This window comes from Stenotrophomonas sp. 22385 (genome assembly GCF_052045085.1).
GTDB lineage: Bacteria > Pseudomonadota > Gammaproteobacteria > Xanthomonadales > Xanthomonadaceae > Stenotrophomonas.
Genome location: NZ_JBQEOG010000006.1, coordinates 222,926 through 276,643, shown reverse-complemented (window position 1 = coordinate 276,643; position 53,718 = coordinate 222,926). Strand labels below are relative to the sequence as shown.

Annotated in this window: 56 protein-coding genes, 2 tRNA genes and 1 other RNA gene (2 of these 59 only partly in view); 38 read left to right on the top strand and 21 right to left on the bottom strand. The window is 66.3% G+C overall.

Annotated features, from left to right (window positions below; genetic code table 11):
• A protein-coding gene (locus ACTJI4_RS12870) for a glycosyltransferase family 9 protein (RefSeq protein WP_392915062.1) crosses the window boundary here: on the bottom strand, positions 1 to 999 show its 5' portion. Its footprint begins 54 nt before the window's first position; 999 of the gene's 1,053 nt are visible here — the first part of the coding sequence; the start codon lies at positions 997 to 999; its stop codon lies off the left edge, out of view.
• A 21-nt stretch (positions 1,000 to 1,020) separates the two neighbouring features.
• On the opposite strand from ACTJI4_RS12870, the gene ACTJI4_RS12865 reads away from it, so the two are divergent.
• Both ACTJI4_RS12865 and ACTJI4_RS12860 read left to right on the top strand, forming a co-directional pair.
• The gene (locus ACTJI4_RS12865; RefSeq protein WP_392915065.1) at positions 1,021 to 1,770 is read left to right on the top strand and encodes a 3-deoxy-D-manno-octulosonic acid kinase; all 750 of its coding nucleotides are present in this window, start codon (positions 1,021 to 1,023) and stop codon (positions 1,768 to 1,770) included.
• A complete protein-coding gene (locus ACTJI4_RS12860; protein ID WP_392915068.1) occupies positions 1,770 to 2,525 on the top strand; it encodes an MBL fold metallo-hydrolase in 756 nt (251 codons plus the stop codon). The genes ACTJI4_RS12865 and ACTJI4_RS12860 overlap by 1 nt, the downstream gene beginning before the upstream one ends.
• Before the next feature lie 37 nt (positions 2,526 to 2,562).
• Here the strand turns inward: ACTJI4_RS12860 and ffs are convergent.
• An RNA gene (ffs, locus tag ACTJI4_RS12855) (signal recognition particle sRNA small type) lies at positions 2,563 to 2,659 on the bottom strand.
• A gap of 280 nt (positions 2,660 to 2,939) precedes the next feature.
• Here ffs and ACTJI4_RS12850 point away from each other — a divergent pair.
• Positions 2,940 to 3,257, top strand: coding sequence for a DMT family transporter (locus ACTJI4_RS12850; RefSeq protein WP_339446036.1), 318 nt, complete (start codon positions 2,940 to 2,942; stop codon positions 3,255 to 3,257).
• Positions 3,258 to 3,484: 227 nt separating this feature from the next.
• Here ACTJI4_RS12850 and ACTJI4_RS12845 read toward each other — a convergent pair whose 3' ends face one another.
• The 5 genes from ACTJI4_RS12845 to ACTJI4_RS12825 form a co-directional block, all read right to left on the bottom strand.
• Entirely contained in the window at positions 3,485 to 4,120 is a 636-nt protein-coding gene (locus tag ACTJI4_RS12845) for a cation transporter (RefSeq protein WP_440869547.1), read from the bottom strand.
• A gap of 65 nt (positions 4,121 to 4,185) precedes the next feature.
• Positions 4,186 to 4,914 carry a DUF3307 domain-containing protein gene (locus ACTJI4_RS12840; protein WP_440869546.1) on the bottom strand — a complete coding sequence of 243 codons (729 nt, stop codon included), beginning with the start codon at positions 4,912 to 4,914 and terminating at the stop codon, positions 4,186 to 4,188.
• Between the two features lie 128 nt (positions 4,915 to 5,042).
• Complete coding sequence (locus tag ACTJI4_RS12835; RefSeq protein ID WP_440869545.1) at positions 5,043 to 5,729, bottom strand: hypothetical protein; 687 nt, start codon at positions 5,727 to 5,729, stop codon at positions 5,043 to 5,045.
• 1 nt (position 5,730) lies between these two features.
• On the bottom strand, positions 5,731 to 6,105 hold the full coding sequence (locus ACTJI4_RS12830) for a hypothetical protein (protein ID WP_440869544.1): 375 nt from the start codon (positions 6,103 to 6,105) through the stop codon (positions 5,731 to 5,733).
• Positions 6,106 to 6,365: 260 nt separating this feature from the next.
• Positions 6,366 to 6,458 (bottom strand) — tRNA-Ser (locus tag ACTJI4_RS12825).
• 133 nt (positions 6,459 to 6,591) lie between these two features.
• On the opposite strand from ACTJI4_RS12825, the gene dnaX reads away from it, so the two are divergent.
• From dnaX to ACTJI4_RS12805, 4 genes are read left to right on the top strand one after another with little or no spacing between them, the layout of a single operon-like run.
• Entirely contained in the window at positions 6,592 to 8,463 is a 1,872-nt protein-coding gene (dnaX, locus tag ACTJI4_RS12820; RefSeq protein WP_440869543.1) for a DNA polymerase III subunit gamma/tau, read from the top strand.
• A 6-nt stretch (positions 8,464 to 8,469) separates the two neighbouring features.
• On the top strand, positions 8,470 to 8,790 hold the full coding sequence (locus ACTJI4_RS12815) for a YbaB/EbfC family nucleoid-associated protein (RefSeq protein WP_145478448.1): 321 nt from the start codon (positions 8,470 to 8,472) through the stop codon (positions 8,788 to 8,790).
• A gap of 2 nt (positions 8,791 to 8,792) precedes the next feature.
• Positions 8,793 to 9,389 carry a recombination mediator RecR gene (recR, locus tag ACTJI4_RS12810; protein WP_392915177.1) on the top strand — a complete coding sequence of 199 codons (597 nt, stop codon included), beginning with the start codon at positions 8,793 to 8,795 and terminating at the stop codon, positions 9,387 to 9,389.
• 48 nt (positions 9,390 to 9,437) lie between these two features.
• A complete protein-coding gene (locus ACTJI4_RS12805; RefSeq protein WP_392915180.1) occupies positions 9,438 to 9,797 on the top strand; it encodes a histidine triad nucleotide-binding protein in 360 nt (119 codons plus the stop codon).
• A 45-nt stretch (positions 9,798 to 9,842) separates the two neighbouring features.
• Here ACTJI4_RS12805 and ACTJI4_RS12800 read toward each other — a convergent pair whose 3' ends face one another.
• Genes ACTJI4_RS12800 through ACTJI4_RS12785 form a run of 4 tightly spaced genes read right to left on the bottom strand, consistent with a single transcriptional unit; the run spans position 9,843 to position 14,213 of the window.
• A complete protein-coding gene (locus ACTJI4_RS12800) occupies positions 9,843 to 10,367 on the bottom strand; it encodes a Slp family lipoprotein (RefSeq protein WP_440869542.1) in 525 nt (174 codons plus the stop codon).
• Complete coding sequence (locus tag ACTJI4_RS12795; protein ID WP_392915186.1) at positions 10,364 to 12,310, bottom strand: transglutaminase TgpA family protein; 1,947 nt, start codon at positions 12,308 to 12,310, stop codon at positions 10,364 to 10,366. Before ACTJI4_RS12795 ends, ACTJI4_RS12800 begins: the two co-directional genes overlap by 4 nt.
• Complete coding sequence (locus ACTJI4_RS12790; RefSeq protein WP_392915189.1) at positions 12,303 to 13,217, bottom strand: DUF58 domain-containing protein; 915 nt, start codon at positions 13,215 to 13,217, stop codon at positions 12,303 to 12,305. Before ACTJI4_RS12790 ends, ACTJI4_RS12795 begins: the two co-directional genes overlap by 8 nt.
• 42 nt (positions 13,218 to 13,259) lie before the next feature.
• A complete protein-coding gene (locus ACTJI4_RS12785) occupies positions 13,260 to 14,213 on the bottom strand; it encodes an AAA family ATPase (RefSeq protein WP_392915192.1) in 954 nt (317 codons plus the stop codon).
• A gap of 40 nt (positions 14,214 to 14,253) precedes the next feature.
• Between ACTJI4_RS12785 and ACTJI4_RS12780 the strand changes: the two genes are divergently transcribed.
• Positions 14,254 to 16,095, top strand: a complete 1,842-nt coding sequence (locus ACTJI4_RS12780) for a glycosyltransferase family 39 protein (protein WP_440869541.1) — start codon at positions 14,254 to 14,256, stop codon at positions 16,093 to 16,095.
• 34 nt (positions 16,096 to 16,129) lie between these two features.
• Positions 16,130 to 17,830 (top strand): hypothetical protein, encoded by a 1,701-nt coding sequence (locus ACTJI4_RS12775; RefSeq protein ID WP_440869540.1) that lies wholly within the window; start codon positions 16,130 to 16,132, stop codon positions 17,828 to 17,830.
• 4 nt (positions 17,831 to 17,834) lie between these two features.
• Here ACTJI4_RS12775 and ACTJI4_RS12770 read toward each other — a convergent pair whose 3' ends face one another.
• A complete protein-coding gene (locus ACTJI4_RS12770) occupies positions 17,835 to 18,407 on the bottom strand; it encodes a Maf family protein (RefSeq protein ID WP_440869539.1) in 573 nt (190 codons plus the stop codon).
• Between the two features lie 102 nt (positions 18,408 to 18,509).
• Here ACTJI4_RS12770 and ACTJI4_RS12765 point away from each other — a divergent pair, with 102 nt between their 5' ends.
• The 15 genes from ACTJI4_RS12765 to ACTJI4_RS12695 all read left to right on the top strand — a co-directional run bounded on the left by ACTJI4_RS12765 (position 18,510) and on the right by ACTJI4_RS12695 (position 31,648).
• Entirely contained in the window at positions 18,510 to 19,019 is a 510-nt protein-coding gene (locus ACTJI4_RS12765; RefSeq protein WP_392915203.1) for a YceD family protein, read from the top strand.
• 109 nt (positions 19,020 to 19,128) lie between these two features.
• Positions 19,129 to 19,326, top strand: coding sequence for a 50S ribosomal protein L32 (gene rpmF / locus ACTJI4_RS12760; protein WP_068849629.1), 198 nt, complete (start codon positions 19,129 to 19,131; stop codon positions 19,324 to 19,326).
• 65 nt (positions 19,327 to 19,391) lie between these two features.
• Entirely contained in the window at positions 19,392 to 20,369 is a 978-nt protein-coding gene (locus tag ACTJI4_RS12755; RefSeq protein WP_392915208.1) for a beta-ketoacyl-ACP synthase III, read from the top strand.
• A 63-nt stretch (positions 20,370 to 20,432) separates the two neighbouring features.
• Positions 20,433 to 21,215: a serine/threonine protein phosphatase gene (locus ACTJI4_RS12750; protein ID WP_392915211.1), complete on the top strand. Its 783-nt coding sequence runs from the start codon at positions 20,433 to 20,435 to the stop codon at positions 21,213 to 21,215.
• A 141-nt stretch (positions 21,216 to 21,356) separates the two neighbouring features.
• Positions 21,357 to 22,301 carry an ACP S-malonyltransferase gene (gene fabD / locus ACTJI4_RS12745; protein ID WP_392915214.1) on the top strand — a complete coding sequence of 315 codons (945 nt, stop codon included), beginning with the start codon at positions 21,357 to 21,359 and terminating at the stop codon, positions 22,299 to 22,301.
• 77 nt (positions 22,302 to 22,378) lie between these two features.
• Complete coding sequence (gene fabG, locus ACTJI4_RS12740) at positions 22,379 to 23,122, top strand: 3-oxoacyl-ACP reductase FabG (protein WP_392915217.1); 744 nt, start codon at positions 22,379 to 22,381, stop codon at positions 23,120 to 23,122.
• A gap of 153 nt (positions 23,123 to 23,275) precedes the next feature.
• Positions 23,276 to 23,515 (top strand): acyl carrier protein, encoded by a 240-nt coding sequence (gene acpP, locus ACTJI4_RS12735; protein ID WP_068849637.1) that lies wholly within the window; start codon positions 23,276 to 23,278, stop codon positions 23,513 to 23,515.
• A 136-nt stretch (positions 23,516 to 23,651) separates the two neighbouring features.
• A complete protein-coding gene (fabF, locus tag ACTJI4_RS12730) occupies positions 23,652 to 24,914 on the top strand; it encodes a beta-ketoacyl-ACP synthase II (protein WP_440869538.1) in 1,263 nt (420 codons plus the stop codon).
• Positions 24,915 to 25,000: 86 nt separating this feature from the next.
• Complete coding sequence (locus ACTJI4_RS12725) at positions 25,001 to 26,356, top strand: aminodeoxychorismate synthase component I (protein ID WP_440869537.1); 1,356 nt, start codon at positions 25,001 to 25,003, stop codon at positions 26,354 to 26,356.
• A 106-nt stretch (positions 26,357 to 26,462) separates the two neighbouring features.
• Positions 26,463 to 27,527 (top strand): endolytic transglycosylase MltG, encoded by a 1,065-nt coding sequence (mltG, locus tag ACTJI4_RS12720; protein ID WP_440869536.1) that lies wholly within the window; start codon positions 26,463 to 26,465, stop codon positions 27,525 to 27,527.
• Complete coding sequence (gene tmk / locus ACTJI4_RS12715) at positions 27,524 to 28,192, top strand: dTMP kinase (RefSeq protein WP_440869535.1); 669 nt, start codon at positions 27,524 to 27,526, stop codon at positions 28,190 to 28,192. Before mltG ends, tmk begins: the two co-directional genes overlap by 4 nt.
• On the top strand, positions 28,185 to 29,144 hold the full coding sequence (locus tag ACTJI4_RS12710; protein ID WP_440869534.1) for a DNA polymerase III subunit delta': 960 nt from the start codon (positions 28,185 to 28,187) through the stop codon (positions 29,142 to 29,144). Before tmk ends, ACTJI4_RS12710 begins: the two co-directional genes overlap by 8 nt.
• A complete protein-coding gene (locus ACTJI4_RS12705) occupies positions 29,141 to 29,494 on the top strand; it encodes a PilZ domain-containing protein (RefSeq protein ID WP_392915234.1) in 354 nt (117 codons plus the stop codon). The genes ACTJI4_RS12710 and ACTJI4_RS12705 overlap by 4 nt, the downstream gene beginning before the upstream one ends.
• A gap of 65 nt (positions 29,495 to 29,559) precedes the next feature.
• A tRNA-Val gene (locus ACTJI4_RS12700) sits at positions 29,560 to 29,634 on the top strand.
• Between the two features lie 328 nt (positions 29,635 to 29,962).
• The gene (locus ACTJI4_RS12695; protein WP_392915236.1) at positions 29,963 to 31,648 is read left to right on the top strand and encodes a DUF4041 domain-containing protein; all 1,686 of its coding nucleotides are present in this window, start codon (positions 29,963 to 29,965) and stop codon (positions 31,646 to 31,648) included.
• Positions 31,649 to 31,943: 295 nt separating this feature from the next.
• On the opposite strand, the gene ACTJI4_RS12690 is transcribed toward ACTJI4_RS12695, so the two are convergent.
• Complete coding sequence (locus tag ACTJI4_RS12690; RefSeq protein WP_392915238.1) at positions 31,944 to 32,906, bottom strand: AraC family transcriptional regulator; 963 nt, start codon at positions 32,904 to 32,906, stop codon at positions 31,944 to 31,946.
• Positions 32,907 to 32,994: 88 nt separating this feature from the next.
• On the opposite strand from ACTJI4_RS12690, the gene ACTJI4_RS12685 reads away from it, so the two are divergent.
• The 3 genes from ACTJI4_RS12685 (at position 32,995) to ACTJI4_RS12675 (ending at position 34,572) form a co-directional block, all read left to right on the top strand.
• Positions 32,995 to 33,828 carry an oxidoreductase gene (locus ACTJI4_RS12685; protein ID WP_440869533.1) on the top strand — a complete coding sequence of 278 codons (834 nt, stop codon included), beginning with the start codon at positions 32,995 to 32,997 and terminating at the stop codon, positions 33,826 to 33,828.
• Positions 33,829 to 33,920: 92 nt separating this feature from the next.
• Positions 33,921 to 34,316, top strand: coding sequence for a hypothetical protein (locus ACTJI4_RS12680; protein ID WP_392915243.1), 396 nt, complete (start codon positions 33,921 to 33,923; stop codon positions 34,314 to 34,316).
• 40 nt (positions 34,317 to 34,356) lie between these two features.
• Entirely contained in the window at positions 34,357 to 34,572 is a 216-nt protein-coding gene (locus ACTJI4_RS12675; RefSeq protein WP_440869532.1) for a cyclase, read from the top strand.
• A gap of 12 nt (positions 34,573 to 34,584) precedes the next feature.
• On the opposite strand, the gene ACTJI4_RS12670 is transcribed toward ACTJI4_RS12675, so the two are convergent.
• The 3 genes from ACTJI4_RS12670 to ACTJI4_RS12660 are packed head-to-tail and all read right to left on the bottom strand — an operon-like array spanning position 34,585 to position 37,081.
• Complete coding sequence (locus tag ACTJI4_RS12670) at positions 34,585 to 35,826, bottom strand: FG-GAP repeat domain-containing protein (RefSeq protein WP_440869531.1); 1,242 nt, start codon at positions 35,824 to 35,826, stop codon at positions 34,585 to 34,587.
• Between the two features lie 17 nt (positions 35,827 to 35,843).
• On the bottom strand, positions 35,844 to 36,698 hold the full coding sequence (locus tag ACTJI4_RS12665; protein WP_440869530.1) for a hypothetical protein: 855 nt from the start codon (positions 36,696 to 36,698) through the stop codon (positions 35,844 to 35,846).
• Positions 36,699 to 36,718: 20 nt separating this feature from the next.
• The gene (locus ACTJI4_RS12660) at positions 36,719 to 37,081 is read right to left on the bottom strand and encodes an H-NS family nucleoid-associated regulatory protein (protein WP_392915254.1); all 363 of its coding nucleotides are present in this window, start codon (positions 37,079 to 37,081) and stop codon (positions 36,719 to 36,721) included.
• 70 nt (positions 37,082 to 37,151) lie between these two features.
• On the opposite strand from ACTJI4_RS12660, the gene ACTJI4_RS12655 reads away from it, so the two are divergent.
• From ACTJI4_RS12655 to ACTJI4_RS12635, 5 genes are all read left to right on the top strand, one after another.
• Positions 37,152 to 37,604 carry a hypothetical protein gene (locus ACTJI4_RS12655; protein ID WP_392915256.1) on the top strand — a complete coding sequence of 151 codons (453 nt, stop codon included), beginning with the start codon at positions 37,152 to 37,154 and terminating at the stop codon, positions 37,602 to 37,604.
• A gap of 112 nt (positions 37,605 to 37,716) precedes the next feature.
• Positions 37,717 to 38,103, top strand: a complete 387-nt coding sequence (locus tag ACTJI4_RS12650) for a hypothetical protein (RefSeq protein ID WP_392915259.1) — start codon at positions 37,717 to 37,719, stop codon at positions 38,101 to 38,103.
• 118 nt (positions 38,104 to 38,221) lie between these two features.
• Positions 38,222 to 38,593, top strand: coding sequence for a helix-turn-helix domain-containing protein (locus ACTJI4_RS12645; protein ID WP_440869576.1), 372 nt, complete (start codon positions 38,222 to 38,224; stop codon positions 38,591 to 38,593).
• Between the two features lie 39 nt (positions 38,594 to 38,632).
• Positions 38,633 to 41,563 carry a sensor histidine kinase gene (locus ACTJI4_RS12640; protein ID WP_440869529.1) on the top strand — a complete coding sequence of 977 codons (2,931 nt, stop codon included), beginning with the start codon at positions 38,633 to 38,635 and terminating at the stop codon, positions 41,561 to 41,563.
• Positions 41,564 to 41,795: 232 nt separating this feature from the next.
• Entirely contained in the window at positions 41,796 to 42,638 is an 843-nt protein-coding gene (locus ACTJI4_RS12635; protein ID WP_440869575.1) for an alpha/beta fold hydrolase, read from the top strand.
• On the opposite strand, the gene ACTJI4_RS12630 is transcribed toward ACTJI4_RS12635, so the two are convergent.
• Complete coding sequence (locus ACTJI4_RS12630) at positions 42,639 to 43,850, bottom strand: GAF domain-containing sensor histidine kinase (RefSeq protein ID WP_440869528.1); 1,212 nt, start codon at positions 43,848 to 43,850, stop codon at positions 42,639 to 42,641. It lies immediately after the preceding gene.
• A gap of 244 nt (positions 43,851 to 44,094) precedes the next feature.
• Here ACTJI4_RS12630 and ACTJI4_RS12625 point away from each other — a divergent pair, with 244 nt between their 5' ends.
• The 3 genes from ACTJI4_RS12625 (at position 44,095) to ACTJI4_RS12615 (ending at position 46,506) form a co-directional block, all read left to right on the top strand.
• On the top strand, positions 44,095 to 44,535 hold the full coding sequence (locus ACTJI4_RS12625) for a nuclear transport factor 2 family protein (protein ID WP_440869527.1): 441 nt from the start codon (positions 44,095 to 44,097) through the stop codon (positions 44,533 to 44,535).
• Between the two features lie 161 nt (positions 44,536 to 44,696).
• Positions 44,697 to 45,578 carry an SDR family NAD(P)-dependent oxidoreductase gene (locus ACTJI4_RS12620; protein WP_440869526.1) on the top strand — a complete coding sequence of 294 codons (882 nt, stop codon included), beginning with the start codon at positions 44,697 to 44,699 and terminating at the stop codon, positions 45,576 to 45,578.
• Between the two features lie 49 nt (positions 45,579 to 45,627).
• On the top strand, positions 45,628 to 46,506 hold the full coding sequence (locus ACTJI4_RS12615; protein WP_440869525.1) for a LysR family transcriptional regulator: 879 nt from the start codon (positions 45,628 to 45,630) through the stop codon (positions 46,504 to 46,506).
• On the opposite strand, the gene ACTJI4_RS12610 is transcribed toward ACTJI4_RS12615, so the two are convergent.
• The 3 genes from ACTJI4_RS12610 to ACTJI4_RS12600 all read right to left on the bottom strand — a co-directional run bounded on the left by ACTJI4_RS12610 (position 46,507) and on the right by ACTJI4_RS12600 (position 49,975).
• On the bottom strand, positions 46,507 to 46,689 hold the full coding sequence (locus tag ACTJI4_RS12610) for a hypothetical protein (protein ID WP_392915288.1): 183 nt from the start codon (positions 46,687 to 46,689) through the stop codon (positions 46,507 to 46,509). It lies immediately after the preceding gene.
• Positions 46,686 to 47,822 carry a PepSY-associated TM helix domain-containing protein gene (locus ACTJI4_RS12605; RefSeq protein WP_440869524.1) on the bottom strand — a complete coding sequence of 379 codons (1,137 nt, stop codon included), beginning with the start codon at positions 47,820 to 47,822 and terminating at the stop codon, positions 46,686 to 46,688. The genes ACTJI4_RS12610 and ACTJI4_RS12605 overlap by 4 nt, the downstream gene beginning before the upstream one ends.
• A 62-nt stretch (positions 47,823 to 47,884) precedes the next feature.
• Positions 47,885 to 49,975, bottom strand: coding sequence for a TonB-dependent siderophore receptor (locus ACTJI4_RS12600; RefSeq protein ID WP_440869523.1), 2,091 nt, complete (start codon positions 49,973 to 49,975; stop codon positions 47,885 to 47,887).
• 178 nt (positions 49,976 to 50,153) lie between these two features.
• Between ACTJI4_RS12600 and ACTJI4_RS12595 the strand changes: the two genes are divergently transcribed.
• The 3 genes from ACTJI4_RS12595 to ACTJI4_RS12585 all read left to right on the top strand — a co-directional run bounded on the left by ACTJI4_RS12595 (position 50,154) and on the right by ACTJI4_RS12585 (position 53,393).
• Entirely contained in the window at positions 50,154 to 50,372 is a 219-nt protein-coding gene (locus ACTJI4_RS12595) for a hypothetical protein (RefSeq protein ID WP_392915296.1), read from the top strand.
• Between the two features lie 115 nt (positions 50,373 to 50,487).
• Positions 50,488 to 51,465 (top strand): Lnb N-terminal periplasmic domain-containing protein, encoded by a 978-nt coding sequence (locus tag ACTJI4_RS12590; protein WP_440869574.1) that lies wholly within the window; start codon positions 50,488 to 50,490, stop codon positions 51,463 to 51,465.
• The gene (locus tag ACTJI4_RS12585; protein ID WP_440869522.1) at positions 51,462 to 53,393 is read left to right on the top strand and encodes an esterase/lipase family protein; all 1,932 of its coding nucleotides are present in this window, start codon (positions 51,462 to 51,464) and stop codon (positions 53,391 to 53,393) included. Before ACTJI4_RS12590 ends, ACTJI4_RS12585 begins: the two co-directional genes overlap by 4 nt.
• A 3-nt stretch (positions 53,394 to 53,396) precedes the next feature.
• On the opposite strand, the gene ACTJI4_RS12580 is transcribed toward ACTJI4_RS12585, so the two are convergent.
• Positions 53,397 to 53,718: the 3' end of an MFS transporter gene (locus ACTJI4_RS12580; protein ID WP_392915301.1), read on the bottom strand. It continues 1,037 nt past the right edge of the window; only the last 322 of its 1,359 coding nucleotides appear in the window; its start codon lies off the right edge, out of view — the gene reads right to left on this strand; the stop codon is at positions 53,397 to 53,399.

The following is a 53,718-nucleotide window of genomic DNA, read 5'->3' as shown; positions in this document are numbered from 1 at the left end:
TTCGACCGTGATCAGCTGCATCACATCGTCGAACTCGACCTTGGTGCCCCACTTGAGTTCGCTGGCCGGTTTGCCCAGGAACTTCCGCGCCGCGTCGTCATAGCGGTCCACGCAGTAGCGGCGATCGGAATAGGGGCCGCTGCGGTGCGGGTTGCTGGCCGCATGCAGGCCCAGCACCTTGGTGCCCATCGCGTTGGCAATGTGCATCGGGCCCGAATCCGGGGTCATCACCAATGCAGCGCGGGCCAACAGGGGCGGCAGCTGCTTGAGCGTGTCTTTCCCCACCAGGTCCAGCGCCGGGGCACTCAGCTGGGCCTGGATGGCGTCGGCCATGCCACGTTCCAGTTCGCTGCGGCCGCCGCACAGCACCACCCGCCAGCCGCGCGCCACCGCATGGTTGGCCACCGCAGCGTAGCGATCGGCATACCAGTTGCGACGCACGTGGCTGGAACAGGGCGAGATCATCAGCACCGGCCGGCCATCGTCCTGCCATTGCGCCTGCGCCCATTCCACTGCCGCCGGCGGTATCGCCAGGTCCCAGCTGACCCCGGTCTGGCGGATGCCCAGTGGTTCGCAGAAGCTGCCGATCGCATCGAGCACGTGGATGCCGGGGCGGTCGGGGATGCGTTCGTTGATGAAAAGACCGTGCAGGTCCTTGGAGCGCGCCTTGTCATAGCCGATCCGGCGCACCGCCGGGACGAATGCCGACAGCACGTTGGCGCGGAAGGCCACCTGCATCTGCAGCAGCGCCTCGAAGCGCCCCGGCGGCAGCGACGCGCGCAGGGCGCGCATGCCGGCCAGCCCGGTCTTCTTGTCGTAGGCATGGAACACCACGCCCGGCAGGCCGTCCAGCAGCTTGTGCCCGGCCTTGTCGATGATCCAATGCAGTTCGGTCCCCGGCCGTGCCTGCTGCAGGGTGCGCACCAGCGGCACCACATGGGTGACGTCGCCCAGCGCGGACAAACGCAAAAGACACAAGGAAGAGGACGCTGATGCCATGGTGTTGTTAGACTCGAAGGAATGGTCGCATTCGACGCCACTGAAGCGCTGACGCCCTGCCGCGATGGACGCGGCATGGGTGCCATTCTGTTCGACCGCGAACGGCTGCGGCAAGCCGAGATCAGCCTGTTCTCACCGGCACACTGGGGCGACCGGGCGCGCCCGGTCGGCGATGGTGGCCGCGGCGGGGCCTGGTTCGTGGATGCGCCGTTCGGCCATTGCGTGCTGCGCCAGTACCTGCGCGGCGGCATGGCAGCCAAGCTCAGCCATGACCAGTACCTGTGGCGGGGCGCCAACCGCACCCGCAGCTTCGCCGAGTTCCGCTTGATGCGCGCGCTGCGCGCGCTGAAGCTGCCGGTGCCGCGCCCGATCGCCGCGTTCTACATGCGTGAGGGCATGCGCTACCGTGCTGCCATCCTGATGGAGCGCCTGGAAGGCGTGCGTTCGCTGGCCGACCGCGCCCTGGTGGCGGGGCGGGGCGCGCCCTGGGAGGAAACCGGCCGGCTGATCGCGCGCTTCCACCGCGCCGGGCTGGATCATGCCGATCTCAACGCCCACAACATCCTGTTCGATGCCAACGGCCACGGCTGGTTGATCGATTTCGACCGCGGCGTGCAGCGCATCCCGGCCACCGCCTGGCGCGAGCGCAACCTCAAGCGGCTGCACCGGTCGCTGGTGAAGCTGCGCGGCGAGCGCAGCCACGACGAGGTCGAGAAGGACTTCGCACGGCTGCGCCGGGCCTACGACCTGGCCTGGAACCGGGGCTACTGATGGACTGGGCACTGCGCTTCATGGGGGTCGGCAACGCGTCGGCCGTGCAGCTGGGTTCGCCGATGGCGGTGATCGAGCGCGGCGGCCAGCCGTGGCTGACCATCGACTGCGGTGGCGAGGGCCTCACCGCCTTCCTGGCCCAGTACGGGCGCATGCCCGATGCGCTGTTCGTGACCCATGTGCACCTGGATCACGTGGCCGGCTTCGAGCGTCTGTTCGTGGACGCCTACTTCTCGCCGCAGCGGCGCGGCCGCATCCGGCTGTATGTACCCGCCACGGTGGTGCCGCTGCTGCACCGGCGCGTGGCCGATTACCCCAACGTTCTGGCCGAAGGTGGCGCCAACTTCTGGGATGCCTTCCAGCTGATCGTGGTGGGCGAGGCGTTCTGGCATGACGGCGTGCGCCTGGAAGTATTCCCGGTGCGCCATCACTGGCCCGAAACCGCCTACGGCCTGCGCCTGCAGGGCGCGCTGGTGTGGAGCGGCGACACCCGCCCGATTCCGGAAATGCTGGCGCGCTACGCGGCCGACGACGAACTGATCGCGCACGACTGCGGCCTGCATGGCAACCCATCGCATACCGGCGTGGACGATCTCGAACGCGAGTACAGCGCGGAACTGCAGGCGCGGATGGTGCTCTATCACTACGCGAGCGACGCCGACGGTGCAGCGCTGCGCCAGCGTGGGCATCGCGTGGCGGTGCCGGGCGAATGCGTGGCACTGGCCGAGCCAACGGCCCCCAGGCCCGCGGCCTGATATCCAGACAGGGAATGGGCCGCCCAAACGGGTGACGGCCCCGCCGGCCGACCTCGGCGCCCGCGTCGATCGATACCGTTGCTGCCTTCCGGCCCTGGCGGGATTTTCGACCTAGCGTCGCGAGGGGCCGACGGGGCCGCCATAGAGACGTGTGCAGGCAGGACAAGGTCCCGCAGTGCAGCCACGTATTCTATCCCAACCGCCGCCAGCAACGCCAGCCACCCGATGCCCGCCCCACGCGTAGCCACACGCCACGCGCGTCCGACGGATAGCTGAATCCCATGTAGCCCCCAACGTCCAACTCACGCCGCCCCGACCCCCAGCGGCTAGAATGCCCGCACATCTGGAGGAACGGCCTCCCCCGCATCGGGCATCAAACGACCAGGACGGCCTGGCCCCATCAAAGGAGGCCTCATGGCCTGGATCTATCTACTGGCAGCCGGTGTACTGGAAATCGTCTGGGCGTTTGCGATGAAGCAGTCCGACGGTTTCAGCAAGCTCACCCCCTCCATCATCACCATTGCCGGCATGATCGCCAGCTTCTGGCTGCTGGCGTTGGCCATGCGCACGCTGCCGCTGGGCACCGCTTACACGATCTGGACCGGCATCGGTGCGGTCGGTGCGTTCGTGATCGGCATCGTGTTCCTCGGCGAGCAGGTCAGCGCGATGCGCATTGCCGCGGCGGTGCTGATCGTGAGCGGGCTGGTGCTGATGAAGGTGTCGAGCGCGTAAGCGCGAAAGCCTGCTTCGTTCGGTGGTCATGCCCTACCGGGGCGTTGACCACCGTCGGCGGCGGTGCTCTTCCGCATCCTGCGGCCGCACCACTTGTGCATCCATGCACGGCGTCGATAGGGATGCGACCCTACCAATCACGTCGCCACGAGCAAACGGAACGCCACTTGGTAGAGTTGGTTCCCAAACAACTGCCGACCCTGCTGATCAGCACTTGGACGCATGACCTACGCCGAAGAACTGCTCCCCTGAACCCGCATCTCCCGCCACGCCGAACGCAACACCCGCAGCGCTGAGCGCAGGAACATAACCAGCAATGCCGCTGCGATCAGCAGATCCGGCCAACCCGCGCCGAACGCCCACACCGCCAGCGCGGCCAGCAACACCGCCACACCCTCGAAAATATCATTGCGCGAGCATTCCCACGCTGAGGCCATGTTGACGTCGCCGTTGCGGAACGGATTCAGCAGCCACAGGCATACGCCATTGGCCGCCAGGTTCAGCGCACCGGCAATGCCCATGCCTTCAAACAGCGGCACGGCCGGGTGGGTGAGCCGCCAGCCGATCTGCACGGCTACGGCAATGGCCGCGCCAAGAATCAGCAGCCCCTTCAACAACGCCACCCGCGCCTTGGCCTGCATCGACGCGCCGACCACGACCAGGCTGATCGCATAGGTCAGCGCATCGCCGAGGTTGTCCAGGCTGCCGGAAAGCAGGGAAGAGGAATGGCTCCACCAGGCAGCGGCCGCCATCATTACAAAGGTGGCGAGGTTGATCGCCAGCACGACGCGCAGGACCCGGCGCTGCTTCGCCTGGAGGGCGGCAACGTCGACGATTTTTCCGCAGCCGCAGCAGTCGGGCATGGGCGATGGGCATCGGAACGTGAACCCCATTGTAGAGCCATGTCGCCACACTCCTGGCTCGAACGCTACGACCAGTGGGCCAAGGCGGCCTTAGCAACTACGCCGCAGAGGATGGCCCAGCCAAAGCTGAGTAATGTGCCGATGATCACGTACTCCGAATGTGCTCGAGCACTCTGATCGGAAAATCGCAATACTGATTTCGCGGCAAGCATCAGGCCTATCCCCTCGGGTTGCCCAATCAGCATGAAAAGCAGCGTCAATCCGCGCTCCAACCAGCCAATGTACTCGCCACCCCCGGGCAAGCCTAGGTCATCGGATGTCGTGCTGGATGTACAAGTACGTTTCGGCTCGAACTGTTTGAGCAGCTTGGCTGTCACCACTCCTCCCATGCCCACGCTCGCAATGGTTGCAGATGCCAGGATCATGACCTGAAAGGCGGCCAGCTGCGCGGGGGCGCTCATGGTTCCTAGCCATCCGTCTGCGACAGTTTTTGGTAGCCAGACTGACAGGCCGGCGATGACGAGGAGATGGACGATCTGGTCCAATGCGAATGGCTTTATTCCGTCATCTAAATGATGCGTCTTGATGTAGTCCATTGCGGCATGGCTCAAGGCTACTGCCATCAGCACACGTGGATCGTAAGTTCCGGCGAGCAATGCTGTGGCAATCGTCACGATTGCTACATGCAGTAGGAGATAGAACGGGTTTTTCTTCTTGGAAAGAAGCGCTTTGGATTGCAGCGGGAAGTCTGCGAGAAGGTGTGCCGTGACCAGGGCGAGGAATGTTTCCAGCATTTGTCTTCTCGCTTGGATGCCCCCGTAGTGCAGGGCTGTGCAGGAGTGAGCACTGTGCCAGGTGAGATACAACGAAATATCGCGGTATCAGTCAGTACATCAAAATTCAGTTGTTTTTTCAAAAACAACTAAATTAGGTTGTTTGTTTTGTCGTGCAGCGACTCATCTATGCTTTTTTCAACCAGTTCAAGGACTTCGAGCAGCGCATAGAGGCCGGCGTCTCGATACACGCGGCTCACAGATTGCTGGGGCTTGTTCAGGTTCTTGGCCGCTTCGATCTGAGAGGGCGCATCTGGCGAAAGAAGTGAAATAGCTACCTCGGCTTGGCCCCGTGTCCATCGGGAAGCAATGAAGTCGCAGACGGTCACTTGGGCGGGTAGCCAGGGCATTCTCGAAAGACGCCCCGAGGCTGCCAGCAGCATTCCCTTGCGCTTCCCCATCTCTTCCAAGGCATGCCCGGAGCGGATGAATGCTTCGCCGGTTGACAGAGAAACTGCTCGATCATGGAGCACTTCAAACGCTCCCAACCCAATTGCAATGCGTGTCTGAGCGTTCAAGTCCGAAGCGGCAAGATGGGCCTTGAGCCAGATTGCCATTCTTAGAAAGTGGCAGGGGTTCCCAACCGCCAGTTGCCAAGCATCGCCCCGATAGAATTCCGGGCCGGCGAGGCCGGATCGGGACCAGCTGCTCGCTTTTCGCGTTGCATGGGTCAACAAATGCCTTACGTCGCTGAGAACGCCAGCATCCATGCGCGTGGAATTGACGATGTCGCCAGTCAGCACCGCTATCACGGTTCCATCGGAAATGGCGGGCATGCTAGACCTTCTGCTTCAACACTTGCTGCTCGCAGAGCAGCGATTGCCTATGGTTCCCGGGGCGGGGATGGCCCGGAGCGAAGAATGGAGCCTGGCCGACCTCGCGCTCCATTCGGCCATCGAATCGATTGATTCGCGCACTGGATACCAAGGCGCCGGAGCGTGATCTGAATTCCAGCGCATAGGAATACTTCGTGACGTGCAGACTGCCGCGGGGCGTTCCCTCGCCATTTGCCCAGATCACCTCGCTTGAACCTGTATCAACGATCAGAATCATGGGACGTTGCGAGTCACCCTCGTGCGCACACGCCATCTGCGTGCGATGCGGAGGCGTGAAATCAAGCTCTGAACGCGCGCACCCTGCGACGAGCAGCATGGAACTCGCGATCCAGGCAGCAAAGGTCAGGTGGGCAATGGGTCGAGTCATTGGGAGGATACTAACCTGCCGCCGATCTTAGAAGCGGTTCCGGGTCACCGTCGCCAACGCGTCGCCCAGACGCATGGCAATGGAAGGGGGAGATACCTGTCGGCACCGACCCCATCGAGTCTCCCGCGTCCCGTCCGGTGCTTCTCGTCCCCGATCGCCGCCAGGCAAACGCAAAAGGCCGCCCCTGGGGGCGGCCTTTTGCGTTTGTCTGGCGGAGAGAGGGGGATTCGAACCCCCGAAGCGCGGTTTAGACGCTTACACACTTTCCAGGCGTGCTCCTTCAACCACTCGGACACCTCTCCGGACCTGCTGCATTGACGCTGCAGGGGCGCAGATTCTAGCCGGGGAATGCGATTGGCACAAGCGGCGCGATCACCCGGCTGAGGGGCTGGACAGGCGTGGCACAATGGACGTCCCGATGAAGACGGTGGCCTGATGTCCTATCTCGTCCTTGCCCGCAAGTGGCGTCCCAAGCGTTTTGCCGAGCTGGTAGGCCAGGAACACGTGGTCCGTGCGCTCAGCAATGCGCTGGACAGCGGCCGGGTGCACCACGCATTCCTGTTTACCGGTACCCGAGGGGTCGGCAAGACCACCATCGCGCGCATTTTTGCCAAGTCGCTCAATTGCGAACAGGGCACCAGCGCCGATCCCTGCGGCCAGTGCCCGGCCTGCCTGGATATCGATTCCGGGCGCTATATCGACCTGCTGGAGATCGATGCCGCGTCCAACACCGGCGTGGATGATGTCCGCGAGGTGATCGAGAACGCCCAGTACATGCCCTCGCGCGGCAAGTACAAGGTCTACCTGATCGACGAAGTGCACATGCTGTCCAAGGCGGCGTTCAATGCGCTGCTGAAGACGCTGGAAGAACCGCCGGAACACGTGAAGTTCCTGCTGGCCACCACGGACCCGCAGAAGCTGCCGGTCACGGTGTTGTCGCGCTGCCTGCAGTTCAACCTCAAGCGGCTGGACGAGGACCAGATCCAGGGCCAGATGACCCGGATCCTGGCCGCCGAGGAGATCGAATCCGACCCGACCGCGATCGTGCAGCTGGCCAAGGCCGCCGACGGCAGCCTGCGTGATGGCCTGTCGCTGCTCGACCAGGCCATCGCCTATGCCGGTGGCGCGCTGCGCGAAGATGTGGTGCGCACCATGCTGGGCACCGTGGATCGCACCCAGGTGGCGGCCATGCTGGAGGCCCTGGCTGACGGCGATGGCGTGCGCCTGCTGCAGGTGGTGGCCGCGCTGGCCGAATTCTCGCCGGACTGGAGCGGCGTGCTGGAAGCGCTGGCCGAAGCCCTGCACCGCATCCAGGTGCAGCAGCTGGTGCCCGGCGCCCAGGCCGACGGCGAGGGCATCGACGCCGCCGCCTTCGCCCAGCGCCTGCGCCCGGAAGTGGTGCAGCTCTGGTACCAGATGGCACTCAGTGGCCGCCGCGACCTGCATCTGGCGCCCAGCCCGCGCGCCGGCTTTGAAATGGCCGTGCTGCGCATGCTGGCGTTCCGCCCGGCCGCTGCGGTACCGCCGGTGCCGCGTGACCCGGGCACCGGTACCGAAGTGGGCAGCGGTTCGCGCGGTGCCGAGCACGGTGGCATGGCCGCCGCGCCGGCGGCCGTGCCCGTGACGGCTTCGGCGCCGGTGGCCCCTGCGGCGCCCGTGGTCGCCCCGGCCGCGCCGAAACCGACACCTGCGCCGGTAGCGGAACCTGCCGACGACGATCTGCCGCCGTGGCACCAGGCCGGCAGCGACCACCGCGACGAAGCCCTGGCCGTGGAACTGGCCAGCCCGGACGCCGCCATGGCCGCGCCGTGGGAAGCACCGCCGGCTCGTCCTGTGGTGCCTGCCGCGCCGTCGCCGCGCCCGCAGGGCATCGCCATCAGCCCTTTGCCCGCGCCCGTCCATTCCGGCCCGGTCGCGCTGGCGTCGGCCGAAACCTGGCTGGAACTGGTTGCCCAGAGCCCGCTGAATGGTCCGTCGCGCCAGCTCGCCGCGCATGCGGCCTTCATCGGATTCCAGCACGGCGTCTTGAAACTGGCCGTATCGCCCGGATTTGAGTACCTGTGCTCGGACCGTTCGCTGGCGGCCCTGACCGAGGCCCTGTCCGGCCCGCTCGGGATGACCCCGAAGATCGTGATCGAACATGGCAACGCCGAGGCCGAAACGCTGCACCAGCGTTCCGACCGCCAGCGTGGCGAGCGACAGCAGGCGGCCGAAGCCGCCTTCATGGCCGACCCGTCGGTGCAGCTGCTCATCCAGCAGCATGGCGCGCGGGTCGTGACCGATTCCATCCGTCCTTTTGATGAGTGATACGACATGCGCGGCAACATCGCCCAACTGATGCAGCAGGCCCAGAAGATGCAGGAAAACCTGCAGAAGGCCCAGGAAGAACTCGCCAAGCTGGAAGTCACCGGCAGCGCCGGCGGCGGCATGGTCAGCGTGACCCTGACCGGCGCCAAGGAGTGCCGCAAGGTGCGCATCGATCCGTCGATCCTGTCCGATGCGGAAATGACCGAAGACCTGGTGGCAGCCGCCTTCAATGATGCCTCCAACAAGATCGATGCCGAATCGAAGAACCGCATGGGCTCGGCCACGGCCGGCATGCAGCTGCCGCCTGGCATGAAGCTGCCGTTCTAAGCGTGAGCCTGCCCCTGCTCGAACAGCTGATCGAAGCCTTCCGGGTGTTGCCCGGGGTCGGTCAGAAGACCGCCCAGCGCATGGCGTACCACGTGCTGGAGCGCGAGCGTGAGGGCGGGAAAAAGCTGGCCGAGGTGATGGCCAGGGCGATCGAACGCATCGGCCATTGCGCGCAGTGCCGCGATTTCAGTGAAACCGAGATCTGCGCGGTATGCGCCAATGGCAGCCGCGAGCGCCAGCAGCTGTGTGCGGTGGAATCACCGGCCGACCGGCTGGCCATCGAAACCGCCACGGGTTTCCGCGGCGTGTACTTCGTGCTGCAGGGGCGGCTGTCGCCGCTGGACGGCGTCGGCCCGCGCGAGCTCGGCCTGGACCAGCTGGAGGCACGGCTGGGGCAGGGCGAGGTGCAGGAGCTGATCATCGCAACCAGCGCCACCGTGGAAGGCGAGGCCACCGCGCATTACCTGGCGCAGCTCGCACGTGCGCACAAGGTGCGGCCCAGCCGCCTGGCGCAGGGCCTGCCGCTGGGCGGCGAGCTGGAATATGTGGATCGCGGCACGCTGTCACACGCGTTCGGTACCCGTACCGAAGCAACCTAACCGGTAGCGCCGGCGGTTGGCCGGTCTACCCAGACATCAGGTGATGCAATGACCCAGGACACCCTGTTCGGAAAGATCATCCGCCGCGAAATTCCGGCCACCATCGTCTACGAAGATGACGAGGTGCTGGCGTTCAAGGACATCGCGCCGCAGGCGCCGGTGCACGTGCTGTTCATTCCCAAGAACGAAGCCATTCCCACGCTCGATGACGTGCAGCCTTCCCAGGCCCACCTGATCGGGAAGCTGGCGTTGGCGGCCGCCGGATACGCACGGCGCGAGGGCTTCGCGCAGGATGGCTACCGCATCGTCATGAACTGCCGCGAGCATGCCGGGCAGACCGTGTTCCATATCCACCTGCACCTGCTGGCCGGCGCGCCGCTGGGACATTTCGGAACGCCTGCGGGATGAGCCAAAAAAAACCGCCCGGAAGGGCGGTTTTTTTCAGTGCTGGAGTTACCACCAACCCCAACCGCGGTAGCCCCAGCCGGGACCCCAACCCGGGCCCCACGGGCCATAGGGGTAGACCGGCACGACATCCACCTGGCGCTGTTCCGGCCACAGGTAGATCACGTCGGCCTCCAGCTTGGGCAGGCGGTAGTCGTAATCGCCGATGCGGGTGTTCTCGTAGCCGGCGATCTTGCCGATGAAGGTCACGTCGCGGCCTTCCTCGAACACGGCCGGGTCGTAGAAGCCGGCACGGCAGGCCACGAAGCGGCCATCGCTGGCGTCATTGGAGCTGGTGTTCGGGCGGCCGCTGGCGTTGAGCGGTCGCGACAGCAGCTGGAAGCAGGTCTGGCCCTGGCCGGGGGTGGTTTCGATGATGCGGCCGCCCCAGCGCACCGGCGTGCCCACCTGCTGGGTGGCGACCGAATCGCGTGGGCTGACCACGCTGAACTGGCCCTGCAACGGTTTGGGCGCCGTGGCACAGGCGGCCAGCGCCAGCGACGCGGCAAGGGGAAGCAGGATCTTGACGTTCATGAGGTTGCTCCGGTGGACGGGCGATGCCTGTGCAGGTCGCGCACGAGTGAAGGGTCGAGCTCAGCGCCAGCGTAGCGCGCGTGAACGAAACGCTGGCTGAGCGGAATCAACGCCGGGTCAGGGCGTAGTCGGTGCACGCGCTGCGCCCAGTCCATGGCGGTTTCCGCAGGTTCCCGGGCCAGGCCATGCCGCGCGTAGCGCCGCCCCAGCCGGTGCCAGGCCCGCAGCAGGGGATCGCGCTCGCGCTCCCCTCGGGCCAGCAGCCATGCCATCCAGCCTAGCGCGACGCCTGCGAAGGCAATGAAAACAGCCACCAGCTGTGCCGGCTCCAGCGCGTCGATCCCCAGCGGGCGCAGCAGCTGCCGCTGGCGGTTGGCATCGAACGACAGCACCAGGTCGTTCCAGCCCCGGCGCAGGAAATCGCCTACCTGGCCCAACTGCAGCCAGCGGCTTTCCAGCGCGGTGCCTGCGCCGGCACCAAGACGGTCTTCCAGAGTGTCGTAAATACGCTCTGGCGCGACGGCCGCGGTGGGGTCCACCCGAACCCAGCCGCGCTGTGGCAGCCACACTTCGGCCCAGGCGTGCGCATCCATGCGCCGCACTACGTAGTAGTCACCGTAGGGATTGCGCTGGCCGCCGGCAAATCCGGTGACTACACGCGCGGGAATGCCGGCGTTGCGCATGAGCACCACGAACGACGAACTGAAGTGCTGGCAGTAGCCGGCCTGCTGGTCGAACAGGAACTCATCCACGCTGTTCCGGCCCGGTGCCGGAGTGGACAGCGTGTAGGCAAAGCGCGAACGGATCCAGTCAAGCGCCCGCGCCACGATCGCCGCATCGTTGCCGCCCGCCTCCTGCCGCCACTGCTGGCCCAGTGCCGCCGTACGCGGATTGAGGTCGGGTGGCAGCTGCAGCGCCAACTGGCGCTGGAACGCGCTGAGCGGTTCGGTGTAGGCCGCTGCCGGGGCCGATTGCAGGCGCCACCGGGTCAGCGCCGACAGGCTGCGATCGCTGCGCAGGCTGTAGGTGCCATCCAGCGTGGTACCGGCCGGTGCCTGCAGCGGCAGGTCCAGCGCCACCAGCTGGCGGCGGTCGGTGGGCTCGTAGTCGATCTGATAGTCCCAGCGTGCCGCGCCGCGGGCCACCGGCGGTGGCGGGCGTCGCTCGCTGTAGGGGTCGCGGTCCCAGCGCCGGCCATCGAAGCGGGTCATCACCGGGCCGCGCCAGTAGCGCTGCTCGGGCGGTGGCGCCGCGCCGACGAAGCTCACCCGCAGCGCGGTCGCATCGTCGGCCATCAGGTCCAGCCACTCTGACGGTTCCATGTGGTCGGACAGGCCGGGCTTGCCCACCGCGCGGTCCGGCAGCCCCCATAGCGGTTCGCTCAGGCGCGGGAACAGCCAGAACCCAGCCAGCGCCAACGGCAGGCCCATCGCTACCAGCTTGCCCACGCCGCGCAGCTGTTCAGCCAGGGTCGCGCCGGCGGCATGCCCTTCGGCGCGCGCCAGGCCCTGCAATGTGAGCAGCGTGGCCATGGCGGCGAGCACCGCCAATCCCATCGTCAGCGGTCCCTGGTCGAGCAGAAATGCCGAGAACGGGGCAAACAGTGCAAACCCCAGCAGGCTGCGCGCATCGCGCAGGCTACGCAGCTCGCTGGATTTCAGTGCCAGCATCGCTCCCAGAAGTGCACACCCCGTATCGCGCCCCGGGCGGGCACCCATCTGCCAGTAGATGGCGGCCAGCATGCCCAGCACCAGCAGCACGCGGACCGGGCCGGGCAGCACCCGATGCCCGGACACCAGCGCGGTAAGCACCGCCGCCAGTGCGAATACGCTGGCCAGCAGCGGCGGGAGTTGCAGCAGCAGCGGCACCAGCGCCAGCGCCGCGCTGGCCAGGGTCCAGCGGCGGGCGGCGGGAGACAGCAGCGAGGCGGAAGATTCAGCCATGCGGCATCAGCGCCAGGGCGCGTTGGCAAAGGTGGTGGTGGCTGCTGCCCTGGCCGGGGCCCAACACCGGTTGGCCGGGAAGCTGCAGTGTGTAACGGCGACCTTCGCGTTCGGCAAGGTCGACCCAGCGTGCCAGCCGCGAGATCTTCACTTCCAGCGGCAGTGATCCCATCTGCCGCCAGTCGAGCAGGATGTCCACTCCCACCGGCTTTTCGTACTCCCGTACCAGCAGCGTGTCGCGGCGTGCGGAGTGCTTCCAGGAAATGCTTCGCTGCGGGTCGCCCGGTCGATACGGGCGCAGCTGGTGCAGCTCATCCCCGCTTGCGTGCACGCGGGTGTGCAGCGGGTCGCCATCGCCTTCGGGCAGTGGCGGTGGCTGCTGCTCGGGTGCGGCGTAGACCAGCAACGGCGTATCGGGCCACACCCACGACCATGCGCGCACCAGCCCAAGGGGTTGCGTGGTGGCAATGCGGATGCGCTCCACGTCCATCCAGCCGCGACGCCCGGTGGGCAGGGAAAGGTCTACTTCGATCTGATCGGTATCCACCAGATGCCCGTATCCGCGGCTGTCGCCCAGCGCCAGCTCCAGCCCCCGACGCACGCGCGCATCGGCACGCGACAGGTTGATGCGCAGGCGAAGCGTGGCGCCGGCCACCACCGGTTCGGCCGACACCGCATCGACCTGCAGGCCCGACAGCTGCAGGTGCGCGCTGAGCGTGCTGGCGATGGCCACCGTGGCCAGCAGCAGCGCCAGCAGCAGCGCGGGATTGTTGTTGTAGTTGAGCGCACCCAGCAGCATCGCGACCAGCAACAGCGCGACGAACAGGCCAAAGCGGGTAGGCAGCACATAGATGCGGCGGCGGTCCAGCCGGCGCGGCAGGCGCTCCGGCTGCCGGGGCCGGGCCATCAGCACCAGCCTGCGCCAGCGATCTCCCCAGCCGCTGCGCACTCAGTCCACCGGTACGGTCTGAAGGATGGCGCGGGCCAGCGCCGGTCCGCTGCTGGCTTCGGCTTCGGGCACCAGACGATGCCCGGCCACCGCAATGAACAGGGTCTGCACGTCTTCGGGCACCACATGGCCGCGGCCCAGCAGCAGCGCATGCGCCTTGGCTGCGCGCAGCAGCGCCAGGCCGGCACGCGGCGACAGGCCCACCCGCACACCGGTGTGCTGGCGGCTGCGCGCCAACAGCGCCTGTACGTACTGGATCAGGGCCTCGCTGGCATGTACCTGGCTGACGGCGTCGCGCAGTGCGCGTACCTGGTTGTCATCCAGGCAGGCGGTGGCCTGTGCGATCAGGTGGCGGCGGTCGGTGCCCCGCAGCAGCTCGCGCTCGGATTCGGGGTTGGGGTAACCGAGTGCAAGCCGCAGCAGGAAGCGGTCGAGCTGGGAGTCGGGCAGGGGGAACGTGCCCGAAAGGTCCACCGGGTTCTGGGTGGCGATCACGAAGAACGGATCCGGCAGCGGATGGGTCACGCCATCGAGCGTCACCTGTTGCTCGGCCATCGCTTCGAGCAGCGCGCTCTGCGTGCGTGGCGGTGCGCGGTTGATTTCATCGGCCAGCAGCACATGCGTGAAGACCGGGCCTGGATGGAACTGGAACTGGCGGCTGGTGGCCTCGTAAACGGAGACACCGAGCACATCGGCGGGCAGCAGGTCGGAGGTGAACTGCACGCGCTGGAAGCCCAGGCCCAGGCTTGATGCCAGCGCGTGGGCCAGCGTGGTCTTGCCCAGCCCGGGCAGATCCTCGATCAGCAGGTGCCCACCGGAGAGCAGCGCGACGAATGCCAGGCGGACTTCATGGGCCTTGCCCAGCACCAGCCCATTGACCTGATCCTGCGCGCTGCGCAGGGACTGTCGCAGTTCTTCGGGTAGCATGGCGGGCACGCGGGGCGAAGTATCCATGTTCGTCTCGTGTCGATGATTCCTTCGATTCTATAGAGCAATGCAGGGCGAACAACGCGCACGCACGATTTTTTTGCTGTTATGGACGCTCATCACGGCCGTCAAGCTCGTGGTGGCCGCGCGTCTGCCCCTGTTCGTGGACGAAGCGTTCTATTGGCAGGAAGGCCAGCACCTGGCCGCCGCCTATTCCGATCTGCCCGGGCTGACCGCCTGGCTGGCACGCCTGGGCGTGGAGCTGGGCGGCAACCACGTACTTGCGCTGCGCCTGCCGTTCCTTGCCATCGGGGCGATGTTGCCGTGGCTGGTGTCACGCATCGCCACCCGCTGGTTTGGAGCGGTAGCGGGCTGGCAGGCCGGCAGCCTGACCGTGTTGATGCCACTGTCGGCCACCCTGGGCATGCTGGCCGTGCCCGATGTGCCGATGGCGCTGGCGGCGGTGCTGTGCCTGGATGCTGGTGCGCGCCTGCTGCGCAATGTCGATGCGGCCGCTGCGGTCAAGCTGGCGTTGGGACTGGTGATCGGTGCGTTGAGCCATTACCGCTTCATCGGCGTGATCGTGGTCGGTTTCATCGCGCTGCTGCTGCTGCCGCAGGGGCGGCGCACCCTGCGTGATCCGCGCGTATGGGTGGCACTGGCGGTGGGCGTGATGGCCTGGCTGCCGCTGCTGGCATGGAATGCCGACAACCAGGATGCCGGCCTGAAGTTCCAGGTGGTCGAACGGCATCCGTGGGCATTCCAGTGGAGTGGCCTGTGGTTTCTGGTGATCCAGCCCATGCTGGTCACCCCGATCCTGTGCGTTGCGATGTGGAAGGTGGCCCTGGCCGGCACCCGGTCCGGCGGAGGTGCGCGCGCCCAGTGGCGCTACTTCGGCCTGGTCGGTGCGGTGTCCACGCTGGCGATCTTCGCGCTGGGCTTTTTCACCGACGTGGAGCGCATCAGCTTCCATTGGCCGCTGCCCGGCTATCTGGCGCTGCTGGTGGCGGTGCCCGTGGTGCTCAATGGCTGGCCACGCTGGCTGCGCCGCACCGGCTGGTGGCTGGCCGGGGCAGGACTGGCGCTGGCGTTCCTGTATTACCTGATGGCCTCCAGTCCCGGGCTTCGCGAGCAGCTGGCCGGCGACAAGTACTACCCGCGCAACTTCGCCGGCTGGGCGCCGTTGGCCGATGAGGTGCGCGCCGAACTGGCGGGCATGCCGCCGGGTACGCGGGTGCTGGCCGGCAACTTCAAGGTTGGGGCCGAACTTGGCTTCCAGCTGCGTGATCCGCGTATCGAAGTTCTGCGCCACCCACTCAACGACAAGCACGGTCGCACTGCGCAGCTGGGACTGTGGGGCCTGCTGCACGATGGCAGGCGTGATGCGCCGATGCTGCTGGTGCTCTCGCCCAGTGACCAGCGCTACCGCGACCTGCTGGAGCGCTACCATGACATCTGCGCGCAGGTGGGCCCGTTGCCGCCGCCGCGCGTGGTCAGCCAGGACCACGGCTACCAGCGCTTCCTGCTGTTCAAGCTGCCTGCACAGCGCATCGATGGCCCTTGCGTGACCCCTGCCATGGCGTGGTTGGATGCCCCCCTGCAGGATGAGAAGGTCGCCGGGCGCATGGAAGTGCGCGGGTGGGCGTTCAAGGACGGCGTGGGGTTGTCGCGCGTGGAACTGTTGATTGATGGCAAGCGCGTGGGCGATGCGGTGTACCGCCGCGCGTATGACATCACGGCCGCGTGGAAGATCTCCACCGATCCGCAGCACCCGCGCGTGGCCTTCGATGCCACGCTCGACACGCGCCGGCTCGCGCCGGGAAAACACTGGCTGGGCATGACGCTGTACGGAAACGATGGCAGCGTGGAGCAGTGGCAGGAACAGTCCTTCATCGTCCCCGCGCGCTGATCGCGCCGGCATTTTTTCACGGAAGAAAAATTCCATGCGCGACGCGTTGCCTGCTGCTGCCTTTTCCGCCGTTGCCGTACCTGCCACCACCGCACCGCGCGATCTTTCACCATTGACCCGCCTGTTGTGGTGCGCCGCGTTCGCGGTCACGGCCGTGGGCCTGGTGGCCATGGCATGGCTTGCCCCACGCGTGCTGTATGCCGACCCGTGGCGATTTACCCAGAGCCTGCTGGAGCTGCCCTGGCCACGCAACGTGCTCGCCTCGGACAATGGCCACCGCGAAATCCTGCCCAACCTGGTGCGTTACGCCGAACTGGTGTGGCTGCACGGCAACCAGTGGCTGCAGATCATCACCGGCATGTTGCTGGCGTTGCTGTCACTTGCAGGCATGGCGTACATCCTGCGTCGCGACGCGGCTGCGCCGGTGGTGCGTGCAGCGGGGGTGCTGACAGGTGCGTTGTCGCTGTTCTGGGTGGGTGGCCAGCGCGTGCTCACCCACGCCAATGAAACCGTGCATGCCTACCTGATCACCGCGCTGTTGATCGCGGGCGTCGCGGCGCTGCTGCGTGGCAGCTGGCGTGGCGCTGCGGTGGCGGCGCTGTGCGGGATGGCTGCCACGTTCTCCTTTGGCAGTGGCGTGGCGGTATTCGTCGGCTTTGCCGCGGTGCTGGGCGTGCGCCGCGCGCCGTGGCAGCACTGGGGGGTCCTGGTTACCGGCGCCGCGCTGGCGGTGGGTGTGCACCTGGGCATGGGCAACACCGGCATGCGCAGTGACATGGTACTTGCGCCGCTGCCACAGCTCGACCTGGTGCTGCGTTGGCTGGCGTCGCCTTTCATTTACGCGGCGTGGCCGCTGCTGGATCCGGCCATCGCACAGCAGCTCCCGGTGGCACCGCTGCGCGCCGCTGCGGTGGGCGTGGCCCGCGGGTATCACGCGGTGTTCGGCCCGGTGATGGGCGCGCGCTGGCCGCACCTGCTGCTGGGTGTCGCCGGGGTCGCCGCTCTGCTGGCAATGAGCTGGCGTAGTGGACGGCGCGGTCGCGCCGCGAGCGCCGGTGAAGTATTGGCGTTGGCTTTGGCCTGGTTCGGGCTGGCCGTGGGCGCGTTGATCGCGCTGGGCCGGATGGGCTACTTCGTCGACTATCCCGACCAGCTCTCCGCGCCGCGTTACGTGCTGTGGTCGTGGCTGTTCTGGTGCGGGCTGGTGCTGTGGTCGGTGGTCCGGGTCGGGCCACGCCGCCCGCGCCGCGTCGCCGGCGTGGCCCTGCTGCTGGCCTTGGCATTGCTGCCCAGTACCGTCTGGATGGGCATGCTGGGGTTGGGCATGCAGCGCGTGGCGACCGCCACCGCCACCGCCGTGGCGGCCGGCGTGGTGGACCCGGCCCAGGTCCATGGCGAAACCGTGGTGGGTGAAATGCTGTCCGCACTGCCGGTAGTGCAGGCGCAGCGCATCTCGATGTTCGCCTGGCCGGAAACCCGCTACCTGCAGGGCGAGCGGGCCGGCCTGGCCGGCACTGGCGTTGCCATGGGCGGCGTTGCACTTGTACCGGTCGAGAATGCACTGGGAGGGGTGGCCTGGCGCATCGACTTCGATGCCGACAGCAGCGCCAGGCGGCTGGTCCTGCAGTGTGGGCAGCGCCCGGTCGGGCTGGCGCTGGCTGAAGCCGGACGCTGGACGGGCTGGGCCACCGGCCCGGTGGACGCGGCCTGTCTGAGCGCCCTGCAGCTGCGCTGAGGGCTCAGGGCAAGGTGTAACCGGCCTGGCGCAGCAGATCGCTGAGGGTGATCAGCGGCAGCCCGATCAGAGCGGTCGGGTCGCGGTTGTCGATCGCCTCGAACAGCGTGATGCCCAGTCCCTCGCATTTGAAGCTGCCGGCGCAGTCGAGCGGCTGCTCGGCCGCCACGTAGCGGGCAATTTCGTCCGCGCCAAGCGCCCGGAACCGGACTTCGGTCAGGTCGCAGGCCTCCAGCACCCGGTCGTCGCAGATCAGGCAGATCGCGGTATGGAAGGCCACCGTCTGCCCGGACATTGCCGCCAGCTGCGCATGTGCCCCCGACACATCGCCGGGCTTGCCCAGCGGGTTCCCGTTCAGGTCTGCGACCTGGTCCGAGCCGATTACCCAGCGCCCCGGGTGACGGGCCGCCACGTCAGCGGCCTTGGCCTGCGCCAGGCGGACGGCCAGCGCGCGTGGCGCTTCGCCCGGAAACGGGGACTCGTCCACGTCCGGTCGCGCGGTCTCCAGTGGCAGGCCCAGCCGTTCCAGCAGTTCACGACGGTAGCGGGACGTGGAGGCCAGCAGCAGGGGAAGCATGCGACAATACCGGGGTGACAGGGGTGGGCGGCACTCTACCGCAGGCCCGCGCGTCGCGGGGAATTGACAACGGCCAATGGCATCCTTAACATTCAGCGGCTTATGTCCGCGAACGTGCCCGAATTGCTGGATGCCTGGCGGATGGTCGCAGCACGAAGGTGCTTCGACGGTCAGGTAGAACTGGCAGAAATGACCCGCCTGCAGGGCCTTGTTGCCGATACCGAGGGAAAGTGCACGTTTGCGCTTGAATTCGGCCACGACGACATCCTGCGGGTATCCTATGTGGATCTGACCATCGATACCGAGCTGCCGCTGATCTGTCAGCGCAGCCTGCAGCGCTTCCTGCTGCCGGTGTCGGTCAAGCAGCGGCTCGGCCTGATCCGCAGCGAAGACGAAGAGTCCTCGCTGCCGGAAGAGTACGAGGCGATGCTGGTGCCCGAAGACGGCAGCCTGCGTCCGCTGGATCTGGTCGAGGACGAACTGGTCCTGGCCGTGCCGGTGGTGCCGCTGTCGCCCGACGGTGAAGCGGTTGACCGGGACTGGGCACCGACCGAAGAAGAACAGAGCAAGGCCAATCCGTTCGCGGCATTGGCGGCGCTGAAGAAACAATAGCAGCCGGATTGTCGTCGGCGGCTGCGGCGAAAGCGAAGACTGTGCTGGGCGCTGGCGTCCTGCGCGACGATACGACGAAGCAAAAACGAACCGAGTTTGGAGCAATCCCATGGCTGTGCAGAAATCCCGTGTTACCCCGTCCCGCCGCGGCCAGCGCCGTTCGCATGACGCCCTGAGCGCCAAGCAGCTGTCCACCGACCCGACCACCGGCGAAGTGCATCTGCGTCACCACATCACTGCTGACGGCTTCTACCGCGGCAAGAAGGTGATCACGACCAAGTCGAACTCGGCCGTCGAAGAAGATTGATTCGTGAGGGCCGCTGCCCGGTCGGGCAGCGGCCTTTACCCCTTTCTTCCGTTACAGGAAATGCAATGAGCAAGCGGATCTACTCGAGGATCGCGGGCACTGGCAGTTACTTGCCCGAAAAAGTGTTGACCAACCAGGATCTGGAGAAAATGGTCGACACCAGCGATGAGTGGATCCAGACGCGCACCGGTATCCGCGAGCGGCACATCGCCGCCGAAACGGAGACCACCAGCGACCTCGGCTACCACGCCGCGGTACGTGCGTTGGAAGCAGCCGGTATCGATGCTTCCCAGCTCGACATGATCGTGGTGGGCACCACCACCCCCGATCTGATCTTCCCGTCCACCGCGTGCCTGATCCAGGCCAAGCTCGGTGCGACCGGCTGCCCTGCCTTTGACGTCAACGCCGCCTGTTCGGGCTTTGTGTTCGCGCTGGGCGTGGCCGACAAATTCATCCGTTCCGGTGATGCCCGCCATGTGCTGGTCATCGGTGCGGAAACCCTGACCCGTATCGTCGACTGGAACGACCGCACCACGTGCGTGCTGTTCGGTGATGGCGCGGGCGCGGTGGTGCTCAAGGCCGATGAAGACACCGGCATCCTGAGCACCCACCTGCATTCGGATGGCAGCAAGAAAGAACTGCTGTGGAACCCGGTGGGCGTCTCGGCCGGCTTCGGCGAGGGCGAGCAGGCCCGCGGCGCGATCCTGATGAAGGGCAACGACGTGTTCAAGTACGCCGTCAAGGCGCTGGACTCGGTCGTGGACGAAACCCTCGATGCCAACGGCCTGACCAAGGCCGACCTGGACTTCCTGATCCCGCACCAGGCCAACCTGCGCATCATCGAAGCCACCGCAAAGCGGCTGGACATGTCGATGGACCAGGTCGTGGTGACCGTGGACAAGCACGGCAACACCTCCTCTGCGTCGGTGCCGATGGCGCTGGACGTGGCGGTGCGCTCGGGCAAGGTCCAGCGCGGCCAGCTGCTGCTGCTGGAAGCCTTCGGTGGCGGCTTCACCTGGGGTTCGGCGCTGCTGCGTTATTGATATGTTAATCGGTTCATACGAGACGGCCCCGATGGGGCCGTTTTGCATTTGTGGAGGTGTGTCATGGTTGAACCCATCGTCATCGAGGGCCAGCGCGCCTGGCTGAAACAGTACGGCGAGAGCAGCCGCGCGGTCGCGCTGGGCCTGCTCGACTTCGTGGCCCACCGCTTCCAGCTGGACGCCCTGCGCCCACCGCCGCACCGCGGCGGCGACGCCGCCCGCAAGACCGAAGCGCGGCGACTGGCCGAACTGCAGGCTCAGGGGGTGAATGTGCCGCACGTAATCGGCAGTGGTCATGCCTCGCTGGTCCTCGGCGACAACGGCCGCTCCTTCAACACCTGTCTGCGCCAGGCCGACGATGCCGGCCGCGACGCGCTGGTGTCGGCGGCCATGCAGGCCATCGTGGCTGCCCACGCCAAGGGTGCCTATTTCGGCCAGCCGCTGCCGCGCAACCTGACCTGGGATGGCCAGGCCATCGGCTTCATCGATTTCGAGGAAGATCCGCTGGAAGTGATGGACCTGGCCCAGGCCCAGGCCCGCGACTGGCTGATGTTCGGCTATGGCGTGGCCAAGTACTACGAACACCGCCCTGCGCAGCTGCAGGCGCTGATGGCCGCGGCCATGGACGGCGAAGATGCCCCGGTGCTGGCGCATGCGCACGCGGTCTCGGGCCGGTTGCAGCGGTTGGCCCGCTACAGCATGAAGATGGGGCGGTCGGCGCGCGCGCTGGCACATGCCATCGTGATCGTGCATGGGGCCACCACGCTGGGCATGTTGATGCTGGTGGCGATCTGCTTCGACTTCTTCAGCGATGGTGATCTGGATATTCTGCAGCTCTTCGTTTGAGTGCCGTGCCGACCAACGGTCGGCACCTGCCGGCGGGGTGCGGTTGGCGTTCCGGCCGGGCGGTCAATACGCGCCAGTACAGACGAAGCGCAGTATTCCCCCTTATCATTCGCCGTTCGATTTTTGCAGGCGGAACTCCGCGTGACCGATTCCAATCTCGCTTTCGTGTTCCCGGGCCAGGGCTCGCAGTCGCTGGGCATGCTGGCTGAACTGGCTGAACTGCACCCGCAGGTGCGTGAAGCGTTCACCGAAGCCTCCGATGGTGCCGGCGTGGACCTCTGGGCGCTGTCGCAGGGCGGCCCGGAAGAGATGCTCAACCGCACCGAATACACCCAGCCGGCGCTGCTGGCCGCCAGCATTGGCGTGTGGCGCGCATGGCAGGCCGTGGGCGGTGCGCAGCCGGCCGTGCTGGCCGGCCACAGCCTGGGCGAGTACACCGCCCTGGTAGCCGCCGGCGCCTTGTCGCTGCGGGACGGTGCGCACCTGGTGCGCCTGCGCGGCCAGCTGATGCAGGACGCCGCGCCGACCGGCGTGGGCGCCATGGCCGCCGTGCTCGGCGCCGAAGATGCCCTCGTCAAGGAGGTCTGCGAACAGGCCTCCGGCAGCCAGGTGGTGGTGCCCGCCAATTACAACTCGCCCGGCCAGATCGTCATCGGCGGCGACGCCGCCGCCGTCGACCGCGCCCTGGCGCTGCTCGCCGAAAAGGGCGTGCGCAAGGCGGTGAAGCTGGCCGTCAGCGTGCCCTCGCACACTCCGCTCATGCGCGAAGCGGCCAACCGCCTGGCTGAAACCATGGCCGGCCTGGACTGGCGCGTGCCGACACTGCCGGTGGTACAGAACGTTGATGCCAAGGTCCACGACGGTATCGATGCCATCCGCACCGCCCTGGTCCAGCAGTTGTACCTGCCGGTGCAGTGGACCGGCTGCGTCGAGGCCCTGGCCGCGCGCGGCGTGACCTGCGTGGCCGAATGCGGCCCCGGCAAGGTGCTGACGGGATTGATCAAGCGCATCGACAAGAGCCTGGATGCGCGCACACTGTCCACGCCCGCCGACTTCGAGACGGCCCGCGAGACCTGGGCCGCCTGATGGCTTTCGACCGCGTCTTCCCCGTGCCAGCCCCCGGGCCGGCGCTGCGGACCGGTCCCCGTTAAAGGAAACTGAGCATGAGCAAGCCCCTTCAGGGTGAAATCGCACTGGTGACCGGCGCCAGCCGTGGCATTGGCGCGGCGATCGCCGACACGCTGGCCGCGCAGGGCGCGACCGTCATCGGTACCGCCACCACCGAATCCGGCGCTGCCGCGATTGGTCAGCGCCTGGCGGCGGCAGGCGGTCACGGCCGCGCGCTGAACGTAACCGACCCGGCCGCGCTCGAGGCCGTGCTGGACGGCATTGCCAAGGAATTTGGCGCCATCAGCATCCTGGTCAACAACGCCGGCATCACCCGCGACAACCTGCTGCTGCGCATGAAGGACGAGGACTGGCAGGCCATCCTCGACACCAACCTGACCAGCGTCTACCGTACCTCGAAGGCCGTCATCCGCGGCATGATGAAGGCGCGCAAGGGCCGCATCATCAACATCGCCTCGGTGATCGGCGTGACCGGCAATGCCGGCCAGGCCAATTACGCTGCAGCGAAGGCCGGCATCATTGCCTTCTCCAAGTCGCTGGCAAAGGAGATCGGCTCGCGCGGCATCACCGTCAACGTGGTGGCGCCGGGCTTCATCGACACCGACATGACCAAGGCGTTGCCGGAAGAACAGCGTACCGGCCTGGTCAAATCCATCGCCCTGGAACGCCTGGGCGAGCCTTCCGATATCGCCAATGCGGTGGCGTTCCTGGCCGGTCCCTCGGCCAGCTACATCACCGGCGAAACCCTCCATGTGAACGGCGGCATGTACATGCCGTGAGCATGTGGTGCAGGGAATGCACCGCAAGTGGTTGATCTGAATGGATTTTTGCAGTCATGCAAGGCGCCTTCGGTTTCCACTACACTATCCAACGGCCATCGCCATTTGATGGCGTCACTTTTTGAACCACTACTCCATCTGGAGCGATATCCAATGAGCACCATCGAAGAACGCGTCAAGAAAATCGTCGTCGAACAGCTTGGCGTCAAGGAAGAAGAAGTTGTCACCACCGCATCGTTCGTCGATGACCTGGGTGCCGACTCGCTGGACACCGTTGAGCTGGTGATGGCGCTGGAAGAAGAATTCGAGTGCGAAATCCCGGACGAAGAAGCCGAGAAGATCAGCACCGTCCAGGCTGCGATCGACTACGTCAAGGCGCACGTCAAGGCGTGATGTCGGGCGGCTGGCGCGCGGTAGCGGTTGTTGCCGCCACCGCGTGCGGCAAACCCATGGGGCCGCGCTTGCGGCCCTGTGCTTTTGAGCGTTACACCGCGTCAACCCCGTATCACCCGGGTCAGGAGAATCTGCAATGAAGCGTCGCGTCGTCGTTACCGGCATGGGCATGGTCTCGCCGTTGGGCAATGATCTGGCCACCAGTTGGAAGGGCATCACCGAAGGCCGTTCCGGCATCGGCCCGCTGACCAACGTTTCGCAGGCTTATCTGGACCGTTTCACCACCAAGATTGCAGGTGAGGTCAGGGACTTCGACATCACCGCCGACAACGAACAGTTCGGCAAGTTCCGGGTCAGTGGCAAGGATGCCAAGAAGATGGACCCGTTCATCCATTACGGCCTTGGTGCCGCCTTCATGGCCTTGAACGATTCGGGCCTGGAGATCACCGACGGCAATGCCGAACGCATCGGCGCCATCGTCGGCGCGGGCATCGGCGGCCTGCTGGGCATCGAGGAACAGACCATCGAGTTCCACGAGGGCAGGAAGATCTCGCCCTTCTACGTGCCCAAGACCATCATCAACATGCTGCCCGGCCAGCTGAGCATCATCACCGGTCTGAAGGGTCCGTCGTTCTCGGCGGTGTCGGCCTGCGCCACCTCGAATCATTCCATCGGCACCGCCATGCGCATGATCCAGTATGGCGATGCGGACGTGATGGTGGTGGGCGGCGCCGAGCGTGGCTCCTCGCCGACCGCGGTGGGTGGCTTCTGCGCCATGAAGGCGATGAGCACCCGCAACGACGCCCCGGCCGAAGCTTCGCGCCCGTGGGACAAGGAGCGCGACGGTTTCGTGCTCGGCGATGGCGCAGGCATCCTGATCCTGGAAGAGTACGAACACGCCAAGGCACGCGGTGCGCGCATCTATGCCGAGCTGGCCGGTTTCGGCGCCAGCTCCGACGCATACCACATGACCGCCCCGAGCGAAAACGGCGAAGGCGCCGCCCGCTGCATGACCATGGCCCTCAAGGACGCCGGCGTCAGCCCGGACCAGGTGGGCTACCTCAACGCGCACGGCACCTCCACGCCGCTGGGCGACCTCGGCGAAACCATGGCCATGAAAACCGCCTTCGGTGACCATGCTTACAAAATGATGGTCAGCTCCACCAAGTCGATGACCGGCCACCTGCTCGGCGCGGCCGGCGGCGTGGAAGCCATCTTCTCGGTGCTGGCGCTGCGCGACAACATCATTCCGCCCACCATCAACCTGCACGAAGCGGGCGAGGGGTGCGACCTGGATTACGTGCCCAATACCGCACGCGAAGCCAAGGTGGATGTGGTGATGTCCAATGGTTTCGGCTTCGGCGGCACCAACGGCACGCTGGTGTTCAAGCGCGTCTGACCGCGCCTTCCAACGCCACCGCACCGGGCCGCCATCTTGGCGGCCTTGGTGTATCTGGCCCCCGCACTTACTTTGGTTGTCCTGCCATGTTCCAGACCCGCCTGCTGCCCGACACCACCGACCTGCTGGCCCTGCAGCGGCTGGCGCCGGAGCGATATCCGCTGCTGATGGAATCCACCGCCTCGGGTACCGCGCAGGGGCGCTGGGACCTGCTGTTGATGGGCAACGGTGAATCCCTGGCGCTGCATGCCGATGGCGTGGTGCGCGACCACCACGGTGCTGCGCATGGCGGCGCCTTCCTGGACGTGCTCGATGCGCACTGGCAGTCCCTGCGCCTGCCGCGCGAAGAAACCGGCCTGCCGTTCCGGGGCGGCTGGGCGCTGATGCTCGATTACGAACTGGCCGGCCAGATCGAAACCGTGCTGAGTCTTCCTGCGCGCGCCGACGGCCTGCCCGGTGCACTCGCCCTGCGCTGCCCGGCCGCCGTACTGCACGACCGTGTGCTGGGCCAGTTCCACGCCGTGTGCGAAACCGACCACGCCGACCAGCTGGACACGCTGCTGCTGGACCTGGAGGCCACCGCCACGCTGCCGCCGCTGCCGCAGTGGCAGCCCCCGGCGCGGATGGAAGAGGACGCGCCGACGCGCTTCACCGACGGCGTCGGCAAGGTCATCGACTACCTGCGTGCCGGCGATGTGTTCCAGGTGAACCTGTCGCGGCGCTGGGTCGCGCACTTCGATGACGTGCTGTCACCGCAGGCGCTGTACGCGCAGCTGCGCGTGGCCAACCCCGCGCCGTTCGCCGGGCTGTTCATTGCGCAGGGCAGGGCAGTGGTGAGCTCCTCGCCGGAGCGTCTGGTGTCCGTCCATGGCGATGACGTGCAGACCCGCCCCATTGCCGGCACGCGCCCGCGCTTCGCCGGCGACGATGATGCCGAACGCATCCGCGAACTGGTCGGCCACCCCAAGGAGCGTGCCGAACACGTGATGCTGATCGACCTGGAGCGCAACGACCTGGGCCGCATCTGCACCCCCGGCAGCGTCGAGGTGGACGAGCTGATGAGCGTGGAAAGCTACGCGCACGTGCACCACATCGTGAGCAACGTGCGCGGCCGCCTGCGTCCCGGCGTGAGCCCGGGCCAGGTGATTGCTGCCACCTTCCCCGGCGGCACCATCACCGGCTGCCCCAAGGTGCGCTGCATGCAGATCATCGCCGAGCTGGAACAGACTGCCCGTGGCGCCTACACCGGCGCGTTCGGCTGGCTGAACCGCGACGGCGACCTGGATCTGAACATCCTGATCCGCACCGCCGAAGTGGCCGGCACCCACGCTGCCTTCCGCACCGGCGCCGGCATCGTGGTCGACTCGGATGCGGCCAGGGAGCTGGACGAAACCCGCGCCAAGGCCCGCGGCCTGATGCGCGCGCTCGGCCGCCAGGAATGACGCAAGTGTGTGTGCACCACCCGCGCGGTATCCTGTCGGTAGCGCACGGCCGTTGGTCGTGCGGCGCCGGCGCCGGCGCCAACAACGTTCAACAACAGAGGTGACCATGGCGGGTGCGAAACGGGGTTGTCTGGCCATATTGACGGTGCTGCTGCTAGGCGCACTTCTCCTGGCCGCTGCCGGCGCATGGTTCTGGCACAGCCAGAGCGGCTTCGCCGACACCGCCATCAGCCCCGACCAGCCCAGCGTCGTCATCGCCCCCGGCGACGGCCTGCAGACCGTCGTGCGCAAACTGCGCGACGCCGGCGTGGATGAAGGCAACGACACCCAGTGGCAGCTGCTCGCGCGCCAGCTCGATGCCGCCGGCAAGCTCAAAGTGGGCGAATATGCACTGGATGCCAAGCTCACCCCGCGTGAACTGCTCACCCGCATGCGCCAGGGCCGCACCCTGCAGCACCGGGTCACCATCGTTGAAGGCTGGAACATCCGCCAGCTGCGCGCCGCGCTCAAGCGCGCCGATCCGCTGATCCACAAGACCGACGAACTGGACGATGCCGCGCTGATGAAGGCGCTCGGCTTCGCCGGCCAGCACCCGGAAGGCCGCTTCCTGCCCGAGACCTACGTCTACCAGCGCGGTGACACCGACCTGGACGTGCTCAAGCGCGCCCACGCCGCCATGGAAAAGGAACTGGCCGCCGCATGGGAAAGCCGCGCCGACGACCTGCCGCTGAATTCCCCGTATGAGTTGCTGATCCTGGCCTCCATCATCGAAAAGGAAACCGCGCTGCCCAGCGAGCGCCCGCAGATTGCCGGCGTGTTCGTGCGCCGCCTGAAGATGGGCATGCGCCTGCAGACCGACCCCACCGTGATCTACGGCATCGGCAGCAGCTACGACGGCAACATCCGCAAGCGCGACCTCACCACCGATACGCCGTACAACACCTATACCCGCGCCGGGCTGACCCCCACGCCGATCGCCATGCCGGGGCGCGATGCCCTGCAGGCTGCTGCACGCCCGGCAGCCGGTGACGCGCTGTACTTCGTGGCCGTGGGCGATGGCAGCGGCGCGCATGTGTTCTCGGCCAACTACACCGACCACAACGCCGCCGTAGCCCGTTACCTGCAGCAGCTGCGCCAGCAGCGCGCCCACCCGCAAGCGGCGCCGCAATGAGCCCCGCACTGCGCCGCCACCCGCGGTTCATCAGCCTGGAAGGCGGCGAGGGCGCCGGCAAGACCACCGCGCTCAACGCCATCCGCAGCGCCCTGCAGGCGCAGGGCCATGAGGTAGTGCTCACCCGCGAACCCGGCGGCACCCCGCTGGCCGAGCGCATCCGCGCGCTGGTGCTGACCCCTGACGCGGAGATCGCCGCCGAGCCGCTCAGCGCCGAGGCCGAACTGCTGCTGGTGTTCGCCGCCCGTGCCCAGCATGTGCGCCAGGTGATCGAACCGGCGCTGCGCCGGGGCTGCTACGTGCTCAGCGACCGCTTCACCGATTCCAGCTACGCCTACCAGGGCGGTGGCCGTGGCCTGGAGGCGGCCTGGATCGCCGAGCTCGAACGCCGCGCCGTGGGTCTGCTGCCCGGCCTGACCCTGCTGCTGGATGTGGACGTGGCCGTGGGCCGCGCCCGCGCCAACGGCCGCGACCTGTGGCCGGACCGCATCGAAAGCGAGCAGGACGATTTCTTCCAGCGCGTGCGCGCCGTGTTCCGCGAGCGCGCCGCCCAGGACCCCACGCGTTTCCGCCTCATCGACGCCAGCCAGGACCAGGCCGGCGTGGCCGCCCAGGTGGTGGCCGCCATCGAAGCGTGGCTGGCGCAGGAGCAGGCCAATGAGTGAGACGTTTTCCCCCTGGCAGCAGCGCGCCTATGACCAGACCATCGCCGCGCTCGACGCGGGCCGGCTGGGCCATGGCCTGCTGATCTGCGGCCCGGCCGGGCTGGGCAAGCGCGAGGTGGCGCTGCGCATGGCCAGCCACGTCCTGACCCGGGGCGAGCCGGCCGCCGCCCAGCGCGCCGCCCAGCTGATCGCCGCCGGCACCCACCCGGACCTGCAGCTGGTCTCGTTCATTCCGAACAAATCCGGCGACAAGCTGCGCACCGAAATCGTCATCGAGCAGGTGCGCGAGATCTCCCAGAAGCTCTCGCTCACCCCGCAGTACGGCGTTGCCCAGGTGGTGGTGGTGGACCCGGCCGACGCCATCAACCGCGCCGCCTGCAACGCGCTGCTCAAGACCCTGGAAGAGCCGCAGCCCGGCCGCTACCTGTGGCTGATCAGCAGCGACCCGGCGCGCCTGCCGGCCACCGTGCGCAGCCGCTGCCAGCGCCTTGAATTCAAACTGCCGCCGCGCGAGGAAAGCCTGGCCTGGCTGCAGGCCCAGGGCCACAGCGAAGCCAGCGCCCGCGAAGCGCTGGACGCGGCCCGGGGCCACCCCGGGCTGGCCGACGACTGGCTGCGCAACGACGGTCTGGCCCTGCGCCGGCAGGTGGCAAGCGACCTGGAAGCGCTGGTGGCCGGGCGCGCGGGCGCGGTGGAACTGGCCCAGCGCTGGACCGCCGACGACCATGCCGCGCTGCGCCTGCGCCACGCCGCCGATCTGGCGCTGGCCCAGGCCACCGGCGGCGGCTTGACCGATCCCGAGCGATTGCACAAGCTGGGCGCCTGGTTCGACGCCGCCAACCGTACCCGCGATCTGTTGCGCACCACCGTGCGCGCCGACCTGGCGGTGGTGGAATTGTTGTTGGCCTGGAACAAGGTCAACGAGCGGCAAGTAAAGGGGAATAGAGCATGAGCGCCACCAACGCCCGCCAGGGCATCCTGTCGCTGGCCGTCAAGGACAAAGCGTCGCTGTACAGCGCCTACATGCCGTTCGTGAAGAACGGCGGCATCTTCGTGCCCACGCCCAAGCGCTACTTCCTGGGCGATGAGGTGTTCCTGCTGCTGACCCTGCCGGACTCCAGCGAGCGCCTCCCGGTAGCCGGCAAGGTGATCTGGGTGACCCCGGCCGGCGCCCAGGGCAACCGCGCGGCGGGCATCGGCGTGCAGCTGGCCGACGGCCAGGAAGGCGAGAACGTGCGCAACAAGATCGAGACCGCGCTGGCCGGCACCCTGAACTCGGACAAGCCCACGCACACGATGTGAAGAAATTCATGGAAACCCGTTGACGCGAAATTTTGCCGCCCTATAATGAGCGGCTCAGCAGCATCGGGCGGTTAGCTCAGCGGTAGAGCATTGCCTTCACACGGCAAGGGTCACAAGTTCGAACCTTGTACCGCCCACCAATTAGAGCCCTGAGTTATTAGGGTTAATCGAAAAGCCGACCTAAGGTCGGCTTTTTCGTATGCGCACCCATAAGTGCAGTCGCCAGCGAGTCCCTGGTTCAGCCGTGGGCAAAACGCACGTATACAAGGGTGCGGCCAACTTCCTCTCCGCCGCTGCCGGACTTCCGTAGTAGAGCTAAAAGCACGAGCCTGATGGGATTGGGACATCCACATGATCTCTCCGCAAAGTACTGCGTAAGAGAATTCCTATAGACGGGCCGCCGCCGTCAGCCCGATCATCTTGATAGCCAAGGTCTATCATCAATGAATGGGGCTTACAGGGGCGCTCATGGGCTGGATTCTTTCGTTTGCACTGGCTGTATCAATTGGCGTTCTTCTGGTTCTCCGGAAGCTTGCCGCACAAGCATCCCGGAGTCGTATTGCCCAACTTGAGTTGGATGCCGCGCGCCAAGCGGCATGGCTTCAAACGCAGATAGATCGGCTGACTGCAGATAATGAGTCGCTGGCCAAGTTCACGCAGGTTCGCGACGCGGATAGTGAGTCACGTCGAATACTTGCAGATGCTGAGGCAGCTTCGGTGTCCGCTCGTATCGAGATCGATGCGCTCCGTGCGGCTACAGAGTCGACATTGGAGACACTGCGTATTGAAGCCCAGCAGCAGGTCAGTGCATTGCTCACAGATGGGCGACGCGCCAACGCAGATGCTCGCCAGAAGGCAGAGCGGACAATCGAGGATGCCAATAGGCGGGCTGCCTCGCTGGTTCAACAGGCAGAGTTTCGTGCAGAAGAGATCGCTGGCGACGCGTATAGAGCTCTACATGAGGCCGAGAGCATTCAGCAGAGCGCTGCTGCCATGCGCAACGTAATTGAAGGCTATGGTGATCTTTACCTGAAGCCAACCTACAGTTTGTTGGATCAGCTTGCGCAGGACTATGAGTTCGAGTCAGCAGCTCAGGAGCTGAAGCGCGCGAGGGCGAATTCTGTATCGATGGTTACTTCCGGTCGGGCCGCAGAATGTGACTATGTCGAGAAGAACAGACGCGAGACGGCCATAAGGTTCGTGATCGACGCCTTCAATGGCAAGGTCGATACGATTCTGGGAAGGCTGAAGTCCGACAACTTCGGGACGTTGGAGCAGCAGGTGCGCGACGCATACTCGCTGGTCAACCACAATGGTAGCTCATTCCGATCCGCCCGAATTACGAAGGAGTACCTCGCTAGTCGCCTGGAAGAGCTGCGCTGGGGAGCATCGTCAATCGCTTTGCGCGAGAGGGACAAGGAGGAGCAGCGCCGAATCAGAGATCAGATTCGCGAGGAGGAGCGAGCCCAGCGGGAGATTGATAGGGCGTTGAAGGAAGCCGCCAAGGAAGAGGATATGCTCCAAAAGGCGCTATCCAAGGCTCGCGTACAGCTCGATAAGGCGAGTGAAGAGCAGCGTTCTATGTTCGAGGCTCAGATGTTTGCCCTCGAAGCCAAGCTTGCCGAGGCTGAAGCAAAGAACCAACGTGCACTTTCAATGGCTCAGCAGACCAAGGCCGGGCACGTGTACGTCATTTCCAACATCGGCTCATTCGGTGATCGCGTATTCAAGGTTGGAATGACGCGTCGATTGGAACCTCATGACCGGGTGAGAGAGTTGGGCGACGCCAGTGTTCCTTTCCCGTTCGACGTTCACGCAATGATCTGGTCGGACGACGCTCCCGCGCTGGAGGGAGCGCTGCATCGCAGGTTCCTCACTTCACAGGTCAACAAGGTTAACCCTAGGAAGGAATTCTTCAGAGTTCCACTTGAGAATCTTCGTAGTGCGATTGAAGAACTGGGGCTTCAGGCTTCGTGGACGATGGCAGCAGATGCTGCCCAGTTCCGTGAGTCGAAGGCTATCGAAGAACAGCTTTTGCGCCAGAGTGAGGATGCTCAACGATGGATACGCGCCCAGCTCGAAGTTCCTGATGAGCTGATTGCGGGGAGCAGTGATGAGCCCGAACACCACTCTGCCGAACAAGCTCTTGACTGACTGGCAATCTCACCTCGGTGGAAGAGGTGCCAGCCCTCAGCTGCGTGCAAATTTCGTCATGGTAGCGTCATCCATGGATGACAAGCCGGAGGAAAAACTACACTGATTTTGATAATGACGAGAGTTGTTCTTCTTGTATTGATTGTGCTTGTTGCGGTCCGCGGTCCTTCGCCTGTCGGACTGATCAAGCACGCTCAGGAGGTGCAACGTGACAGATGCCGGCCGACGCGGCGCAGCAACTATCGTGAGAGGGGCGCCCATGCCCCCTTCTTTTTCCGCGTGCTGGCACGCTGCGTCAATGAGATGAAACATAGGCGGCGCCGGGCCAAGGCCGCGGGACTGCGAAGCTCTCGCGCATGCGCTGTGCTTCCTTTGCCGGTGTCAGCCCGAACAGCCGCTTGAACTCGCGGCTGAACTGCGAGGTGCTTTCAAATCCTACCGCATGGCAGGCCGCAGCGGCGGTCATGCCCTCGCGCACCATGAGCAGGCGTGCTTGGTGCAGGCGCGTTGATTTCAGGTACTGCATGGGCGAGGTGCAGGTGACCGCCTTGAAGTGACTGTGGAACGAGGGCGTGCTCATGCCGGCGCTCTGCGCTAGTCGCGCGACATCCAGCGGTTGGGCGTAGTCCGAGTGGATGCGTTCAAGCGCTTTGGCAATCTTTCCGAACCTTCCGTGCTGGGAGAGTGCCGCGCGCAGCACAGCCCCTTGCGGGCCAGTGAGCACGCGGTAGTACAGCTCACGGAGCAGCTGGGGGCCGAACAGTCCCGATTCCACGGGATCGGCAAGCGCGCGTAGCAGACGCTCGAGGGAGAGCTGCATGGCCGCATCCAGCGGGCTGGACATCATGCTCTGCGGTTGCGCCACGTCCGTGCTGATGTCGTGGCGGTCAATCTCCAGCATCAGCTCGGCCGCAAGCGGAAAATCCAGGTGCAGGTACAGCGCGAGCAGCGGGGATTCCGCCGACGCATCGGTTTCCATGGTGAACGGCACCGGCACGGAAACGGCCAGGTACTGGTTGGCGTCATACACGTAGGTGCGTTGGCCGAAGTAGCCGCGCTTGCAGCCCTGGCAGACGACCACGATGCCAGGGTCGTACAGCACCGGGGTTCGCGAAAGCGGGCGGTCGGACCGCAGCACCCGCACGCTTGGCAGCGCGGTCAGGTTGTAGCCCTCCACCGGTGCCAGTGCGAGCACGAGCGGTGCCAGCGGCAGGGGGCTGGCCGGTCCGGAGCGGGCGGTGGCGTTGGAGGGGTTCATAGGATTAGGCAATAAGCGGAGCGAATTACGCCTTAGCGAGACCGTGTGCTGGAACTATTGTGCACCCCATCCCCTGATGGAGCACCCCATGACGCACCCCAAGCGAATCTTCATTACCGGTGTGAGCAGCGGCTTTGGCCTGGCGCTCGCCCGTGAAGCCCTGGCCGCCGGCCACCAGGTGGTTGGCACGCTGCGCCAAGCCGACGGCATCGCGGCGTTCGAGGCGCTGGCGCCCGGGCGCGCGCATGCGCGCCTGCTGGACGTTACCGATGAGGCAGCCATCGGGGCGGTCGTCAGCGCGGTTGAGGCGCAGCTGGGGCCGATCGATGTCCTGGTCAACAACGCCGGCTATGGCCATGAAGGCGTAATGGAGGAGTCTCCACTGGCGGAAATGCGCAAACAGTTCGACGTCAACGTGTTTGGCGCCGTGGCGATGATGCGGGCCGTACTGCCCGGAATGCGCGCCCGTCGCTCTGGATGGATCCTCAACATCACCTCCATGGGCGGCATGATCACCATGCCGGGCATTGCCTATTACTGTGGCAGCAAGTTCGCGCTGGAGGGCATCAGCGAAGCGGTGGGCAAGGAAGTCTGTGACCTGGGGATCCATGTGACGGCGGTGGCGCCGGGCTCCTTCCGCACCGACTGGGCAGGCCGCTCGATGGTGCGTTCACCGCGAACCCTGAGCGACTACGACGCGGTGTTCGACCCGATCCGCCAACGCCGGCAGGAGGTCAGTGGGAAGCAGCTCGGCGACCCACGCAAGGCCGCGCAGGCCATGCTGGCCCTGATGGAAAGCGAAGCGCCGCCCGCGCATCTGATGCTTGGCAGCGATGCCTTGGCCTTGGTTCGCGAGAAGTACATGGCTGCGCTGGATGACCTCGTGCGCTGGGAGAGCGTTACCCGCTCCACCGATGGCTGAACGAGGGGCAGTTACATCGCGGGTGGCGAGCGGACTTCGGCCTGTGCTTTCATTGGAATCGCATGCTGCCGCATGTGTCCAGAGAGACATCCATGCCGTCTGATACCAGAAGGATTTCCGGCGCAGCGTTGCTGCTTGTTTCCGGGGTCTACGCGCTCGCCATTGTGTGGGGCGTTGAGTGGCTGCTCGATCTACTGCGCTCACGCACGTTTGGCATGGGGCCGGAACTGCAGCCACGCTGGGTACGCACCGCGCTGGCTCTGGCGCCCTTCGCGCTGTTCTCGCTGTGGGTAGGCATCCGCCGCCCGCCCCGCGTGCGCCGAGGCTTCATCGCCGGGCTGCTTGCTTCGCTTGCGTTGTGGGGCTGGTACTACGCAGACGGATGGATGAACACCGGCGGCGGCGCCAACATCGGGCTGGGCATCATCATGATGCTCTCGCCACTGCCGGTGTTCGTGGTCATCTGGTTGTTCGCACGCAGGGCATGACCGACGGTCACGTTCAGACATACAGGAGGAACCAGTCAACATGGAAAAGCGTGTCTGCTTTGATTTCGAAATAGAGTTCAGCAACGGTGGCGGCATCCAGGGCCAGGAGTTCCGGCTGGATATCGAGGGCGATGACATCAGTGATGAAGCGCTCGCCGACTACATCGTTCGTGACATGCGGCTGCTGATGGTGGGTACGGTACGCATCCTCAACAAACGGATCATCGAAGAGCCGCACAAGCGCAGGGTTGAATAGATTCGCTTCGTCCTAGCGCGTCGCCTGGTCGCTGGTCAGCAGCAGACGCGCCTGCGATTGCCAGCCACCGATGAACAGATCCGGCTTGCCATCGCCATCCAGGTCGCCACGGGCCATGCTCCAGCTGCGGCCCACGGTGGCAGCGGGAATCACCTTCGCGGTGGCGTCGCTGAAATTGCCCTTCCCATCGTTCTGCCACGCACGTACCTGGAGCGGCACGAAGCCGGGCACGTCGATGGCACTGACCACCAGATCAGGATGACCATCCTCGTTGAAGTCCACCACGGTGCCGCCCCAGCTTGAGAAGCGGTGGGTGGGCAGGCGGGCGTGGGTTTCATCCTTGAACCGCGCGTTGCCCTGGTTGATCAGCATCCGCGTCTGCGGGTCCTTGTCCCAGTCCCGGTTGTTGCTGGTGAGGTTGAAGAACACCAGATCCAGCCGGCCGTCGCCGTTTGCATCAAGGGCATGCACCTCGCGGGTCTCGGTCGGAATCTGTGGGCCCAACCGATCGGTGGCATCGGTGAAGCGCCCGCCGCCATCGTTCAGCAGCAGCCGGTTGATCGGATCCTGGCTGGCAATGGCCATGTCCAGGTCACCATCGCCATCCAGATCGGCCAGCACGATGCCCTGCGCCTGCACGTCGATGGCGGGCAGGTGGGTGGTGCTGGCATCGATGAACCACCCGGGGCGTGCACGGTCATTGAGCCATAGGAATGGTTGCGCCACGCCCTCCTTTCCTTCGGTGGTGTTGCCCACCACGATGTCGGGCAGGCCGTCGCCGTTCACATCGCCGACCGCCACCGCGTTGGCCTGGCTGGTAGCAGGCACGCGTTCGCTCGCCAGGGTAAAGCCACCCTTGCCGTCGCCCAGGAACAGGTTGTGCTGCTCGGTATCTTCGGCCACGAACACCACATCCAGGTGGCCATCGCCATTGAAGTCGGCCACGCGCACATGCTCGTTGTCGCCGGCGATGGAGCCGAACGCACCGGGTGTGTGGCTGAGCTTGCCGGTGCCATCGTTGAGGTACAGCCGGTTGGCGCCGTTCTCCACCGCCACCGCGACATCCAGGTCGCCGTCACCATCGGCATCCAGCAGCGCCGCATCCAAGGCGTGCAGCTCGGAATCCGCCGGCACGTGGGTGGCGGTGACGTCGGTGAAGAGCGTGGTGGCCGGCGGCGGTGGCGTCGCACAGGCGGTGATCGAGGCGCAGGACAGGGCCGTGAACAGCAGGAATGATGGGGTGGGTCGGCTCATGCTGTTCGTTCTCCAGTTCATTCAACCAGGGCAAGTTGCCGCTTGAATCCCGGCCACAGCGCAAGCTTGTGGGTGACGTTGGTGATGGTCCGGCGCGGGTCGGTGGGGTGCGGCCGGGACGACGTGCTGCTTCTGCCCTGGCGCCACAGCCCGAACATCACGATCTCCGCGCCCATCGGGAACGACTTCAGCCAGGCGGCGTCGGCATGCCCGACGCTGACTTCATAGAAATCACGGCGATCGGCCACGCCGGTGTGCTGGTACTTCGGCGCGCAGTTGAGGAAAAGCGAACCCGGCTGCGGCGCGCGGTGCGACCTTACCGTGCCGACCAGCGCCATGGGCAGGTCGGTAGTCCCGGTGCCAATACGCTCCCAGGCTTGGTCGTAGCGCTCCTGGTCGTAGAAGAAATTTTCCCAGTCCACGCGTTTCTTGCCCAGGCGCAGGATGACCTGCGACGCCACGAGGTCATCGCGCTCACACATCGCACGCAGGACCAGCAGGTCGGCGAGAGTGCCCAGGTAGCCATCGACGGTCTGCTGCTCGGCCCTGCCACGTTTCAGGGCCTGCTGCGGCAACAGCAGTCGCAGCTCGTGCCGGCCGTCGTCCAGAGAAGGCAGGAAATCAGGATCCGAACCTGCGGCCAGAATGGCCTGCAAGCGGCCCGCGGGGTTGTACCGGCAGCTGGGCTGGTGCTCGGCGCCCTTGGCCAAGGCGATATAGGAAGGTTCCGCCGCCACGAACCTGACCGAGGCGCCGCACCCTTCGCTGTCGCACAGCAGGGTGGGCAGGGTCTGCTGCGTATCGTGGCGCTTCTGCAGGCCCTCGATGCGATGCAGGGTGCCGTGTGTTCCCACCGCCCTGCGCATCTTCATGTCACCGCTCATCTTCGCGCTCAGCCGGGGTAGGCCGGGAAGCGCTCATCGGGGTGGTGCTTCTTCCACTCGGTATGCGCCACGGTGCCTTCCCAGGCAAGGAAGGTGTTCGGCACGCGCCCACGGCCGGACCAGGTCTCCTGCGTATGCGGCAGCCAGTAACGTGGCGGAAGTTCCTTCCGCTCGGCCTTGGCGGGTTTGGCCCGCTTGACCGGGCTGGCCGCGCCCTCGTTGCCGAGCAGGGCGCGCAGCCTGCGCTGCTGTTCCGGGCTGAAATCGCCAAAGCTGGTGGTCAGCAGCAGTGTGACGCGCTCATACGCCTCTTTGGTGGCTGCCCGCAGCACCGCGTGCGGGGAGAGGGAGGCAGATGGCTTGCGGGGCATATGATTCCAGGAATAGGGCTGACGGCGGGCACGATAACAAATGCCGGTGTGATCAGCCCGCTTCGGCACCATGCCATTCATTGAAGGAACGAAGATCGTGAGACTTGTCACGTTGTTGGTGCTCTGCTTGATCGTGGCGGGCTGCAGCCTGGTGATGGACAGCGACTTCGCCACCCAGAAGGAGGCAGACGCTGCCGGGATGGTCCGGAAGGGGTGGATTCCCGAATGGGTTCCTCGCGAGGCGACGAAACTTCGCGAAGTGCACGACCTCGACTCGAATGCGAGCCAGCTTTCGTTCTTCATGCCACCGGGCACCGGTTTGGACCTCCCGCCCGTTTGCCGACCGGTGGCCTACGCGCAGGCGGCGCCAGCAGCCTTCAACCGCCCGTGGTGGCCCGGTGATCGAGCTCTGGAGCGGTCGTATCGGTTCCTGGAATGCAATACCGAGTTCGACAAGACGGTATTCATCGCCATCAGCAACGCCGGGGATCGCGTCCTTTACTGGCGCACCTACATGCGCTGAGGCGCGACCCTGGCAACCCGCGGGGGAGGCCCGCATTACTCTTTCGAGGCATGCGCGCCGGCTTCGATGGGTCCTCAATGGACACAGCCAGATCGACGCTGGAGGCGCCCCGGTGCAGCTGTTGTACGCAACCTTTCCCGACCGCATGCCCGGCGTGGGCCTGCTGTTGTTCCGCCTGTTGCTGTCGTCGATGCTGGTAGCGCCATGGGGCCTGCGCGGGGCACTGCCCCCGGATGACCTACTCGGGTTGGCCTGGGTAGCCGCCGCCCTGATCGCGTTCGGCGCGCTGCTGCCGTTGGGGATAGGCGGGGCACTGCTCCTGGCCGGGCTGGATGGCGCGCTGGACGGCTGGCCGCTGGCAGGGCTGCTGCTGGCGCTGCTGTTGCTGGGCCCGGGCGCGTATTCGGTGGATGCGGTGCTGTTCGGTCGGCGGGTGCTGGAACTGCCTGCGTCGCGGCGCGGCCATGCCGACGACAAGGACACTCACCCGAAAGAGTAGTCGCACGCCCAGCCAATCGGGGCTTGGGCGCGCTGCACAGCAGGAACAGCATGCACGGATGGATTTCGCGAGGTTCGAGCCAATGCATGCCAATCGTCCGGCATCCGCCGTGGCACCCATGTCGGGCGCACCGTCGCGCGCGGTGGAGCGGGCGGTCGACTACATCGAGGCCAACCTGTCCGAGCCGCTGCAACTCAGCGCGATTGCCGGAGCGGCGTGCATGAGTCGCTTCCACTTCGCGCGTACCTTCCGCGAGCAGACCGGGCTGAGCCCGATGGAATACCTGCGCATGCGCCGCATCGAGCGCGCCCGGCACCTGCTGCGCGCCGAGGGGCAGCGCATCTGCCAGGTCGCCAGCACGCTGGGTTTCTACGACCAGAGCCACTTCGTGCGCTGGTTCCGCCGCAGCTTGGGCTGCACGCCCACCGCCTACGTGCGCGCGGCCGTGCCATCGGGGTGCGAGCCGTGCGACGGTGCGCCTTGCCGGTAGTTGTTTTTGTATGATGGTCCCGACGCGCAGGGGCTGACCATGACGATCACATTCCGGGCTATTGCCTGCGCGTGCCTGCTGCTGCTGGGCGGCAATGCTGCAGCCCTGGATCCCGAGCGGGCGATCGGGCAGTTCCACCACACCGCGTGGACGGTCAACCAGGGCGCGCCGGGGCAGGTGACCGCGCTGGCCCAGACCGCCGACGGGTATCTCTGGCTGGGCACCGAGATCGGCCTGTACCGGTTCGACGGCGTGCGCTTCACGCGCTTCGCGCCGCCCGGCGATGACGCCTTTCCCGCGACCAGTGTGTCTACCCTGTACGCCGCCCGCGATGGTGCCTTGTGGGTGGGCTTCCGCTACGGCGGGGTAAGCCGGGTCGAGCGCACGGGCGTGCGTCACTACGGGCCGGCGGCAGGGCTGCCGACCAGCACCGTATTCCGTTTCGCCGAAGACGGGCAGGGCCGCTTGTGGGCCGCCACCTTTACCGGCCCGCTGTTCCTGCAGGGCCAGCGCTGGGTGCGGCCCACGCAGGCGATGGGCTACCCGGGACGACAGGCGCGTACGTTGTTCACGGATCGCGAGGGCACGCTGTGGGTTGCCACCGAGGCCGGCATGGTGGTGTTGCGGCGCGGTGCCAGTGCATTCGAACGGGTGCCGGCGCGCGTGGGCCGGGTAAGCCAGATCGCCCAGGCGCCGGACGGCGCCATCTGGGTCGCCGAAGCGGACGGCGGTGTGCGCCCGCTGTCCGGCCAGGGCGACGCCGTGGAATCGGCCGGGCTGCTGTTCGACCGCGATGGCGTGCTGTGGGCGACCACGCTGGGTACCGGGCTGGTTCGCCGCTCACCGCAACGCAACCAGGCGCAGTTGGAACGCTTCCGCCGGGTGGACGGGCTCAGCTCCGATTACGTGCAGCCGTTGCTGGAGGATCGCGAGGGCAACCTGTGGGTGGGCGGCAGCCGTGGGCTGGATCGCTTCCGTCACGCCAACCTGGCGCAGGTGCCGATGCCGGAAGGTGCGCAGGAGTTCGCCATGGTCGCGGACGGCAACGCGTTGCTGGTGGGTACCCGCAACCACCCGCTGCAGCGCGTGGACATGGCTTCACGGCAGACGCTTGCACTGCCGGCAGGAATCACCGCCATGCACCGCGATGCCGTCGGCACGACGTGGTTGGCCGGGCCAGACGGGGTGTGGCGCAAGGACGGGGAGGAGTTCTCGAAGGTATCCGGGCTGCCGGTGTCGGGGCGCTCGGGTGTGCAGGCCATCGCGACCACCCCGGACGGCGCGCTCTGGGTGTCCTTGAACACGCCGGGTGTGTACCGGTTGAAGGACGGGCAGTGGGCGCACTTCCAGGACAGGCCCGGACTGCCCACGGGCGGTTCGCCCCTGGTGATGCAGGCCGATGCCAGCGGGCGGCTGTGGCTGGGCTTTGCCCGCAACGCGGTGGCGGTGCTCGACAACAAGGTGTTCTCCACACCATGGAGGGGTGAACCGCTGGACGTGGGCAATGTCACCGCATTCTTCGAGGACGCGCGCGGCATGTGGGTGGGCGGCGAACGCGGCCTGGCGCGCGTGGCTGATGGCCAACTGCATAACGTGCTGCCTGCGGTGCGCGAAGACCTGCGTGGCATCAGCGGTATCGTCGCCGACGCGGCGGGCGACCTGTGGTTCAACGGCGCGCGCGGCGTGGTGCGTGTGCGCGCCGGCGACATTGCCGGGCTGTTCGACGGGCGGGGCACGCCCCGTTACGAGCGCTTCGATGCACTCGATGCGTTGCCTGGCATCGCGGCCCAGTTCCGGCCACTGCCCACCGCTGCGCGGACCCAGGATGGGCGGCTGTGGTTTTCCACCACCAGCGGCCTGGTGTCGATGGATCCGGCGCAGATCGTGCGCAATCCCGTGGCACCGCCGGTGGAGATCCTGTCGGTGGCGGTGGATGGGGCCAACGTACCGATCAACGCGGGCAGCGTGGAGCTGCCGGCAGGGACGAAGAACCTGCGCATCCGCTTTACTGCACTGAGTCTTTCAATTCCCGAGCGGGTCCGGTTCCGCTATCAGCTGGAGGGCTTCGATTCGCAGTGGTTCGAGGCCTCGACCGCGCGCTCGGCGTTCTACAACGCACCTGCCTCGGGGCAGTACGTATTCCGGGTGGCGGCCAGCAACAACGATGGGGTCTGGAACGAGCAGGGCGCCCGCCTGGTGGTCAACGTTGCACCGCACTACTGGGAAACCGCCTGGTTCCGTGTGCTGTGCGTGATCGCGGGCGCGGCACTGCTGTGGCTGCTGTACCTGGGGCGGCTGCGGCAACTGGCCGCACGCATCCGTACACGCCTGGACGAGCGTCACCGCGAGCGCGAGCGGATCGCACGCGAGCTGCACGATACGCTGCTGCAGAGCACCCAGGGGCTGATCCTGAGGTTGCATGCATCGAGCCGCAAGCTGCCACCCACCGACCCGGTTCGTGCTGAGCTGGAGGCGGCGATGACCATGGCCGAGCAGGTAGCGGCCGATGGCCGCGAGCGCGTGCGCGGCCTGCGCGGTGACGTGGAGCGTACGCGCGACCTGGGCGCGGCGTTGTTGGGTGTCGCGGAGGAAGCGCACGGGCTCGAGACCCCCGCCGTTCGGCTGGTGGTGGAGGGCACGCCGCGCACCATGCAGACCTGCGCGGCCGAAGAGGCCTACATGATTGGGCGAGAGGCCCTGCTCAATGCCTTCCGGCATGCGCGTGCCGCGCAGGTGCAGATCCTGGTCAGCTATGGGCGGCAGGGCTTCCGGCTGCGCATCGATGACGATGGCATCGGACTGCCGCAGGGCGCCGAGGCGCTGCAGGGGCACTGGGGCCTGGAAGGCATGCGTGAGCGCGCGGGACGCGCCGGTGGCACGTTGACGATCCTGTCGGGACGCTCCGGGCGCGGTACGGAGATCGACCTGCAGATACCGGCCGCGTTTGCCTGGGACGTGAGGCGTCGCTGACCCGCGACCGGGGCATGAAGAGCAACGGCGTACAAGCGCCGGCACGACCATATCTGGCCCCATGTGGGCTGCCGCCCATGCGCAGGATTGACCGATGCCCCCCCAATTGCTGGAAACGTTGATGCTCACCCGCCGCCAGGCGCTGCAGGCCGGTGCCTCGGCGCTGGCCGTGATGGTGCTGCCGGGCTTTGCCATGGCGCGCACCCCTTCCCCCGCTCCGGAGAACACCCGCATGTCCGAGAATTTTGTCACCACCAAAGATGGCGTCCGCATCTTCTACAAGGACTGGGGCCCGCGCGACGCGCAGCCCATCGTCTTCCATCACGGTTGGCCGCTGTCGTCGGACGACTGGGACACCCAGATGCTGTACTTCCTGCAGAAGGGCTACCGCGTGATTGCCCACGACCGCCGTGGCCACGGCCGCTCGGAACAGGTCAGCGACGGGCATGACATGGACCATTACGCGGCCGATGCCTCCGCCGTGTTCGAACACCTGGACCTGCGCAACGCCGTGCACATCGGCCATTCCACCGGTGGCGGCGAAGTGGCCCGCTACGTGGCCAGGCATGGCCAGCCGCAGGGTCGCGTTGCCAAGGCGGTGCTGGTCAGCGCGGTGCCGCCGCTGATGCTCAAGACCGCCTCGAACCCGGGTGGCCTGCCGATCGAAGTATTCGACGGCATCCGTGCCGGTGTTGCGGCCAACCGTGCGCAGCTGTTCGTGGATTTCCCGACCGGCCCGTTCTATGGCTTCAACCGCCCCGGTGCGACCATTTCACAGGGCGTGATCCAGAACTGGTGGCGCCAGGGCATGATGGGCAGCGCCAAGGCCCACTACGAAGGCATCAAGGCCTTCTCCGAAACCGACCAGACCGAAGACCTCAAGGCGATCACCGTGCCGACGCTGGTCATGCACGGCGACGACGACCAGGTGGTGCCGATCGCGGACGCGGCGCTGCTGTCGGTGAAGCTGGTGAAGAACGGCACCCTGAAGGTCTACAAGGGCTACCCGCACGGCATGCTGACCACGCATGCCGACGTGATCAATCCGGACCTGCTGGCCTTCATCCAGTCCTGATCAGGCGCTGCCACCCGGCATCCGGAACGTAAACGCTGTCCCGGTGGCCTCATCCGAGGCCACCACCAGCGTGCCCCCATGCGACCGCGCAATCTCCGCGGCGATGTAAAGTCCCAGGCCCAGGCCGGGCCGCGGGAGCTCTGCCTGCTCGCGTGAGAACGGCCGGAAAATGCTCGCCAGCCGCTCGGCGGGAATATGCCCGCCGTTGCGCACGGTCAATACCAGTCCGTTTGAAGCGGCCTGTACCTCCAGCGCAATCGGCGCGTCGGCATCGCCATGCTGCACGGCATTGGTCAGCAGATTGGCCAGCAATTGCCCCAGCCGGTTCGGATCACACACCACCGCGCCGCCGATCTCCATCCGCACCGCGATATCAGCACGCCCGGTAGCGTTCGTCACCTCGTCCACCACCTGCTGCAGATCGGCTGCCAAGCGGTCGACGCTGCGCAATGCCACCGGAATGCCACCGCCCAGCCGGCCACGCGCGAAGTCGAGCACATCACTCACCAACCCCTCCATGCGATTCACGCTGGCGGTGATGTGATCGAACATGCGCTGCTGCTGGTCGGAGTGCGGCGCCGCCTCGAGTGATTCGGTCACGATGCTGATCGACTGCAGCGGGTTGCGAAGATCGTGGCCCAGCACCGCGATGAACTGGTCACGCAGTTCGGCTACCTGTTGCGCATCGGAAAGTGCCACCGCCGCCTGCTCAAGGCGTTCTTCGGTATCCAGGTAATTGCCGATCAGCTCGGCCAGCAGTTCCATCGAGCGCTGGATATGCAGCTCATCGAAGGTGGCAGGCGCCGAATCGATCGCACACAGGGTGCCGAAGAAGCTGCCATCCGGACGAAGAATCGGTACCGAGGCGTAACTCTCCAGCCCATAGATGCGCGGGGTGTGGTGGGTAGAGTAGACCGGGTGCAGGCTGGCATGAGCAAAGACCACCGCCCTGGGCGACTGCCGGATCTCGTCGCAGATGGTGGTCTCCAACAGCAACTGGCCGCCGGCCACCAGGCCGAAGCCGAGGGTGTCGTGGGTGGCGCAGGCGGTCCACGTGGTATCGGTCACCCGGGCAATGGCAGTGAACCGGCAGCCGGTGATGTGGGCGACCGTCTCGAGGATGCGCGGGACGGCCGCGATGCGGCCGATCTCGGCGATATCGCGGAGCAGTGCGGGATCGGTGAGCGGCGGGAGGGGGGCAGGGCTGGTCATTGGCGGGAATGTTCACATGAATTGTGAAGTGACGCACTTTCGCAGCGATTACGTCGTAAAGTCCGCCAACAGGACAGGAGGCCATGCCGTGGGTGTACTGCCCGCGCCGGGACAACGTGGTGAGAACCGTATCCAGGGCCTTCTGCTGGACGATGGTGGTGTTGGGGGCGGCCGAGTTCCTGCTGGCTGCTTCTTGTAACGCAATCCGCTGAAACACCCTTACATGACCTTCCTGAGGTAATTCATGTCCGCACTTGCCTTGCTGTTTGCCGCTGCAGCCTCCGCCAATACGCCGGCTCCACCCGATGCCGCCACCGTGGCCGCCATCGAGACGACCTGCTTTGACTATGTGGATGGCCAGCTGGAAGCTGATCCCACGCGGGTGGCGCGGTCGCTGCACCCGGACCTGGCCAAGCGGATGGTGCTGGGCGAAACCCCGGACGAGCGGCTTGGCCTGCGCCGCATGAGCAAGGAAGAACTGGTCGGCCTGACCCGCCAGGGCGCGCTGAAGACCTCCGAGGCGGAGTGGGACCGTAGCTGCCGCGTGCTGGACGTTACCGGCAACGCGGCCTCTGTGCGACTGGAGACGCCCTGGTTTGTGGACTACTTCCATATGGGCCGTTTCGGAGAGCGATGGATCATCGTCAACGCGCTGTGGTACTCCAAGCCCGCCAGTTCCCGGTAGAGCCACGCCCTGCGTGGCTGCGGACCGAGGTGCTGTGCTATGGCACGGCCGTGGTGGTCGAGCCGTTGCGGTGAGTCGTTCGAGAGCGATACGCGGTTTGTATCGTGGACTGCTGCAGGGAGTATTGGCGCTGCGTGTGCTGTCAGCACGATCCTGTGCAGATGCAGACGCACGACGAAATTTCATTTGACGGGCAGGTTGGGCTGGTTACCGGTGCAGCCAGTGGATTGGGGCTGGCCTACAGCCGGCTGTTGGCCCGGCGCGGGGCCAAGGTCGTCATGCATGATGTGGGCGCCGGGCTGGATGGCAACGGACAGGACCCGCGCCGGATCGATGCGACCGTGGCGTTGCTGCGCGGTACCGGGTTGGACGTGCATGCCGCGCATGCGGCGATCGACCAGCGCGATGGCTGCCGCGCGTTGATCGCCGACATTGTTGCCCGCCATGGTCGAATCGACTTCATCATCCACAACGCGGGGTGGGTGGAGTACCAGCAGATCGATGCGCTGGAGGAGGACCGCTTCGACCACATGATGACCATCGCGGCCAAGGCGCCGCTGTGGTTGGCCGAGGCGGCGTGGCCCTCGATGCAGGCCAACCACCATGGCCGCATCGTGCTGACCACCTCAGACCGCGCGCTGTATCCGCAGTACGTGCAGAAGGGCTTGGCCGCGTATGCCGCCGCGAAGATGGCGGCGGTGGGCATCGTCAACGTGCTGGCCGCCGAAGGCGCACCGCACAACATCATGGTCAATGCCATCTCGCCGGTGGCCAAGACCCGCATGTGGGGCGTGGAAGGCGAGCCGGCTGAGTTGCACCCGGATGCAGTCGCGCCCGGCGTTGCCTTCCTTGCATCAGCGGCCTGCCGCGATGGCGGCTGGATCCTGCGCGCCAGCAACGGCCAGTTCCACGCAACCCGCAGCGTGGAGGCCGACGACGTGGCTTATCCGCGTGACCTGCGCGCCACGTCTGCCGACAGCATCGAAGACATCGCGGCGCAATGGTCGCGCATCGCGCAGCCCACGGTGGAACCCCGCAGGTAGTCACCGGCACGGCATACTGGCGGGGTTTCCGTCCAGCGCATGCATGCCCATGGTTGATCTCCGCCTGCTTCGCCAGTTTGTTGCCGTGGCAGAAGAGCTGCACTTCCACCGCGCTGCCGCGCGCCTGCACATGTCGCAGCCACCGCTGACAGCGGCCATCCGCAAGCTGGAAGACGAGATCGGCAGCGAGCTGATCCAGCGCGGCAACCGCACGCTTGGGCTCACCGCGGCCGGGACGGTGCTGCTGGCCGAAGCACGCCTGCTGCTGCAGCAGGCCGACCACGCGCTTACCGCCACCCGCGATGCGGCCGCAGGGCGCACCGGTACCGTGCGGCTGGGCTATGTGGGCAGCGCGCTGTACGGGCGGCTGCCCGGGGTGATCCGAAGCTTCCGCCAGGCCAGCCCGGACGTTCGCCTGGAGCTGATCGAGGCCACGTCCGCACGCCAGATCCAGATGCTGCGCGAACAACGGATTGACGTGGGCGTGGTGATTCCGCCGGTGTTCGAGGCCGACGACATGCGGCTGCAGGCGTTCGACAGCGACCGCCTGGCAATCGCGCTGCCGCGCGCGCATCCGCTTGCACAGCGGGCGCACTTGACCATTGCGGCGCTGGCGGATGAAGCGTTCGTGCTGTGGCCGGCCCGCGAGGGCAGGGGTTTCCACGCACAGGTGGTGCGCCTGTGCGCGACGGCGGGATTCACCCCCCGGGTGGTGCAGGAAGCGCACGGCATGCATGCGGTGCTGTCCCTGGTAGCCGTGGAGGCGGGCATCTCGGTGGTGCCCGCCAGCATGGCCGGGTTCCGCGAGGCCGAGGTGGTGTATCGCCCGATCAGCGGCGATGATGCTGCGTTCGAGCTGCACCTGTGCCTGCGTGCGGGTGAGGCGTCACCGGCGGTAGTGAACTTCGCCCGGAACGTGGCCGGCTGATCAGCGCGTGCGCTTCACCCAGGCACGCACCACCAGTCCGATCAACGCGGCGAAGACGACCCACGACACCACGTTGAACGCGCCGTCGCCGATCAGCGCACTGACCAGGCCCAGTACGCTGGCCGCGGCGATCCACGCCGGCGCCGTGAACGGGCTGCCATTGCGCGCAGGCGGCCGGCTCATGCCGCGCCCCCGGTCTTTTCCGCACGCTCGATCTCGGTTACCCGCGCTTCGGTGCTGCCACGCTTGAACCACAGGTACAGGCCGCTGACCAGTACCGCGATGGTGAGCAGGTCCAGCAGCGCCCACAGGATCTTCAGCGGCAGCTTGCCGTAGTCGCCGAAGTGCAGCGGCTGGCTGAGCAGCAGCACGCTCATGTAGGTGGGCAGCTGTGGCCGGGCGGTGAGTTCGCCGCTGGCCGCATCGATCAGCACAGGGCGGTACAGGCGTTCGGTGAGGGGGGTGTTGCCCTGCATGAATACGCCATAGTGGTGGTCGCCGCTGTAGCCGGTGCCCGGGAAGCTGACGAACGCAGGACGCATGCCGGGTTCGGCAGCGCGTGCGGTGTCCACCGCGGCCTGCAGCGAGGCCAGTGTGGTCGGGCGCGGCTGGCCCGCGTAACGCGCGGCGAACTCGCCCAGCTGCTGGCTCTGCCAGGCGGTTTCCAGGGGCTTGGCAATCGTGTTGATGGCGCCGGTGATGCCCACCACGAGCGCCCAGCCCAGGGTGACTACGCCAATCACGTTGTGCAGGTCCAGCCAGGCCAAGCGGCGGCTGCGCCCGGTGCGCAGGGTGCCGAAGCGCTGGCGGCGCATGAAGGGGCCGTACAGCACCAGGCCGGAGATGATCGCCACGGCGAACAGCAGGCCCATCGCGCCCATGAACAGCATGCCGGGCAGGCCGAGGAACAGGTCGGTGTGCAGGCGGTACAGGAAGTACATCACCCCTTCGTTGAATTGCGGCGCGGGCAGCACCTCGCCGCTGCTGGCATCCAGCAGCGCGGTCTTCATCTGCGGCGGTGGCGTGGCCGGCTCGGTGCCGGTGTTGACGTACACCGTATGGCCTTCCCAGTCCCAACCCACGAACAGCGGCACGTTGCCCGGGTACTGCGCCACGGCGGTGCGCACCTGTTCGTCCAGGTTGCGATGCGCGGCCTGCGGCTGCGGGTTGTCCACGTGCGGTTCGCTGAGGTGGGCGATTTCCTCGCCGAACACCAGCGGCAGCCCGGTCACGCACAGCAGCAGCAGGAAGAGGGTGCAGACCAGGCTGGTCCACTTGTGGACCAGGAACCAGGCTTTGATGGTGTTACGTTGCATTGAATTCTCTGGCGGCGGCTGGAGATTGGGTTGACGGGCATGGCCCGTCACTGCGGATGCTGTCAGAACCGGTAGCTGATGGTGGCGGTCACCGTGCGCGGGTTGCCGGTGAAGCAGTCACCGAAGTTACGGCACGGGGCGAAGTACTTCCTGTCGCTCAGGTTGGTGATGTTCAGCGCCATCGTCCAGTTGGTGACCTGCACTTCGGCCAGCGCGTCCACCAGCGTGTAGCTGGGCGTGCGGATGAAACCGCCATAGCCCAGCGACTGGGTGTTGCCCACGTAACGGCCACCGATGCCCAGGCGCAGGCGCGCGTCATCCACCAGGTGGAAGGCTTTGCCCAGCCACACCGAGGCCAGCTCCTGCGGGGTGTCGTTGAGGCGCTGGTTCACTTCCATGGCGAAGTTGCTCCTGGTCACCTCGGCCTTGTTGCGCGAGTACGCGGCGGTGAGGGTGATGGCGTGCGAGAACTGGAACTGGCCCTCGACTTCCATGCCCTTCGATTCGATCTCACCGGTCTGGATCACGTTCAACACGTTGTCCGGATCGTTGGTCTGGCGGTTGGTTTCGGTGATGCGGTAGGCCGCCAGGGTCACCAGCATGTTCGATGCCGGCTGCCACTTGATGCCGCCCTCCCACTGGTCGCCCTGCATCGGCTTGAACGCGCGGCCGTACAGATCCTGGCCGGTCACCGGCAGGAACGATTCGCTGTAGCTGATGTACGGCGACACGCCCGCGCCGATCTCGCCGATCAGGCCAGCGCGCCAGGTGGTGGCGTTGTCGGTCTGGCTGGGCAGGCCTTCGGTCTTGCTGCGCGCATGGTCGCGGCGTGCGCCCAGCACCAGCGAGACGCGGTCGGCCCAGCGGATCTGGTCCTGCAGGTACACGCCCAGCTGGGTGGTCTGCTGGTCGGGCAGGCGGCCCCAGCCGTTGATGGTCACGCCGGTGGAGATCGGGGTGTAGATGTCGATCGGGGTCGGGGTGGCGTCCAGGCTGTAGGACTTCTCGCGGTAATCGCTGTAGTCCACGCCGGCCAGCAGCAGGTGCTGGAACGCGCCGGTGGCGAAGTCGAACTGCACCGCGTTGTCGCTGGTCAGCGAACGCACGTCCGGGCGCACACCGTAGGCATTGCGGTTGAGCACGCGCTTGTCGGCGTCGATGAACGGGTCCAGCGGATTGGAGTAGGTATCGGGGTACAGTTCGCGGAATTCGGTCTTGCCATCCAGGTAGCGCACGGCCGAGCGCAGGCTGATGGTGTCGCTGAAGCGGTGGTCGAACAGGGCGGTCACGCTGTACACGCGCGAATCGAGTTTGTCGAAATCGCGGTCGCCCAGGAAGGTCGACGGATCCAGGCGCGGCGACCCGGCCGGTGCGTTGAGGGTCGCCACCACCGGAAGGAACTGCTGGCTGGAGGCGGTCTTGTCGTGCTGGTAGCTGGCCAGCACGGTGAGGGTGCTGCGCTCGCCCTGCCAGCTGATCGACGGCGCAAGGTACACGCGGTCATCGTCGATGAAGTCGGTCTGCATGCCGGATTCGCGCACCAGCCCGACCATACGACCGGCCAGGGTACCGGCGTCGTTCAGGGCGCCTGCCACATCGCCCTGGAACTGCCTGCGGTCGAAGTTGCCCAGTTGCACGGCCACTTCACCACCCCGCTCCCCGAAGGTCGGGCGCTTGGTGATGGCATTGATGATGCCGCCGGTGGCGCCGGCGCCGTACAGCACCGACGAGGGGCCGCGCAGCACTTCCACCCGCTCCAGACCGTACACCTCGGTGCGTGCCAGCGGATTGAAGCCGTAGCTGCGGCGCAGGCCGTCCACGTACTGCACCGGGTCCAGGCCGCGCACGGTGCTGCCGTCGCTGCGGGTATCCAGGCCGTAGGCATCGGCGGTCACGCCGGCGCTGTAGCGCAGGGTTTCCTGCAGGTTGCGGGCGCCGCGGTCGGTGAACAGCTCGCGGGTCACCACGCTGATCGCCTGCGGGGTCTGGGTGAGGGGGGTATCGGTCTTGGTGGCGGTGCTGGCGCGGTCGGCGACCACACTCACCGCGTCCAGCGTGCGGGCGGTGCTGGTGTCCTGGGCATGGCCCATGGCCGACGCCAGCAGGGTGGGAACCAGCAGCAGCAAGGGCGAACGGCGCGGCAGGGCAGACATGACGGGGATCCCGGGACCAAGGGCCCGGATTATCGGGAGGTGAGGATGCGAACGCAAATGAATCTCAGATACAGAGACGTCCAGGCTGGTTTTCATCCTCTTGCCACATCCCCTGCACGGCTCGTAGGCGCCGCCGGTCTTACCGTAGTTGGCCCCACGTTGTTACTGGAGACACGCCATGAATACCCTGCAGACGGCCGCCCGGGCCATGCGCAACGGACTGGAGGAGATGGCGGCCCTGTTGGTGGGCGAGCGCGCCGACGACCTGCGCCGTGACAATACTGCCGCGCCGGGGGTGGGCATTCCGATGCCGCGCCGTCTGCCGCTGCGGCGGGCGCTGCCGCGCGCCCGGAAGGGCATGGCACCGTGGCAGAAGGTGGGCGCCCCGCGTCGCTGAGCGAACCTGAACAGGGGAACATGTTTCTCACACCCCGGTTGTGGCTAACTAGCGCCCCGACCAACCGACGGAACGATGTGTGAAGACAGCAGGACGATGGGGGCTGGCCGTAGTGATGCTGGTCGGCGCGCTGTGGGTGGCCGGGCTGCTGGCGTATCAGCTTCCCGGACCGGGTTGGCTCAAGGGTGTTCTGCTCGCAGCTTGGGGTGCGTTTGCGCTCACCAGTGCCGTGGCCGTTGGACGCGCCCGCGCGGGGCGCTGGCCGGGCCCGCTGTTCGTGGCCGTGCTGGTGCTGTGCGGGGTCTGGTGGCTGCTGCTGAGTCCGCGTCAGGACCGGGTGTGGGCCGATGATGTGGCCCAGCGCCTGAAGGTGGTGGAGTTTGATGGCTCCCGGGTGGTGCTCGACAACGTGCGCAATTTCACCTGGCGCAGCGAAGACGACCACGACGTGCGCTGGGAGCGCAGGGAATATGACCTGGACCAGCTGCGTTCGGCCGACCTGGTGCTGTCGTACTGGATGGGGCCGTTGATCGCGCACACGCTGGTGTCGTTCGGCTTCGCCGACGGCCGTCAGCTGGTGTTCTCGCTGGAGATCCGCAAGGAGCGCGGCGAATCGTTCTCGGCACTGGGTGGGTTCTTCCGCAAGTTCGAGATGACCCTGGTGGCGGCCGAGGAAACCGACATTGTGCGGGTGCGCAGCAACGTGCGCGGTGAGGATGTGTACCTGTACCGCCTGAAGGGAATGACCCGTGAGCAGCTCAAGGGCCTGTTCGTGTCCTACCTGGGCGAAGTGCGCAAACTGGATGCCGCACCGGCGTTCTACAACACGCTGACCAGCAACTGCACCACCATCGTGTACGATCTGGCAAAGCAGATCGCGCCGGGGTTGCCGCTGGACTACCGGCTGCTGGCCTCCGGCTATTTCGCCGAGTACGCGCGTGACCTGGGCGTGCTCACGCCCGGCGTGGACTTCGCCACGCTGAAGGCGCGTGGGCGCATCACCGATCGCGCGCGGGCGGCCGGTGATGATCCCCGCTTCTCGCAGCTGATCCGCGCCGGCGTGCCTGGCATTGATCCCGAGGTGACGCCATGAGCCGGCTCCTGCGCCGTGGCGCGCCCCTGCTTGCGGTGCTGCTGTCGCTGCTGCTGTCCAGCGGCTGCGCCATGGTCACCATGAAGCAGGTCTCGCCCACCGACTACCTGGCCAACAAGCGTGGTGACGTGCTCACTTCCGGCAAGTTCAGCATGGCCTCGCAGGAAACGCTGAGCGTGATCGGGCTGGACGTGGCGCTGTGCGAAAAGGACGTGGCCGCCTGCGAAACGACGTTGAGAGACACCCGCGACCTGCCCGAGGAACAGCGTCTGTCGACCTTGTCCGAGCTGTGGGTGAAGAACGCGCTGGCGCTCACCCCCAAGCCGAAGGACCGCGACAAGACCCCGATGTCCGATGCGGCGCTGGATGCGTGGCTGGAAGCAGCGCGGTACGCGTATGCGTACCTGTTTTTCAGCGGCCGCACGCCGTCTGACCGCGCGTTCGAAGACCGCCAGACCCAGGTGCGCGACTACTACAACTACGCCGCCGAGCAGACCGCCACGGTGGTGTTCAAGCGCAGCCGCGAAAGCGCGCTGGAAGGCGAGGACTACAACGCCGCTGTTGAGGGCGAGCGCTGGACGCTGACGTCGGACTTCGACGAGCTGCGCCTGACCAGCATTCCCACCACGATGGTGTCGGCGTCCTCGGTGAGTTTTGCCGGCCTGCGCAGTACCTATCGCCGCGACGGGTTTGGTGCCGAGCTGGTCGTGGTGATGGACCCGCCGAAGCTGATCGCCCCGCTGGAAGGTGAGAAGGCCGAGATTCCTCAGTACAGCGAGATGTCGGCGATCAATGCCACTGCATTGTTGCGATTCAAGGGCGACACGCTGCAGCAGGTGCTGGATACCACCCAGGTGCTGTTCGACGTGTATTCGCCTGAATCGACCGAAAGCGTGGACCTGCATGGCGAGAAGGTGCCGCTGGCCGGCAACTTCACCGCCGCCTACGGCATGTGGCTGGCCCAGTCCGGCTTCGCCACCCAGTCGCTGCGCACGCTGTTCGGGCTGAGCGAAGGCATTGCCGAACCGCACATGTACCTGATGCAGCCGTGGGACCCGAACCGCCGCATCATCTTCATGCTGCATGGGCTGGGCAGCAGCCCGGAGGCCTGGGTGAACGTGGCCAACGAGATTCTCGGCGATCCCGAACTGCGCCGGCACTTCCAGGTGTGGCAGGTGTACTACCCGACCAATGCGCCGATTGCACTGAACCGTTTCGAGATCGACCAGGCATTCGACAACACGCTGCGGCATTTCGACCCGAAGGGCACCTCGCGTGCCTCGAAGGACATGGTATTCATCGGCCACAGCATGGGCGGCGTACTGGCCCGGTTGCTCGTCACCAGTTCCGGCGACACGTTATGGAACCAGCTGTTGGCCAACTACGACCTGAAGGGCGAACGGCTCAAGCGCGTCGAGGCCAAACTGGGGCCACTGCTGCACTTCGATGCCGAACCGGACGTGGAGCGCGCCATCTTCATCGCCGCACCCCACAAGGGCACCGATATCGCCGGCAACCGGGTGGGGCGCTTCATCGGGCGCCTGGTGCGCCTGCCGATCACCCTCCTGGGCAAGTTCGAAGACGTGTTCCAGGCGCTGCAGCAATCGGAAGTGCAGTCTGCACAGTCCACCAAGCTGCAGATCCCCAACAGCATCGACAACCTGAAGGCCACCGACCCGTTCGTGAAGGCGGCCGCTGCACTGCCGATCAAGCCGGGTTTGAAGTACCACTCGATCATCGCCCAGCGCAAACCGGAGGTGCCGCTGGAGAAGTCTGATGACGGGCTGGTGCCGTACTGGAGCGCACACCTGCCGGGCGCGGTGTCGGAGAAGGTGATCATTTCCGGCCACAGCGTGCAGGAAACCCCCCAGGCGGTGCTGGAGATCCGGCGGATCCTGCGCGAAGACCTGGAAGAGGTGGCGCCGTAGCGGTCACACCCGCCGCGCCACCACCACGCTTGAAGCGGCCAGCAGCAGCATGATCGCGAACGTCTGCAGATAGCCCAGCGTCACATCCACCGACAGCATCAGCGCGAACAGCGAACCGGAAATGGCGAGCGTGGTGGCCACGCCCAAGGCCTCGCTCAACTGCAGCGCAGAGCTGTTCGCGCCCTGCTGCGCCGGCGGCGACAACGACAACGTCAGCACCGACAGACTGGGGTAGATCAGCCCCATGCCGAGCCCGGTCAAGGTCCACCCGGCCAGCGCCAGGGCCAGCGGTACGCCCGGCTGGATCGCCAGTGCGGTGCCGATG

What these genes read in the sequence shown, in the direction of transcription:
- ACTJI4_RS12585 (WP_440869522.1), top strand. Translation starts at nt 51,462, where the DNA reads ATGAGCCGGCTCCTGCGCCGTGGCGCGCCCCTGCTTGCGGTGCTGCTG.
- ACTJI4_RS12750 (WP_392915211.1), top strand. Translation starts at nt 20,433, where the DNA reads ATGGTTGAACCCATCGTCATCGAGGGCCAGCGCGCCTGGCTGAAACAG.
- mltG (WP_440869536.1), top strand. Translation starts at nt 26,463, where the DNA reads ATGGCGGGTGCGAAACGGGGTTGTCTGGCCATATTGACGGTGCTGCTG.
- ACTJI4_RS12830 (WP_440869544.1), bottom strand. Translation starts at nt 6,105, where the DNA reads ATGCTGCTCGTCGCAGGGTGCGCGCGTTCAGAGCTTGATTTCACGCCT.
- ACTJI4_RS12690 (WP_392915238.1), bottom strand. Translation starts at nt 32,906, where the DNA reads ATGAACCCCTCCAACGCCACCGCCCGCTCCGGACCGGCCAGCCCCCTG.
- ACTJI4_RS12865 (WP_392915065.1), top strand. Translation starts at nt 1,021, where the DNA reads ATGGTCGCATTCGACGCCACTGAAGCGCTGACGCCCTGCCGCGATGGA.
- ACTJI4_RS12770 (WP_440869539.1), bottom strand. Translation starts at nt 18,407, where the DNA reads ATGCTTCCCCTGCTGCTGGCCTCCACGTCCCGCTACCGTCGTGAACTG.
- acpP (WP_068849637.1), top strand. Translation starts at nt 23,276, where the DNA reads ATGAGCACCATCGAAGAACGCGTCAAGAAAATCGTCGTCGAACAGCTT.
- tmk (WP_440869535.1), top strand. Translation starts at nt 27,524, where the DNA reads ATGAGCCCCGCACTGCGCCGCCACCCGCGGTTCATCAGCCTGGAAGGC.
- fabF (WP_440869538.1), top strand. Translation starts at nt 23,652, where the DNA reads ATGAAGCGTCGCGTCGTCGTTACCGGCATGGGCATGGTCTCGCCGTTG.
- ACTJI4_RS12860 (WP_392915068.1), top strand. Translation starts at nt 1,770, where the DNA reads ATGGACTGGGCACTGCGCTTCATGGGGGTCGGCAACGCGTCGGCCGTG.
- ACTJI4_RS12805 (WP_392915180.1), top strand. Translation starts at nt 9,438, where the DNA reads ATGACCCAGGACACCCTGTTCGGAAAGATCATCCGCCGCGAAATTCCG.
- ACTJI4_RS12795 (WP_392915186.1), bottom strand. Translation starts at nt 12,310, where the DNA reads ATGGCTGAATCTTCCGCCTCGCTGCTGTCTCCCGCCGCCCGCCGCTGG.
- ACTJI4_RS12630 (WP_440869528.1), bottom strand. Translation starts at nt 43,850, where the DNA reads ATGACCAGCCCTGCCCCCCTCCCGCCGCTCACCGATCCCGCACTGCTC.
- ACTJI4_RS12710 (WP_440869534.1), top strand. Translation starts at nt 28,185, where the DNA reads ATGAGTGAGACGTTTTCCCCCTGGCAGCAGCGCGCCTATGACCAGACC.
- ACTJI4_RS12675 (WP_440869532.1), top strand. Translation starts at nt 34,357, where the DNA reads ATGGAAAAGCGTGTCTGCTTTGATTTCGAAATAGAGTTCAGCAACGGT.
- ACTJI4_RS12590 (WP_440869574.1), top strand. Translation starts at nt 50,488, where the DNA reads ATGCTGGTCGGCGCGCTGTGGGTGGCCGGGCTGCTGGCGTATCAGCTT.
- ACTJI4_RS12625 (WP_440869527.1), top strand. Translation starts at nt 44,095, where the DNA reads ATGTCCGCACTTGCCTTGCTGTTTGCCGCTGCAGCCTCCGCCAATACG.
- ACTJI4_RS12615 (WP_440869525.1), top strand. Translation starts at nt 45,628, where the DNA reads ATGGTTGATCTCCGCCTGCTTCGCCAGTTTGTTGCCGTGGCAGAAGAG.
- ACTJI4_RS12595 (WP_392915296.1), top strand. Translation starts at nt 50,154, where the DNA reads ATGAATACCCTGCAGACGGCCGCCCGGGCCATGCGCAACGGACTGGAG.
- ACTJI4_RS12635 (WP_440869575.1), top strand. Translation starts at nt 41,796, where the DNA reads ATGTCCGAGAATTTTGTCACCACCAAAGATGGCGTCCGCATCTTCTAC.
- ACTJI4_RS12665 (WP_440869530.1), bottom strand. Translation starts at nt 36,698, where the DNA reads ATGAAGATGCGCAGGGCGGTGGGAACACACGGCACCCTGCATCGCATC.
- ACTJI4_RS12765 (WP_392915203.1), top strand. Translation starts at nt 18,510, where the DNA reads ATGTCCGCGAACGTGCCCGAATTGCTGGATGCCTGGCGGATGGTCGCA.
- ACTJI4_RS12800 (WP_440869542.1), bottom strand. Translation starts at nt 10,367, where the DNA reads ATGAACGTCAAGATCCTGCTTCCCCTTGCCGCGTCGCTGGCGCTGGCC.
- ACTJI4_RS12780 (WP_440869541.1), top strand. Translation starts at nt 14,254, where the DNA reads ATGCAGGGCGAACAACGCGCACGCACGATTTTTTTGCTGTTATGGACG.
- ACTJI4_RS12695 (WP_392915236.1), top strand. Translation starts at nt 29,963, where the DNA reads ATGGGCTGGATTCTTTCGTTTGCACTGGCTGTATCAATTGGCGTTCTT.
- fabG (WP_392915217.1), top strand. Translation starts at nt 22,379, where the DNA reads ATGAGCAAGCCCCTTCAGGGTGAAATCGCACTGGTGACCGGCGCCAGC.
- ACTJI4_RS12685 (WP_440869533.1), top strand. Translation starts at nt 32,995, where the DNA reads ATGACGCACCCCAAGCGAATCTTCATTACCGGTGTGAGCAGCGGCTTT.
- ACTJI4_RS12815 (WP_145478448.1), top strand. Translation starts at nt 8,470, where the DNA reads ATGCGCGGCAACATCGCCCAACTGATGCAGCAGGCCCAGAAGATGCAG.
- ACTJI4_RS12705 (WP_392915234.1), top strand. Translation starts at nt 29,141, where the DNA reads ATGAGCGCCACCAACGCCCGCCAGGGCATCCTGTCGCTGGCCGTCAAG.
- ACTJI4_RS12660 (WP_392915254.1), bottom strand. Translation starts at nt 37,081, where the DNA reads ATGCCCCGCAAGCCATCTGCCTCCCTCTCCCCGCACGCGGTGCTGCGG.
- ACTJI4_RS12840 (WP_440869546.1), bottom strand. Translation starts at nt 4,914, where the DNA reads ATGCTGGAAACATTCCTCGCCCTGGTCACGGCACACCTTCTCGCAGAC.
- ACTJI4_RS12680 (WP_392915243.1), top strand. Translation starts at nt 33,921, where the DNA reads ATGCCGTCTGATACCAGAAGGATTTCCGGCGCAGCGTTGCTGCTTGTT.
- ACTJI4_RS12775 (WP_440869540.1), top strand. Translation starts at nt 16,130, where the DNA reads ATGCGCGACGCGTTGCCTGCTGCTGCCTTTTCCGCCGTTGCCGTACCT.
- ACTJI4_RS12845 (WP_440869547.1), bottom strand. Translation starts at nt 4,120, where the DNA reads ATGCCCGACTGCTGCGGCTGCGGAAAAATCGTCGACGTTGCCGCCCTC.
- ACTJI4_RS12850 (WP_339446036.1), top strand. Translation starts at nt 2,940, where the DNA reads ATGGCCTGGATCTATCTACTGGCAGCCGGTGTACTGGAAATCGTCTGG.
- ACTJI4_RS12835 (WP_440869545.1), bottom strand. Translation starts at nt 5,729, where the DNA reads ATGCCCGCCATTTCCGATGGAACCGTGATAGCGGTGCTGACTGGCGAC.
- rpmF (WP_068849629.1), top strand. Translation starts at nt 19,129, where the DNA reads ATGGCTGTGCAGAAATCCCGTGTTACCCCGTCCCGCCGCGGCCAGCGC.
- ACTJI4_RS12725 (WP_440869537.1), top strand. Translation starts at nt 25,001, where the DNA reads ATGTTCCAGACCCGCCTGCTGCCCGACACCACCGACCTGCTGGCCCTG.
- ACTJI4_RS12655 (WP_392915256.1), top strand. Translation starts at nt 37,152, where the DNA reads ATGCCATTCATTGAAGGAACGAAGATCGTGAGACTTGTCACGTTGTTG.
- ACTJI4_RS12645 (WP_440869576.1), top strand. Translation starts at nt 38,222, where the DNA reads ATGTCGGGCGCACCGTCGCGCGCGGTGGAGCGGGCGGTCGACTACATC.
- ACTJI4_RS12790 (WP_392915189.1), bottom strand. Translation starts at nt 13,217, where the DNA reads ATGGCCCGGCCCCGGCAGCCGGAGCGCCTGCCGCGCCGGCTGGACCGC.
- dnaX (WP_440869543.1), top strand. Translation starts at nt 6,592, where the DNA reads ATGTCCTATCTCGTCCTTGCCCGCAAGTGGCGTCCCAAGCGTTTTGCC.
- ACTJI4_RS12610 (WP_392915288.1), bottom strand. Translation starts at nt 46,689, where the DNA reads ATGAGCCGGCCGCCTGCGCGCAATGGCAGCCCGTTCACGGCGCCGGCG.
- ACTJI4_RS12755 (WP_392915208.1), top strand. Translation starts at nt 19,392, where the DNA reads ATGAGCAAGCGGATCTACTCGAGGATCGCGGGCACTGGCAGTTACTTG.
- ACTJI4_RS12670 (WP_440869531.1), bottom strand. Translation starts at nt 35,826, where the DNA reads ATGAGCCGACCCACCCCATCATTCCTGCTGTTCACGGCCCTGTCCTGC.
- ACTJI4_RS12605 (WP_440869524.1), bottom strand. Translation starts at nt 47,822, where the DNA reads ATGCAACGTAACACCATCAAAGCCTGGTTCCTGGTCCACAAGTGGACC.
- ACTJI4_RS12620 (WP_440869526.1), top strand. Translation starts at nt 44,697, where the DNA reads ATGCAGACGCACGACGAAATTTCATTTGACGGGCAGGTTGGGCTGGTT.
- ACTJI4_RS12785 (WP_392915192.1), bottom strand. Translation starts at nt 14,213, where the DNA reads ATGGATACTTCGCCCCGCGTGCCCGCCATGCTACCCGAAGAACTGCGA.
- ACTJI4_RS12600 (WP_440869523.1), bottom strand. Translation starts at nt 49,975, where the DNA reads ATGTCTGCCCTGCCGCGCCGTTCGCCCTTGCTGCTGCTGGTTCCCACC.
- ACTJI4_RS12640 (WP_440869529.1), top strand. Translation starts at nt 38,633, where the DNA reads ATGACGATCACATTCCGGGCTATTGCCTGCGCGTGCCTGCTGCTGCTG.